General features: G+C 66.3%; 57 protein-coding genes and 3 pseudogenes (1 of these 60 only partly in view). 38 read left to right on the top strand and 22 right to left on the bottom strand.

Annotated features, from left to right (window positions below):
• The 3 genes in view from ACXDF8_RS22230 to eltD are tightly spaced (at most 34 nt apart) and all read right to left on the bottom strand, a layout consistent with a single transcriptional unit that may run on beyond the window.
• On the bottom strand, positions 1-454 hold the 5' end (the start) of the coding sequence (locus ACXDF8_RS22230) for a carbohydrate ABC transporter permease (protein WP_457225442.1). The gene continues 503 nt to the left of window position 1, outside the view; 454 of the gene's 957 nt are visible here — the first part of the coding sequence; its start codon is at positions 452-454; its stop codon lies beyond the left edge, outside the window.
• Between the two features lie 11 nt (positions 455-465).
• Positions 466-1,893: an extracellular solute-binding protein gene (locus tag ACXDF8_RS22225; protein ID WP_457225441.1), complete on the bottom strand. Its 1,428-nt coding sequence runs from the start codon at positions 1,891-1,893 to the stop codon at positions 466-468.
• A gap of 34 nt (positions 1,894-1,927) precedes the next feature.
• Positions 1,928-3,016 (bottom strand): erythritol/L-threitol dehyrogenase, encoded by a 1,089-nt coding sequence (gene eltD / locus ACXDF8_RS22220; RefSeq protein ID WP_457225440.1) that lies wholly within the window; start codon positions 3,014-3,016, stop codon positions 1,928-1,930.
• Between the two features lie 160 nt (positions 3,017-3,176).
• On the opposite strand from eltD, the gene ACXDF8_RS22215 reads away from it, so the two are divergent.
• Positions 3,177-4,220 (top strand): sugar-binding transcriptional regulator, encoded by a 1,044-nt coding sequence (locus ACXDF8_RS22215; protein WP_457225439.1) that lies wholly within the window; start codon positions 3,177-3,179, stop codon positions 4,218-4,220.
• Positions 4,217-5,008, top strand: coding sequence for an SDR family NAD(P)-dependent oxidoreductase (locus ACXDF8_RS22210; RefSeq protein WP_457225438.1), 792 nt, complete (start codon positions 4,217-4,219; stop codon positions 5,006-5,008). Before ACXDF8_RS22215 ends, ACXDF8_RS22210 begins: the two co-directional genes overlap by 4 nt.
• Here ACXDF8_RS22210 and ACXDF8_RS22205 read toward each other — a convergent pair.
• The gene (locus ACXDF8_RS22205) at positions 4,993-6,489 is read right to left on the bottom strand and encodes an FGGY-family carbohydrate kinase (protein WP_457225437.1); all 1,497 of its coding nucleotides are present in this window, start codon (positions 6,487-6,489) and stop codon (positions 4,993-4,995) included. The genes ACXDF8_RS22210 and ACXDF8_RS22205 overlap by 16 nt on opposite strands.
• 85 nt (positions 6,490-6,574) lie before the next feature.
• On the opposite strand from ACXDF8_RS22205, the gene ACXDF8_RS22200 reads away from it, so the two are divergent.
• Complete coding sequence (locus ACXDF8_RS22200) at positions 6,575-7,807, top strand: acyl-CoA dehydrogenase family protein (protein WP_457225495.1); 1,233 nt, start codon at positions 6,575-6,577, stop codon at positions 7,805-7,807.
• Positions 7,807-8,928, top strand: a complete 1,122-nt coding sequence (locus tag ACXDF8_RS22195; protein ID WP_457225436.1) for an acyl-CoA dehydrogenase family protein — start codon at positions 7,807-7,809, stop codon at positions 8,926-8,928. The genes ACXDF8_RS22200 and ACXDF8_RS22195 overlap by 1 nt, the downstream gene beginning before the upstream one ends.
• Here the strand turns inward: ACXDF8_RS22195 and ACXDF8_RS22190 are convergent.
• Positions 8,925-9,764 carry an SDR family oxidoreductase gene (locus ACXDF8_RS22190; RefSeq protein ID WP_457225435.1) on the bottom strand — a complete coding sequence of 280 codons (840 nt, stop codon included), beginning with the start codon at positions 9,762-9,764 and terminating at the stop codon, positions 8,925-8,927. The genes ACXDF8_RS22195 and ACXDF8_RS22190 overlap by 4 nt on opposite strands.
• 105 nt (positions 9,765-9,869) lie before the next feature.
• On the opposite strand from ACXDF8_RS22190, the gene ACXDF8_RS22185 reads away from it, so the two are divergent.
• Both ACXDF8_RS22185 and ACXDF8_RS22180 read left to right on the top strand, forming a co-directional pair.
• The gene (locus ACXDF8_RS22185; RefSeq protein ID WP_457225434.1) at positions 9,870-10,502 is read left to right on the top strand and encodes an SOUL family heme-binding protein; all 633 of its coding nucleotides are present in this window, start codon (positions 9,870-9,872) and stop codon (positions 10,500-10,502) included.
• Positions 10,503-10,540: 38 nt separating this feature from the next.
• Positions 10,541-10,750: pseudogene (locus ACXDF8_RS22180) on the top strand (class I SAM-dependent methyltransferase); the annotation flags it as partial.
• Here ACXDF8_RS22180 and ACXDF8_RS22175 read toward each other — a convergent pair.
• The gene (locus ACXDF8_RS22175) at positions 10,714-11,001 is read right to left on the bottom strand and encodes a hypothetical protein (RefSeq protein WP_457225498.1); all 288 of its coding nucleotides are present in this window, start codon (positions 10,999-11,001) and stop codon (positions 10,714-10,716) included. The pseudogene ACXDF8_RS22180 and the gene ACXDF8_RS22175 sit on opposite strands and share 37 nt — an antisense overlap.
• Before the next feature lie 4 nt (positions 11,002-11,005).
• On the bottom strand, positions 11,006-11,509 hold the full coding sequence (locus tag ACXDF8_RS22170) for a dopamine receptor D4 (protein WP_457225433.1): 504 nt from the start codon (positions 11,507-11,509) through the stop codon (positions 11,006-11,008).
• A gap of 313 nt (positions 11,510-11,822) precedes the next feature.
• On the opposite strand from ACXDF8_RS22170, the gene ACXDF8_RS22165 reads away from it, so the two are divergent.
• The 4 genes from ACXDF8_RS22165 (at position 11,823) to ACXDF8_RS22150 (ending at position 13,850) form a co-directional block, all read left to right on the top strand.
• Positions 11,823-12,530 (top strand): PAS and ANTAR domain-containing protein, encoded by a 708-nt coding sequence (locus ACXDF8_RS22165; protein ID WP_457225432.1) that lies wholly within the window; start codon positions 11,823-11,825, stop codon positions 12,528-12,530.
• Positions 12,531-12,714: 184 nt separating this feature from the next.
• On the top strand, positions 12,715-13,377 hold the full coding sequence (locus tag ACXDF8_RS22160; RefSeq protein WP_457225494.1) for a M15 family metallopeptidase: 663 nt from the start codon (positions 12,715-12,717) through the stop codon (positions 13,375-13,377).
• Between the two features lie 113 nt (positions 13,378-13,490).
• Positions 13,491-13,679: a hypothetical protein gene (locus tag ACXDF8_RS22155; protein ID WP_457225431.1), complete on the top strand. Its 189-nt coding sequence runs from the start codon at positions 13,491-13,493 to the stop codon at positions 13,677-13,679.
• A 12-nt stretch (positions 13,680-13,691) separates the two neighbouring features.
• Positions 13,692-13,850: a hypothetical protein gene (locus tag ACXDF8_RS22150; protein WP_457225430.1), complete on the top strand. Its 159-nt coding sequence runs from the start codon at positions 13,692-13,694 to the stop codon at positions 13,848-13,850.
• Between the two features lie 23 nt (positions 13,851-13,873).
• Here ACXDF8_RS22150 and ACXDF8_RS22145 read toward each other — a convergent pair whose 3' ends face one another.
• Positions 13,874-14,506, bottom strand: a complete 633-nt coding sequence (locus ACXDF8_RS22145; RefSeq protein WP_457225429.1) for a TetR/AcrR family transcriptional regulator — start codon at positions 14,504-14,506, stop codon at positions 13,874-13,876.
• 102 nt (positions 14,507-14,608) lie between these two features.
• Here ACXDF8_RS22145 and ACXDF8_RS22140 point away from each other — a divergent pair, with 102 nt between their 5' ends.
• The 5 genes from ACXDF8_RS22140 to ACXDF8_RS22120 all read left to right on the top strand — a co-directional run bounded on the left by ACXDF8_RS22140 (position 14,609) and on the right by ACXDF8_RS22120 (position 19,510).
• Complete coding sequence (locus ACXDF8_RS22140; RefSeq protein WP_457225428.1) at positions 14,609-16,183, top strand: bifunctional 3-(3-hydroxy-phenyl)propionate/3-hydroxycinnamic acid hydroxylase; 1,575 nt, start codon at positions 14,609-14,611, stop codon at positions 16,181-16,183.
• Positions 16,180-17,046, top strand: coding sequence for an alpha/beta fold hydrolase (locus tag ACXDF8_RS22135; protein WP_457225427.1), 867 nt, complete (start codon positions 16,180-16,182; stop codon positions 17,044-17,046). Before ACXDF8_RS22140 ends, ACXDF8_RS22135 begins: the two co-directional genes overlap by 4 nt.
• Positions 17,043-18,044 carry a VOC family protein gene (locus ACXDF8_RS22130; protein WP_457225426.1) on the top strand — a complete coding sequence of 334 codons (1,002 nt, stop codon included), beginning with the start codon at positions 17,043-17,045 and terminating at the stop codon, positions 18,042-18,044. The genes ACXDF8_RS22135 and ACXDF8_RS22130 overlap by 4 nt, the downstream gene beginning before the upstream one ends.
• Before the next feature lie 54 nt (positions 18,045-18,098).
• Positions 18,099-18,413 carry a hypothetical protein gene (locus ACXDF8_RS22125; RefSeq protein WP_457225425.1) on the top strand — a complete coding sequence of 105 codons (315 nt, stop codon included), beginning with the start codon at positions 18,099-18,101 and terminating at the stop codon, positions 18,411-18,413.
• 65 nt (positions 18,414-18,478) lie between these two features.
• Entirely contained in the window at positions 18,479-19,510 is a 1,032-nt protein-coding gene (locus ACXDF8_RS22120; RefSeq protein WP_457225424.1) for an amidohydrolase family protein, read from the top strand.
• A 2-nt stretch (positions 19,511-19,512) separates the two neighbouring features.
• Here the strand turns inward: ACXDF8_RS22120 and ACXDF8_RS22115 are convergent, their stop codons facing one another.
• The 3 genes from ACXDF8_RS22115 to ACXDF8_RS22105 all read right to left on the bottom strand — a co-directional run bounded on the left by ACXDF8_RS22115 (position 19,513) and on the right by ACXDF8_RS22105 (position 24,207).
• Positions 19,513-21,762 carry a family 1 glycosylhydrolase gene (locus tag ACXDF8_RS22115; protein WP_457225423.1) on the bottom strand — a complete coding sequence of 750 codons (2,250 nt, stop codon included), beginning with the start codon at positions 21,760-21,762 and terminating at the stop codon, positions 19,513-19,515.
• Positions 21,763-21,823: 61 nt separating this feature from the next.
• On the bottom strand, positions 21,824-22,672 hold the full coding sequence (locus ACXDF8_RS22110; RefSeq protein WP_457225422.1) for an alpha/beta fold hydrolase: 849 nt from the start codon (positions 22,670-22,672) through the stop codon (positions 21,824-21,826).
• Entirely contained in the window at positions 22,669-24,207 is a 1,539-nt protein-coding gene (locus ACXDF8_RS22105) for a flavin-containing monooxygenase (protein WP_457225421.1), read from the bottom strand. Before ACXDF8_RS22105 ends, ACXDF8_RS22110 begins: the two co-directional genes overlap by 4 nt.
• Positions 24,208-24,297: 90 nt before the next feature.
• On the opposite strand from ACXDF8_RS22105, the gene ACXDF8_RS22100 reads away from it, so the two are divergent.
• Positions 24,298-24,942, top strand: coding sequence for a TetR/AcrR family transcriptional regulator (locus ACXDF8_RS22100; protein ID WP_457225420.1), 645 nt, complete (start codon positions 24,298-24,300; stop codon positions 24,940-24,942).
• 67 nt (positions 24,943-25,009) lie between these two features.
• Here the strand turns inward: ACXDF8_RS22100 and ACXDF8_RS22095 are convergent.
• Together ACXDF8_RS22095 and ACXDF8_RS22090 are read right to left on the bottom strand one after the other, a co-directional pair.
• Positions 25,010-25,180, bottom strand: a pseudogene (locus ACXDF8_RS22095) (DUF4267 domain-containing protein); the annotation flags it as partial.
• Positions 25,181-25,188: 8 nt separating this feature from the next.
• Positions 25,189-25,575 (bottom strand): hypothetical protein, encoded by a 387-nt coding sequence (locus ACXDF8_RS22090; protein ID WP_457225419.1) that lies wholly within the window; start codon positions 25,573-25,575, stop codon positions 25,189-25,191.
• A 96-nt stretch (positions 25,576-25,671) separates the two neighbouring features.
• Between ACXDF8_RS22090 and ACXDF8_RS22085 the strand changes: the two genes are divergently transcribed.
• Both ACXDF8_RS22085 and ACXDF8_RS22080 read left to right on the top strand, forming a co-directional pair.
• A complete protein-coding gene (locus ACXDF8_RS22085) occupies positions 25,672-26,031 on the top strand; it encodes a DUF732 domain-containing protein (protein WP_457225418.1) in 360 nt (119 codons plus the stop codon).
• A gap of 144 nt (positions 26,032-26,175) precedes the next feature.
• A complete protein-coding gene (locus ACXDF8_RS22080) occupies positions 26,176-26,406 on the top strand; it encodes a hypothetical protein (RefSeq protein ID WP_457225417.1) in 231 nt (76 codons plus the stop codon).
• A 66-nt stretch (positions 26,407-26,472) separates the two neighbouring features.
• Here the strand turns inward: ACXDF8_RS22080 and ACXDF8_RS22075 are convergent, their stop codons facing one another.
• Both ACXDF8_RS22075 and ACXDF8_RS22070 read right to left on the bottom strand, forming a co-directional pair.
• Entirely contained in the window at positions 26,473-27,903 is a 1,431-nt protein-coding gene (locus ACXDF8_RS22075; protein WP_457225416.1) for an APC family permease, read from the bottom strand.
• Between the two features lie 40 nt (positions 27,904-27,943).
• Positions 27,944-29,041, bottom strand: a complete 1,098-nt coding sequence (locus tag ACXDF8_RS22070; protein ID WP_457225415.1) for an alcohol dehydrogenase catalytic domain-containing protein — start codon at positions 29,039-29,041, stop codon at positions 27,944-27,946.
• A 128-nt stretch (positions 29,042-29,169) separates the two neighbouring features.
• On the opposite strand from ACXDF8_RS22070, the gene ACXDF8_RS22065 reads away from it, so the two are divergent.
• The 11 genes and pseudogenes from ACXDF8_RS22065 to ACXDF8_RS22015 all read left to right on the top strand — a co-directional run.
• Entirely contained in the window at positions 29,170-30,660 is a 1,491-nt protein-coding gene (locus ACXDF8_RS22065; RefSeq protein ID WP_457225414.1) for a PucR family transcriptional regulator, read from the top strand.
• Positions 30,661-31,197: 537 nt separating this feature from the next.
• Positions 31,198-31,911, top strand: a complete 714-nt coding sequence (locus ACXDF8_RS22060) for an MlaE family ABC transporter permease (RefSeq protein WP_457225493.1) — start codon at positions 31,198-31,200, stop codon at positions 31,909-31,911.
• A 10-nt stretch (positions 31,912-31,921) separates the two neighbouring features.
• Entirely contained in the window at positions 31,922-32,776 is an 855-nt protein-coding gene (locus ACXDF8_RS22055) for an ABC transporter permease (protein WP_457225413.1), read from the top strand.
• Between the two features lie 2 nt (positions 32,777-32,778).
• Positions 32,779-34,152 (top strand): MCE family protein, encoded by a 1,374-nt coding sequence (locus ACXDF8_RS22050; RefSeq protein ID WP_457225412.1) that lies wholly within the window; start codon positions 32,779-32,781, stop codon positions 34,150-34,152.
• 28 nt (positions 34,153-34,180) lie between these two features.
• Positions 34,181-35,209, top strand: coding sequence for an MCE family protein (locus tag ACXDF8_RS22045; protein WP_457225411.1), 1,029 nt, complete (start codon positions 34,181-34,183; stop codon positions 35,207-35,209).
• Positions 35,206-36,522, top strand: coding sequence for an MCE family protein (locus ACXDF8_RS22040; protein ID WP_457225410.1), 1,317 nt, complete (start codon positions 35,206-35,208; stop codon positions 36,520-36,522). Before ACXDF8_RS22045 ends, ACXDF8_RS22040 begins: the two co-directional genes overlap by 4 nt.
• Entirely contained in the window at positions 36,519-37,832 is a 1,314-nt protein-coding gene (locus ACXDF8_RS22035) for an MCE family protein (protein WP_457225409.1), read from the top strand. Before ACXDF8_RS22040 ends, ACXDF8_RS22035 begins: the two co-directional genes overlap by 4 nt.
• Positions 37,832-38,980 (top strand): MCE family protein, encoded by a 1,149-nt coding sequence (locus ACXDF8_RS22030; protein WP_457225408.1) that lies wholly within the window; start codon positions 37,832-37,834, stop codon positions 38,978-38,980. The genes ACXDF8_RS22035 and ACXDF8_RS22030 overlap by 1 nt, the downstream gene beginning before the upstream one ends.
• Positions 38,981-40,333 (top strand): MCE family protein, encoded by a 1,353-nt coding sequence (locus tag ACXDF8_RS22025; RefSeq protein WP_457225407.1) that lies wholly within the window; start codon positions 38,981-38,983, stop codon positions 40,331-40,333. It abuts the gene before it with no gap.
• Positions 40,334-40,398: 65 nt separating this feature from the next.
• Entirely contained in the window at positions 40,399-40,887 is a 489-nt protein-coding gene (locus ACXDF8_RS22020; protein ID WP_457225406.1) for a CAP domain-containing protein, read from the top strand.
• A gap of 111 nt (positions 40,888-40,998) precedes the next feature.
• A pseudogene (locus tag ACXDF8_RS22015) lies at positions 40,999-41,316 on the top strand (LLM class flavin-dependent oxidoreductase); the annotation flags it as partial.
• Here the strand turns inward: ACXDF8_RS22015 and ACXDF8_RS22010 are convergent.
• Complete coding sequence (locus ACXDF8_RS22010) at positions 41,209-41,670, bottom strand: MarR family transcriptional regulator (RefSeq protein WP_457225405.1); 462 nt, start codon at positions 41,668-41,670, stop codon at positions 41,209-41,211. The pseudogene ACXDF8_RS22015 and the gene ACXDF8_RS22010 sit on opposite strands and share 108 nt — an antisense overlap.
• A gap of 237 nt (positions 41,671-41,907) precedes the next feature.
• Here ACXDF8_RS22010 and ACXDF8_RS22005 point away from each other — a divergent pair, with 237 nt between their 5' ends.
• Genes ACXDF8_RS22005 through ACXDF8_RS21995 form a run of 3 tightly spaced genes read left to right on the top strand, consistent with a single transcriptional unit; the run spans position 41,908 to position 45,592 of the window.
• Positions 41,908-42,351 (top strand): MmpS family transport accessory protein, encoded by a 444-nt coding sequence (locus ACXDF8_RS22005; RefSeq protein ID WP_457225404.1) that lies wholly within the window; start codon positions 41,908-41,910, stop codon positions 42,349-42,351.
• Entirely contained in the window at positions 42,348-45,182 is a 2,835-nt protein-coding gene (locus tag ACXDF8_RS22000) for an MMPL/RND family transporter (RefSeq protein WP_457225403.1), read from the top strand. Before ACXDF8_RS22005 ends, ACXDF8_RS22000 begins: the two co-directional genes overlap by 4 nt.
• Complete coding sequence (locus ACXDF8_RS21995) at positions 45,179-45,592, top strand: hypothetical protein (protein WP_457225402.1); 414 nt, start codon at positions 45,179-45,181, stop codon at positions 45,590-45,592. Before ACXDF8_RS22000 ends, ACXDF8_RS21995 begins: the two co-directional genes overlap by 4 nt.
• A 1-nt stretch (position 45,593) precedes the next feature.
• Here the strand turns inward: ACXDF8_RS21995 and ACXDF8_RS21990 are convergent, their stop codons facing one another.
• Positions 45,594-45,890 carry a Rossmann-fold NAD(P)-binding domain-containing protein gene (locus tag ACXDF8_RS21990; RefSeq protein WP_457225401.1) on the bottom strand — a complete coding sequence of 99 codons (297 nt, stop codon included), beginning with the start codon at positions 45,888-45,890 and terminating at the stop codon, positions 45,594-45,596.
• A gap of 93 nt (positions 45,891-45,983) precedes the next feature.
• On the opposite strand from ACXDF8_RS21990, the gene ACXDF8_RS21985 reads away from it, so the two are divergent.
• The 4 genes from ACXDF8_RS21985 to ACXDF8_RS21970 are packed head-to-tail and all read left to right on the top strand — an operon-like array spanning position 45,984 to position 48,061.
• A complete protein-coding gene (locus ACXDF8_RS21985) occupies positions 45,984-46,844 on the top strand; it encodes a hypothetical protein (protein WP_457225400.1) in 861 nt (286 codons plus the stop codon).
• A 42-nt stretch (positions 46,845-46,886) separates the two neighbouring features.
• Positions 46,887-47,306 carry a nitroreductase family deazaflavin-dependent oxidoreductase gene (locus ACXDF8_RS21980; RefSeq protein ID WP_457225399.1) on the top strand — a complete coding sequence of 140 codons (420 nt, stop codon included), beginning with the start codon at positions 46,887-46,889 and terminating at the stop codon, positions 47,304-47,306.
• Between the two features lie 52 nt (positions 47,307-47,358).
• Positions 47,359-47,709 (top strand): hypothetical protein, encoded by a 351-nt coding sequence (locus ACXDF8_RS21975; protein WP_457225398.1) that lies wholly within the window; start codon positions 47,359-47,361, stop codon positions 47,707-47,709.
• On the top strand, positions 47,690-48,061 hold the full coding sequence (locus tag ACXDF8_RS21970) for a hypothetical protein (RefSeq protein ID WP_457225397.1): 372 nt from the start codon (positions 47,690-47,692) through the stop codon (positions 48,059-48,061). Before ACXDF8_RS21975 ends, ACXDF8_RS21970 begins: the two co-directional genes overlap by 20 nt.
• 1 nt (position 48,062) lies before the next feature.
• Here ACXDF8_RS21970 and ACXDF8_RS21965 read toward each other — a convergent pair whose 3' ends face one another.
• Positions 48,063-48,674 (bottom strand): TetR family transcriptional regulator, encoded by a 612-nt coding sequence (locus ACXDF8_RS21965; RefSeq protein WP_457225396.1) that lies wholly within the window; start codon positions 48,672-48,674, stop codon positions 48,063-48,065.
• A 131-nt stretch (positions 48,675-48,805) separates the two neighbouring features.
• On the opposite strand from ACXDF8_RS21965, the gene ACXDF8_RS21960 reads away from it, so the two are divergent.
• Positions 48,806-49,924, top strand: coding sequence for a DmpA family aminopeptidase (locus tag ACXDF8_RS21960; RefSeq protein ID WP_457225395.1), 1,119 nt, complete (start codon positions 48,806-48,808; stop codon positions 49,922-49,924).
• Positions 49,925-49,989: 65 nt separating this feature from the next.
• A complete protein-coding gene (locus tag ACXDF8_RS21955) occupies positions 49,990-51,342 on the top strand; it encodes an APC family permease (protein ID WP_457225492.1) in 1,353 nt (450 codons plus the stop codon).
• Positions 51,343-51,354: 12 nt separating this feature from the next.
• Here the strand turns inward: ACXDF8_RS21955 and ACXDF8_RS21950 are convergent, their stop codons facing one another.
• From ACXDF8_RS21950 to ACXDF8_RS21935, 4 genes are all read right to left on the bottom strand, one after another.
• Entirely contained in the window at positions 51,355-51,765 is a 411-nt protein-coding gene (locus ACXDF8_RS21950; RefSeq protein ID WP_457225394.1) for a histone-like nucleoid-structuring protein Lsr2, read from the bottom strand.
• Between the two features lie 712 nt (positions 51,766-52,477).
• Positions 52,478-52,888, bottom strand: a complete 411-nt coding sequence (locus ACXDF8_RS21945) for an Imm63 family immunity protein (protein WP_457225393.1) — start codon at positions 52,886-52,888, stop codon at positions 52,478-52,480.
• Entirely contained in the window at positions 52,866-54,212 is a 1,347-nt protein-coding gene (locus ACXDF8_RS21940) for a TNT domain-containing protein (RefSeq protein WP_457225392.1), read from the bottom strand. Before ACXDF8_RS21940 ends, ACXDF8_RS21945 begins: the two co-directional genes overlap by 23 nt.
• Positions 54,213-54,295: 83 nt before the next feature.
• Positions 54,296-55,440 (bottom strand): IS3 family transposase gene (locus tag ACXDF8_RS21935; RefSeq protein ID WP_457221679.1). Its coding sequence is split into 2 segments (ribosomal slippage): positions 54,296-55,173 and positions 55,173-55,440, totalling 1,146 coding nucleotides; the frame shifts between segments, so codons are not numbered across the junction.
• Between the last annotated feature and the right edge of the window lie 54 nt (positions 55,441-55,494).

Raw genomic sequence — 55,494 nt, 5'->3', positions numbered from 1 at the left:
TGAACATCAGCTTCCACATCACGCCGGCGATCACCGGGGCGATCATCAGCGGCAGGATCAGCACCTTCTCGAAGATCTTGCCGATGATGCTCGACCGGTTGAGCAGCAGTGCCAGCCCGACGCCGAGGGCGGTCTCGACGGCGGTCGCCACGATCGCGAAGATCGCGGTGACCTTCACGCTCTGCCAGAACACCTCATCGCCGAGCACCGAGGCGAAGTTCTTGAACCACACGAAGTGCGGGTTGGGGTTGACCGCGGCGTAGTTGAGGAAGGCGTAATAGGCGCCGACCACAAACGGGTAGAGGATGCCGACGACGATCACCAGCGCCGGGATCGACAACAGGTAGGGCCGCAACTTGCGCCGCCAGATCGGAACTTCCGGCAGGGCAGCGCGCTTCGCGGTCGCCGGCTGTTCGGGGTCGGTGGTCGGCGCCTTGGGTGTCTGGGTGGTCATAGCCACGGCTCCTAGAGGTTGACCTTGGAGGTGTTGGTCTTGGCGAGACTGCGCAGCCGGGACGCGGCGTCGTCTCCGCCGTAGATGTCCTGCAACGCGACCGCCCAATTCTGGGTGGTGTCGAAGAACTTCTTCTGCGGGGTGAACTGGATCTTCGAGGACCCGATGACCGTCTCGAACGCCTCGAGGTAACCGAACTGATTGGCCGCCACCCGCTTGAACGTGGTGTCGAACACCGACTTTCGCACCGGGTCGGCGTAGGTGCCACCCTCTACTGCCTTGTTCATCGAGTCTTTGCCGGTGGCCCACTGGATGAACAACCAGGCCGGCAGCTTGTTGCGGGAGTTGGCGCTCATCGCCCAGCTCCACGTCCAGAGGTTGGTCTTGTAGTTGCCGTCCGGGCCGGCCGGGCCGGCGTACCAGCCGAGGTTGCCGGCTTCCTTGCTGGCACCCGGCTTGTTCTTGGGATAGGTGGCAGAGTCGGCGTCGAAGACCATCATGGCCTTGCCGTCGCCGAGGTCGCCGGTGGCGTTGGGATAGTCGTAGGTGGTCCACGATGTCGGACCGGCCTTGTGCTGCATCTCGATCCACTTCTTGGTGAAGTCGATCGCCTTGTCGGAGTCCATCTCGGCAACCAGCTCGGAACCGTTGAAGCTGTAGTCGACCGCGCCTTCGCGGCTGTATTGCGTCATGAAGCCGGGGTGGATGGTGGCCCATGACTTGGAGCCGCGGGTGGAGATGCCGTAGCGGTTGGCCGAGCGATCGGTGAGGTCGATCGCCAGCTGGATGAAGTTGTCGAGGCGGTCCGGCAGCTTAGTGATGCCATGCTGGTCGAAGTAGGCCTTGTTGTAGGCGACGACGTTGTTCTCGAAACCCCACGGGATGGCCCACTGCCCACCGGTTCCGAGCGGGTGGCCCAGCGTGAAGTCCCAGCGGGTCGAGGTGCGCAGGCCCTCGAAGATGTCCTCGAAGTCGTATTCGGCGCTGGTGGCCGAGGTGTTGTGCAGCCACGGGTTGAGGTCTTCGATCCACCCAGGTGGCCCGTATTGCCAGATGAAGTAGGCGCCCAGCATGAATGCGTCGTGTTTGCCGGAGCCGCCGGCAAGCTCGGTGTTGAGCTTGGTGAAGTAGTCGGCCTCGGGAACCAGGTCGACGTTCACGTTGATCCCGGTGAGTTCGGTGAACTCGCCCAGCAGCGGTTGGTAGGACTTCTGGTAAGGGTGCGGGGTCTGCAGGATGTTGATGGTCTGCCCGGCCGCCTTGCGCCAGTCGAAGCCGCCGGAAACCTCCGAGGCGCCGTTGGGCATGCTCGCCTTGCCGCCCACCCCGCAGGCACTCAGGATCGGCAGGCTCGCGGCCGCGGCGCCGGCCAGGCCCATGGCCGCCAGCATGTTGCGCCGCGACAGCTGCGGCCCGGTGAATTTGCCCTGTGCAGTCATGTTGAACGAATGTCCTTGCTCTCAGGCTGGAATCTCAGGCGGGAAGAAGCGAGACCTTCACGGACTCGGTGCCACTGGCCACCAGGTCGAGCCCCTTCTGGAAGTCGGTCAACGGCAACTGGTGGGTGCAGATCTTGTCCATCGGCAGAACGCCGGATTCGATCATCTTGATCGCGGCCGGCCAGCAGTACGGACCCAGGTGGGCTCCCAGGACGTCGAGTTCCTTGTCGTCGCTGATGATGCTCCAGTCGACGGTTACGTCACTGCCGAACACACCGTATTCGACGTAGCGACCCAGTTTGCGTAATGCGTTGAGTCCCTGCGGAACTGCGGATGGGTGGCCGGTGCCCTCGAGGTACACGTCGGCGCCGTAGCCGTCGGTGAGGTCACGGATGATCGCCACCGGGTCCTGCTCGGCGATGTTGATGGTGATGTCAGCGCCGCACGCCTTGGCCAGCTCGAGCTTGTCGGACGCCATGTCGAGCGCGATGACGTGCATGGGGTTCTTGGCCCGCGCACCGGCGACCATACCGAGTCCGATCGGGCCGCAGCCGGCGACCACCACGGTGTCCTCGAACAGGATCTGCGCCCGCTCGACGGCGTGCAGCGAGCACGACAGCGGCTCGGCGAACGCCGCATGGTGCGGCGGTACGTCAGCAGACACTTTGTGCACCAACGCTTCTGCGGGGTAGATCATGTAGCTTGCCATCGCACCGGGAGTGCGGCGCTTGAAGCCGTACAGATCGTGGGGCTGGCACATGTGGTACTGCCCGCGCTTGCAGAACCGGCATTGCCAGCACGGCACGATCTGCTCGGAGACCACCCGGTCTCCCACCGCGATGTTCCACCGGGTGGCCGCCTCGTCGTCGAGTTCGACGACCCGGCCGACAAACTCGTGGCCCGGGATGACCATCGTCTCTGCCCACGCCGGGCGGTTCTCGTCGCCCCAAAACTTGGCTGCGCCGTGGTAGCACTTCAGGTCGCTGGCGCAGATGCCGACGGCCTCGACCTTGATCAGCGCCTCCCCCGGCTTGCGCTGGGGTACCGCCACCTCCTCCAGTCGATAGTCGTGCGGTCCGTGGCAGACCACAGCCTGCATCTTCTCGGGAATCTGATCGGGCATCGGCAGGGCTCCTCTCGCGGGGTCGGCAGCTCAACGGGTTTGACGATGGCCTACCCCGGTGTGGCTCCAGTCACATTAACGCGCTGCCGCACATATGTCCAGAACGAATGTTCAGCAATTCTATGGCCCGGAACAAATGTTCAGTGCCATACTCGTTGGCATGCCGAGGCCAGCCCAGCGCAGCAGCCTGACCGGCGCCGAGGGCTCCGTGCCCGACGTCGAGACCGGGCATTTCCCGCCGTCTCTGCTGTACGCGGCCGCCAAGCTCTACTACACCGAGGACGCCACCCAGGCCGAGGTCGCCGCGCAGCTGGGCACCAGCCGCGCCACCGTGAGCCGGCTGCTCGCCGAAGCCAAGCGGCAGGGCATCGTGCGCATCGAGGTGGTGCCCCCCGATCAGGCCAGGACCGGTGACCTGGCCGACCGGCTGGCCCGCGCCTTGAACCTGGCCAAGGTGTACCTGAGTCTGCCGTTGCCCAACCCAGGCCCGGGCCGCACCGTCATCGACGTCATGGGCGGCACCCTGGCTCCCGCCGTCGGACAGGCGCTGGCCGCGGCCGAGCTACTGCCCGGCGATGTGCTGCTGGTGTCGTCGGGGCGCACGGTCTACGAAGTCGCCCAGTTCGAGCTCACCGCGCTGCCCGGCGTCGTCGTCGCCCCCACCGTGGGAGGCAACGACCAGCCCGAGGAGTGGTACCAGACCAACGAGATCACCCGCCTGGTCGCCAACCGGATCACCGGGCGGGCCAGCTACCTGTTCGCCCCGGCGTTGCCCGGTCCGGACCTGTACCCCTCGCTGCTGCGCGATCCGAGCATCCAGCGAGTGCTGCACCTGTGGCCTCGTGCGCGGTGCGCGCTGATGGGAATCGGCGCCCCGCCCCTGATGCGTTCGGACATACCGCAATTCGTGCCGACCGGCTCCGATTCACTGCGCGCCGCGGTCGGTGACGTGTGTTCGCGGTTCTACGATCGCACCGGTGCGCCGGTTGCCTTCGATGGCAGCGACCGGCTCATCGCCGTGGAACTCGAAGCGCTGCGCCACATTCCGGTCACCATTGCGGTAGCCGTCGGTACTGACAAGCTCGAATCCATCATCGGCGGCGCGCGCGGCGGCTATTTCAACCAGCTCGTCACCGACCCCGCCACTGCGGCCGCGCTTCTCGATTGCCCCAGTCTGCAGAAACCAACCGAGGAAGTTCCGTGACCGCGAGCACTCAACCCGAACAGACCGCCACCCTGCGCCTGGACGGCAGACGCGCACTGATCACCGGCGCCACCAAGGGTATCGGCGCCGACATCGCCGCAACCTTCGCCGCCGCGGGTGCGACCCTGGTCCTTTCCGGCCGGGATCACTCCGAGTTAGAGTCCGCACGAACGACATTGGCGGCCGAGTTCGGCGTCAACGTCGACGTCGCACCGGTCGATCTAGCGGACCCGCAGGGCCCCGCCGAGTTGGCCGAGCGGGCGACCGCGGCCTTCGGCGGGCTGGACATCCTGGTCAACAACGCCGGGATCTCCTACCCCGAAGCCGTGGCCGATACCGACCCGCAGCATTTCGACCAGACCATCGCGGTGAACCTGCGCGCACCGGCACTGCTGGCCGCGGCGATCGGCGCCGACATGGTGCGCAGGCAGATCGCGGGCTCGATCATCACCGTCGCCTCCGCTGCGGCACTGGCTCCACTGCCGGAGCACTACGCCTACTGCGCGTCCAAGGCCGGGCTGGTGATGGCCACCAAGGTGCTCGCGCGCGAGCTCGGTGCGCACGGCATCCGGGCCAACTCGGTCTGCCCGACGGTGGTGCTCACCGAGATGGGTCAGCGGGTGTGGGGCGATCAGGCCAAAGCGGCACCGATACTGGCCCGGATTCCCTTGGGTCGCTTCGCTGTTCCACGTGAGGTGTCCGAGGCTGTGCTGTGGCTGGCCTCGGATGCCTCCGCGATGATCTCCGGTGCCGACATCCCCGTCGACGGCGGCTACACGATGGGCTGAGCGGGCCCCTCCGCCGCGGCAAGCCGGTGCACCACCTCGCGGGTGCTCGGATACAGCTCTCGCCAGGTGGCGTAGAGCTCGTTGTAGAGGGCCACATTGGCGGGGTCGGGCTGGATCTCGCGGGTGATGCGGGCCCAGTCGGTGTCCGGCGCGACGAGCCCGACCCCGATTGCGGCCAGCAGCGCGTCCCCGTAGCTGGCGCCGATCGCCTGTTCGGGGACAAGCTGCGGACGCCCTGTCACGTCACTGAGCGTCTGCGCCCAGATCGGGCTTTGCAGCCCACCGCCGACGGCGACGGTGCGGGTGGCGCAGTGCGCGTCGTCGAAGCGTTCCAGGATCTGCCGGATGCCAAACGAAATCCCTTCGTAGGCAGCGCGAAAAAGGTGTCCGCGGCCGTGGCGCAAGGTCAAGCCGGCCAGCACACCACGCGCCTGAGGGTCGAACACCGGCGTGCGCTCGCCGGCCAGATACGGCAACACCTGCAAACCTTCGCTCCCCGGCGGCACGACCTCGGCCTCGGCCATCAATGTGTCGAAAGGCGCACCGCCGGTGATGGTCTGCAACCAGCTCATCAGGCTGCCCGCCGTCGACGTGCCGGCCGCCAGCGCCAGGGTCCCGCGTTCGATACCGGCTGTCGTCCACAGCGCGGGGTCGCTGTGGTAGTCGTCGATGACCTGAACCAGGAACATCGTCGAGCCATACATCAGCATCTGGTCACCGGGGTGGCGCACCCCCACCGAAAACGCCTCGGAGTAGGCGTCGACCGTACCGGCCACCACCGCGGTGCCGACCGGAACGCCGGTGGCCGCCGCGGCTTCGGCGTGCACCCGACCGACCACGTCGGCGGGCCACACCAGCCTGGGCAACGGGAGGTCCCCGCAGATGCGGGCCGCCCAGTCTTCGTTCCAGCCGAACTCGCGAGTGGCATAGAGCGGATCGCACTGGCTGGCGGTGTGGTGGTCGAGCACATACTCGCCGGTGAGCTTGGCGGCGATGTAGGAGTTGGAGCCGTACCAGCCGCGCGCCGCGGCGAAGACGTCGGGCTCGTGGCGCCGCACCCATTCGATCTTCGGGCCGACGGCCTGGCTCGTCAGCAGCGTCCCAGCCCGCTCCATAATGGCGTCCTGCCCGAATTCCTCGGTGAGGGAGACGATTTCCGCGCTGGCACGGGTGTCGACACCGTAGAGGATGGCCGGCCGCAGCGGTCGTAGCGCGGCGTCGCACAGCACCAGACAGGGGCCCACACCGCTGACGCACATCGCGGCCAGTCGGCCGCCGCGGGGCACTTTGGCCATCAGCGCGGTGGAGATCTGGCACACCTCGGCCCACCACATCGTCTCGGCGTCGACCTCCGCCCAGCCGGGCCGCGGCAGATGTATCGAATGGGCAATGGTCTCGGCGGCCAGCACGGCGCCTGCGGAGTCGACGAGAACCCCCTTGGTGCTCCCGGTTCCCATGTCGATGCCGAGCAACACGTCCACGACCGCAACCCTACGCGGGCGGGCCTTCTCTGACGGGTTACCGTTCAGATCAGACAACAGCCGTAGGCAGATGAGGGGACGCCCGATGGACCTGTCGTGGTCGCCGCAGGATCAACAGTTCCGAGACGAGGTGCGGGCATTCCTCGATGAGAAGCTCACCGCGGATCTGAGGCAGGCGGGCCGGCTGATGACGAGCGTGTATGCCGAGCACGAGGCGAGCATGGCGTGGCAGGCGATCCTGCACGAACGGGGCTGGGCCGCCCCGGCATGGCCGGTCGAATACGGCGGCTGCGACTGGACCCTGACCCAGCACTACATCTTCAGCCGGGAATCGACGCTGGCCGGGGCCCCCGCGCTGTCACCGATGGGTATCTCGATGGTCGCGCACGCCATCATCGCCTACGGCACGGCCGAGCAGAAGGACTACTTCCTGCCCCGCATCCTCACCGGTGAGCTGTTCTTCTGCCAGGGCTACTCCGAGCCCGAATCCGGCTCGGACCTGGCCTCGCTGTCGATGTCGGCCGTCGACGACGGAGACGACCTGATCTGCACGGGCAGCAAGATCTGGACCACCCACGCCGGCGAGGCCGACTGGATCTTCGCGCTGGTCCGCACCTCGCGCTCGGCGAAGAAACAACAAGGCATCACGTTCGTACTGATCGACATGAGCGCACCGGGCATCGAGGTCCGGCCGCTGGTGATGACCTCCGGCGAGCAGGTACAGAACCAGATCTTCTTCGACGCGGTCCGGGTGCCCAAGTCGAATGTGATCGGTCAGATCGACGACGGCTGGACCGTGGCCAAGTACCTGCTGGAGTTCGAACGCGGCGGCGGCGCGACGGCGCCGGGGCTGCAGGCGATGACCCGCGCGATCGCCGAGGCGGCCACCGAGCAGCCCGCGCCCGGCGGAGGCCGGCTGATCGACGACCCGGCCTTCGCCGACAAACTGGCCGACGTCGGGATCCGCGCCGAGGTCCTGGAGATCCTCGAATTCCGGGTTCTGACAACAGTTGCCGAAGGCGGCCACCCGGGCGCGGCGTCGTCCATGCTGAAAGTTCTTTCCACCGAACTGTCACAGGCGATCACCGAACTGGCGATGGAGGCGGCCGGTCCGCACCGGCGCGCGTACCAGCCGCACGCCACCAGGCCCGGCGGTCCGATCGCCGACTTCGAGCCGCCGGCTGACGGTTACGTCAGCGGGCAGCCGTGGCAGGCGGTGGCACCGCTGCGCTACTTCAACGACCGGGCCGGCTCGATCTACGCCGGCAGCAACGAGATTCAGCGCAACATCCTGGCCAAGGCGACCCTGGGACTGTAATGGACTTCAATCTGAGCAAGGAACAACAGCTGCTGCGCGACGGGCTGGGCCGCTTCCTGGCCGCCCGGTACGACCTGCACCAAAGCCGCGCCGCGGCCAAGCTCGGCGCCGGTTGGCGGCCCGAAATCTGGCGGAGCTTCGCCGAGGAACTCGGCATCCTGGGTGCCGCCCTGCCCGAATCGGTGGGCGGAATCGGTGGCGGCCCCGTCGAACTCATGGTCATCGCCGAGGAACTCGGCAGAGCCCTCGTGGTCGAGCCCTTCGTCGAGACGGTGGTACTGGCGGCGGGTCTGCTGCACCGGGCGGGCACGCCACAGGCCACAGCGCTGCTGGAGCGCATCGTCGAGGGCAGCGCCGTCGTCGCCGTGGCAGCCCCCGGTTCCGACGGCGTGGTGTCGGTGACAGCCGCCCGCGACGGCGCAGGCTGGATCATCAACGGCACCACGGCCGTCGTCATCGCTGCACCACTGGCCACGCATCTGCTCATCGCGGTCCGCGCTGAGCAGGACGGCGGCGACGCAATCTCGTTGTTCTGGACCGAGTTCGACGCGGCCGCGCCACCGCCGGGAGTGCGGGTGCACAGCTACCGGACCATCGACGACCGGCGCGCCGCCGACCTGACGTTCGACGGTCTGCGACTCTCCGCTGACGCACTGCTGGACGACGACGCGACCGCATCGTTGGCCCAAGCGCGCGACGAAGGCGCCGCCGCGGTGTGCGCCGAGGCGGTCGGAGCGATGCGCAAGGTGCTGGCCGACACCGTCGATTACTGCAAGCAGCGTCAGCAGTTCGGTCAGCCGATCGGTACCTTCCAGGTGCTGCAGCACCGGATGGTGGACATGTACATGGAGCTGGAACAGGCGGTCTCGGCGGTGTATCTGGCCGTGCTGAACCTACCGGCCGAGCCGCACGTGCGGGCGCGAGCCGTCTCCGCCGCCAAGGCGACGGTCGGGCGGGCCGCCCGATTCGTCGGCCAGAACGCCGTCCAGCTCCACGGCGGCATGGGGATGACCGAGGAACTGGCGATCGGCCACTACTTCAAACGGCTCACCGCGGTGCAGTACGAGTTCGGTTCCACCGACTTCCACCGCACCCGGTATGCGAAACTGGTTCGCCCCTAAGCGTTTCGGGCGGCCAGCCGGGCCCGCTCCCGCATCGAGGCGATCACGCCGCCGTCGTTGAGGATGTCGGTTCCGGTCAGGTAACCGGCACGTTCGCCGGCGCAGAAGGCGAACAGCTCGGCCATCTCCTCGGCCGTGCCCCACCGGGGCACGGCGGCGTTGGCGACCATGGCGCCCGCACCGGCATCCGCCTCGAGCAATCCCATCTCGGTGTCCACCGACCCGGGCGACACCGAGACGATGCGCAACCCGCGGCCGTTGAACCGCTCGGCCTGAGAGCTGCTGTACCACCGGACGAATGTCTTGCTCACGCCATAGGCCAGCCCGGAGCGCATCTCCTCACCGGCGATGTCGCAGGCCGCGAGCAGCTCGGCGAGAAACCGTTGCTCGTCGCTGAATGCCAGGTCGAAGCTGTCGGTCGGAACCAGCTCCTCGGGCAGCATGTGCGACGCCATCGACGCCACGTTCACGATCGCCGCGCCCTCGCCCGCCGAGGCGAAGAACGCCTCGTTGACGCGCAGTGTGCCTACGGCATTGGTCGTCATGACATGTTCGGCGCTGCCCATGCTGGGGCTCACCCCGGCGGTGTGGATGACGGAGACGATCGGGCCCAGCGCGGCCGCGGTGGCGAAGAGCTGTACCACCGCGTCGGCGTCAGTCACATCGCAATCGACGACCGTGGCGATGATGCCCGCCTCGGCCAGCGTGGTCGCAACTGCCGCGAGCCGGTCGGCCCGCACGTCAGCGAGCACCACCGCGTGGTCGCGCCCCACAATTTTTGCCGTGGCCAACCCCATGCCACCCGCGCCACCTGTGATCACCGACACCCGCGTCATGGCGTGGACGATATACAGCGCGGCCACGTCCCCGATCGGCGGTCGTCAGAAAGTCGTCACCGGCCGCGGCCTGACATCGCCGACCGCGGCGACTTCACTGGAGTCATGCTGAACAGGATTGTGAGCGCGGTGACCCAGGTCGCGGAGGCCGGCGGCAGCATTGTCGGAATCCGCGCGGGTACCGAAGAGCCCTCCTTCACCGTCGAACGCGAATTCGACGGTGTCCAGATCCGCCGCTACGGTGCGCGAATCGCCGCGGAGACCACCGTCTCCTCCGACGAGGAATCGGCGCGCAGCCACGGATTCCGGCGGTTGGCGCGCTACATCTTCGGCGGCAATTCCGCCAAGGACAAGATCGCGATGACCGCTCCGGTGGCCCAGAAGCAGAGCGAGAAGATCGCGATGACTGCGCCGGTGGCCACGCAGCGCGCTGCCGGCGGGGAATGGGTCATCCGGTTCTTCATGCCGTCGAAGTACACCCTGGACACTCTCCCCAGCCCGGACGACTCCCAGGTACGGCTGGTCACGGTGCCACCGGAGACCGTGGCGGTGCTGCGCTTCAACGGAACCATCGGCCCTGATGCCGTCGCCGCACGCACCCGCCAGCTGCTCGAGACCCTGGACCGGCACGGCATCGGCGCCGTCGGTGAGCCGCTGGCCTGGTTCTACGACCCGCCGTGGACGTTGCCCTTCCTGCGCCGCAACGAAGTTCTGGTGGGCGTCAGCGGCCATACGTGATCGGCTCACCTATAGGCAACAACCCGACTGACGGACATCTGAGCCCGCACTTCGCGGATGGGCAAGCTCACTACGACCTGTCCGACGACTTCTTCCGGCTGTTCCCCGATCCATCGCAGACCGACAGTTGCGACTAGTTCGAGCGCGACCACATGACGCCGGAACAGTCGCAGCTGGCCAAGATCGATCTGGCGCTGGGGAAACTGGGACTTCAGCCAGGGATGACGCTGCTCGACGTCAGGTGCGGCTGCGTGCTCGGTGCCGCCGACAGGCCGTCAGCGGTGGTGCTGGACATGGTGCGACAGACCGTCCTGGAGTCGACGGTATTGCACATCCTGGTCGACCTCGACCTTGAACTCTCCGGGAGCGGAGTCCGGCTGCCGCCCTGCCCGAACGCGTCCACCGCACCGTCGAGCGCACGCAGTGGTGGAACGACATCGAAGCCGACGGGCGCTACCAGCCGGATCTGGATGCCGCGCTGGAGGCGGTCAGCCGGCACTGAGTCACGAAGTGGCGGGGTCCGCGGCGACGATCGCCGCCGCATCGCCGACCGGCGGCGCGAGGGCTGTGGGGGCCGAGGAACCAACCGGTCCGGTGGGACCGGTTGGCATCCCCGCCGGCGGGACGTTGGTATCGAGTGGGCGCTGCGCCAGCAGCAGCAACGCGTCGCTGCCGGAGACATCCTGGGTGCGGATGGCGTGCAGCAGATCGCGCAGATAATTCAGCCGGCCCTGAGGCGGCGTGTCGGTGGTGCCGGGCGGCAGGTTCTCCGGACTCGATAGGTGCGGTACCGCCGCCGGCGGGGCGGACGGGTCCGCAGCGGTCATCTGCATGCTGCCGTCCGCAGGCACCGCGGTCGGCGCCACCGGATCCACCGGGGCAACCGGGTCGGCGAGCGCCACCGGGGCGCCCAGTAATGCCGCCGCGATACCCAGCCCGCCGAGTCCCAGGCAGCAGCGGGCCATCACGGTGCCGGCCCGAGCGGATGTCTTCGTCGTGATCTTCACCGTCGTGTCCTCCGCAGGTAGGGGTGAGTCGGCGTTCGCGGTCTGGCGGAGACGCCCTACACCGGTGTTGTCCGCACGCCGGCCTCGTTTGTTACATCCGTCACTCGAGCCACCCCAGCCCCAGGGCGATCGCGACTGCGGTGGGTGCACCGGCAAATGGGTTGAAACCCGGCTTCTCACGGTGTAGAAATCTGTTGCCCGCAGAACCTTGGGATCGCGACGGGTTCTGCCTTCGTAGTGCTCTTCGGCGTCTCCGCACATGCGGCGGTTGTTTCGGAATGACGGCAGCGAGTTGTGCGGGCGAGAGGCGTCCATGGTTCCTGAGCAAGACCCGGCATCAGCGGATGCCGATGGCGAAACCCCCACCACCGATGCGGCAGACTCGCGTTCCGACCAGGTCGGATGGTTTCGCTTCTATTTCGACGACGACCGCTGGGAATGGTCCCCGCAGGTCGAGGTGATGCACGGATACCAGCCCGGAACGGTCACCCCCACAACCGAGCTGGTCCTGTCCCACAAGCACCCCGACGACTACGAACTGGTCGCGACGACGCTGCGCCAGGTCCGGCGGCGTCACCAGGCCTTCAGCACCCGGCACCGGATCGTCGACACGGCCGGCCGGATCCATCACGTGCTCGTCGTGGCCGACACGCTGCGGGACGGCGCGGGCGAGGTCATCGGCACACACGGCTTCTACATCGACGTCACTCCGGCCGAAGACCAGCAGGAGAAACGGTTGAGCGCGGTGATCGCCGAGATCGCCGCGAGCCGGGCGGCTATCGAACAGGCCAAAGGCATGTTGATGGTGATCTACGGAATCGACGCCGACGCGGCGTTCGACCTGCTGCGCTGGCGCTCCCAGGAGGCCAACATCAAGCTGCGGCTGCTGGCCGGACAGCTCATCGACGACTTCGTCGGCCTCGCCCAGTCTGAATCCGGCCCGCCACGGTCGGCTTTCGACAACCTGCTTCTGACGGCGAATATGCGCGTCACCAACCCGCCCGAGCGGCAGACCCACTGAACGTCGCGGCCACCTCTATGCTGCCGTGATGCTGGACAAGCTGCGCGCCAGGCCATTGGTGTGGTTCTTCGGCCTGGCCCATGCGATCGAAGAGTCCGGGTGGCGGGGGTTCCCTCTGCCCCGTATGCAGGATCGGTTCGCTCCGTCGCGGGCCACCCTGCTGCTCAGCCGGGACAATGCAGGAATGGCCCCGCTGTCCCGACTGCTGGCCGCGACTTCCCTCCTCGCGCTGATCGCGGCCCCGGTCGCCGGCGCGGCACCAAACGACGCCGTACCGCCGGTCAGCCCGCAGGCGGCCGCGGCCGGTTTCGTCGACGTACGCAGCGTGGTTCCCGACGCGATCATCGACCTGCGGTACGCCACCGCGGACAATTTCGTCGGCGTGCCGCTGTATCCCGCCGATGCCCGCTGCCTGGTGCACGAGTCGATGGCGCCGGGCCTGGCCCAGGCTGCCGCGACACTTCGCGCCGCGGGTGACGTCCTGGTGTTCTGGGACTGCTACCGGCCCCACGATGTCCAGGTCAGGATGTTCGAGGCGGTGCCCAACCCCGCCTGGGTGGCCAAGCCGGGCCCATACGCCCGCAGTCATGAGGCAGGCCGCTCGGTCGACGTCACCCTCGCCGAGAACGGCCGGCTGGTCGACATGGGCACCGGCTTCGACGACTTCTCCGCACGGGCCCAGGCCTACGCCACCGACGGGGTCAGCGCCGAGGCGCAGGCCAACCGGGCCCGGTTGCGCACTGCGATGGCCGGTGGCGGTCTGGCCGTCTACTCCGGGGAGTGGTGGCACTTCGACGGACCCGGCGCCGGTGTCCAGCGGCCGGTGCTCGACGTGCCCGTCGACTGATCGAGCGAGCCCGTCGGCGTCAATTGCCGCTCACGCAACTTAAAGCCGCGGTATTCCGTTCTGCCGCCGGCTGATTGAGCTTCCGGCCATCCGTGGTCTCACTGCAGGGTTCGATGTACCGAACCGACACGGTGATCGCCACCCTCCGGGGCTGGAAGACCGAATGGCTCACCCAGATGGGGTTTACCGTCGCCGATTCGATCGACGCCTTTCGCCGTCCTGACGACGACCGCGCCTACATCCCCCTGGGCCAGCTCGGGGCGGCGCTGCGCGACGTCGACGCCTTGCTGTGGCGGACCTAAAGCGACGCCGAAGTGGCTGCGCTGCAAGCGCTTCCCGCTATCGCCACATTCGGGCGCCGAAACGTCTTCACCACCAAGGAATTGGCCGGCGCGATCGCGTTCACCTCACCGCTGTCCCTGCCGCTGGTGGCCGACCAGCTACCCGCGCTGCTGGCCCCGGCGCTCGGCTGACCCAGAGCCTGCTGCGCACGTCATCAGCTCTTGTTCTCCTGGACCATCCGCAGCGCGGTGTCGTACAGCGCCTGGCCGTGGACGGCGAAGAGGGCCAGCAGGTCGATGCTGTCGCCGCCGATCTCCTTGGCGATGAACAGTCCGTCCGCGCCTGCGATGGCGTAGGTCGCCAGCTGGCGAACTTGGTCGCCGGTCAGGCCGGGCACGATGTCGGGAATGCTGTCGACGAGCGCGTCGAGCGCCTGCTTGCGAACCTGCACGAACATTGCCCGGGCACGGGGCTCTACCGGCCGGTGCTCCAGCGCCAGCATCAGCCCGAGGCGCAGGAAATCCGGCGAGTCCATGAAGGACTTGGCGCTGCCCACGGCGATCTCCATGAGTCGGTCACGCCCCACCAGGTCGTCGGGTAGCTGCCACACACTGAGCCAGTGGGTGAAACTGCGCTCGATCACCGCCGCGATCAGGTCGTCCTTGTCCTTGAAGTGCCAGTAGATAGAGCTGGCCGGCAGCCCGCATTTGGCACTCACCGCACCGATGCTGGTGCCCTCGTAGCCGCGCTCCGCGGCGATCTCGGTGGCCGCGTCGAGAATGCGGTTGCGGGACTGTTCGCCATCCGCCCGCCGCTGCCGGCGCTTGGGTTGGTCGTTGTCGGCCATGTCACCCCACCCCTTGACTCTGTAGTGATCACTACACTACCGTAGCGATCACTACATAACAAGTCCCGGTCGACGAGGACCGGAGGACGAATGCGAGAAGCCATGAGCTCAACCCATGACGCCTACGACGTCGCGATCGTCGGATACGGCCCGGTGGGCGCCACCGCCGCCAACCTCCTCGGGCAGATGGGCCTGCGGGTCGTGGTCATCGAGCGCGACCCGGACATCTACTTCCGGGCTCGCGCCATCTCCACCGACGAAGAGGTCCTGCGGATCTGGCAGCAGGTGGGACTGGCCGACCGGCTCAACGCCGACATGCAGCCCGGGGCCGGCGCCAACTTCGTCGGCCCCGACGGTGTCTCCATCATCCGGTTACTTCCGATCGACCGGGGTAACGGACACCCGCCACAGCAGTTCATCTATCAGCCGGCCGTGGACAGGGTGCTGCGCGAAGGTGTCGACCGCTTTGCGAACGTGTCGATCCTGCTCGAGCACGAATGCCTGCGACTGATCCAGCATCCCGACTGCGTCGAACTGATGCTCGCCAACCTGACCAACGACGAGTTCAAACGGATTCGCGCCACCTACGTGCTCGCCGCAGACGGCGGCTCTAGCACGATTCGCGGACAACTCGGTATCGGGTTCAGCGGCCGCACCTTCTCGGAACGCTGGATCGTCATCGACACCAAGGTCATCAAGGAATGGCCCGGTCATGATCGGCTGCGCTTCCACTGCAACCCCGCCCGGCCGACGGTCGACTGCCCGACCCCGCTGGGCCACCATCGTTGGGAGTTCCCGATGCGCGACGAGGAAGACGACAAGGATCTGCTCACCGACGAGGCCATCTGGAAAGTCCTCAGCGATCAGGGCATCACGAAGGACGACGTCAGCATCATCGGGTTCGCCTGCTACAGCCACCATGTCCGGTTCGCCGAACGCTGGCGGGTCGGCCGGGTCTTTCTGGCCGGTGACGCGGCACACGCGATGCCGCCATGGATCGGCCAGGGCATGTGCGCCGGAGTACGTGACGTCGCCAACCTGTGCTGGAAGCTGCAGGCCGTCATGTCGGGATCGCTCCCCGAGTCGGTTTTGGACACCTATCAGGCCGAGCGGCTTCCACACGTCAAGGAGGTCACGGACCGAGCCGTGAAGGTCGGCAGCATCATCGTCGATCGCAATCCCCTGCGCGCCAGGGTGCGTCGGCACTTCTTCCGTGCTGCCAACAAACTGCCGGGCTTCAGCGCATGGCTGCGCAACCATCGGTGGCTACCGCCCGCCCGGTACCGATCGGGACTACTGGTGCACGGAAACCCCGCGGCCGGGTGGCTGATCCCGCAGCCGTGGGTCATCGACGAGGACGGCCACCGGGTGCGGTTCGACGATGTCGTCGGCGGCACGTGGGCGGTGTTGCACACCGGCGCCGACAGGGCTTCGCAGGCGTGGCGTTCGGCCGGAGTGCCGGTCATCGCCATCGCTGCGCCCGGCAGCGCTCCCGGCGCCGGCCGGATCGTCGACTGTGACGGCACACTGACGCGCTGGCTGGCGGACAAGAGGACATCGGTCATCGCGCTACGCCCAGACGGATTCGTCTACGCCGGCGCCGGGGACAACCAACCGCTGCCAGCACCCCCGGCCGGATTCACCGCGCCTGCCAACCGAGTCAAGGATCACGCATGACCACCACCGAACTGACCGAACATGTCGTCACCGTCGGCGGCAAGCCCATCTTCGTCGCTGAAAAGGGTTCCGGCCCAGCGGTCGTCATGTTGCACGGCGGTGGTCCGGGGGCATCCGGGGTGTCGAACTACGGGCGCAACATCGACGCCCTGGCCCAGACCCACCGCGTCATCGTCCCCGACATGCCCGGCTACGGACGATCGGCCAAGCATGTCGAGCACAGCGATCCATTCGGCTACCTGGCCGACGCGATCCGGGGTCTGCTCGACGAATTGAGCATTGACAATGCACATCTCGTCGGCAACTCCTATGGCGGGGCAGCCGCGCTGCGTCTGGCGTTGGACACTCCGCACCGGGTCGGCAAGCTCGTCCTGATGGGACCGGGCGGAATCGGAACCACCCGGGGCCTGCCGACCGACGGGTTGAAGAGCCTGCTGTCCTACTACGGCGGTGACGGACCGAGCCGGGAGAAGTTGGCGACGTTCATCCGCACCTACCTGGTCTACGACGGCGCGGCAGTGCCCGACGAGTTGATCGACCTGCGCTACCAGGCCTCGCTCGACCCCGAAGTGGTGACCAACCCACCGCTGCAACGTCCCTCGGGGCTGCGCACCCTGTGGCGGATGGACCTGACCCGCGACCGGCGCCTGCGGCACCTGCCCAATCCCACGCTGGTCCTGTGGGGCCGCGATGACAAGGTGAACCGGCCGTCTGGCGGCCCGCTGCTGGTGAACCTCATGCCCAACGCCGAACTTGTGATGACCTCTCATACCGGTCACTGGATGCAGTGGGAGCGGGCCGAGTTGTTCAACGAGATGGTCGCCGAATTCCTCTCCCCCGCATCACGCATGGCGATCTCATGACCGACGTGTTCGGTAAGGTCCATCTCGGCTATCTGGTCATCGAGACACTGAAGTTCGACGACTGGCGGCGGTTCGGGCGCGATGCCATCGGGATGCATCTCGACGAGACGCTGCGCGATGTGCTGCGATTCCGCCTCGACGACAACGCCTGCCGTTTCCTGCTCAAGCGCGGCCCGGCCGAGGACGTTACGGCGTTGGGCTGGGAACTTGACGACCACACCACTTTCGACGTCATCGAGGCACGTATCCGTAGCCATGGCGTTCCGGTCGTCGCGGGATCGCCGGAAGAGTCGCAGTCGCGTGGTGTGGAAAGATTCGTCCGCTTCCCCGGGCCCAATGGACTGAGCCAGGAGATCTACGTCAACCCCCGCCGGGGCTCCGAGCCGCTGCGGCTGGGCGCTGCGGGCGGGTTCGTCACCGGCGCCGACGGTATGGGCCACGTCGCCATCGCGACCAAGAAGCCGCACCAGATGCGCGGCTACTACAGCACGGTGTTCGATGCCCGGCTGTCGGACTACATCGACGAAACGATCAGCGGGCTGAAGTTCAAGATCCGCTTCCTGCGCGTCAACGAACGCCACCACTCCGTCGCCATCGCCGCGGTCAACCGATTGCCGCTCAACCCTATTCGAACCAGGATTCAGCACTGCAACGTTCAGGTCGCCGAGCTCGGCGACATGACCGCCGCCTATCAGCGGGTCAAGTCGCTGGGTTTCGAGATGGCACTGTCGGTCGGCCAGCACACCAACGACAAAGAGCTGTCGTTCTACGCCGCGACCCCGTCCGGGTTCGAGTGGGAACTGGGCTGGAATCCGATCGTGGTCGATGAGAGAACCTGGGAGCCCACGACGCACCAGGGCATCAGCATCTGGGGGCACACCCCGGAAGGACAGACGATCGTCGATAGTCTCGAGCGGTTCAAGACCGGGGCACAATCGGTCCTGCGGCACGAGGACCCCGTGCCGGCACTGGCCGGCGCCGGCATCGCCGACGACTAACCGCCACAATCCATCAAATTCGCAACTGAAGAAGTGAGGAAACAACGATGGCGAGTGAGCCGGCCCAACACGGGACACGCGGTCCCTCACCGCGCGGACTTCTCGCGCTGGCCGCCCGCCGACGAACTGGCGGGGCGGCGGCTGCCCGGCAGGGACTTCAGCGGTGCGCTTTCCGACCCGACCAAAGCCGGCGTACACACCGTTCGGGACAGTGTGCTGTTCACCGACAGCGGCCTGGCGACCAATGACAGCGACGCTGCCAGCGCCAAACTCGGAGCCGTCATCGCATCCGAGATCGGCGTGGACGACGGCCGGGAGATGCCACAATTCCAGGACACCGATTGGCAGATCGACCGCATGGACCTGTGACCGCCCCCATCCTGCGCCAGCCACATCCGTGCGGCTTGTATCGCCGACGTTCGAAGGATTCCGACATGTCCCGCATCGACACTCACGCTCACGCTATCCCGCCCGACTACCGCGCCACGTTGCGGAAAGCCGGTGTCGACGAGGCGGGCGGACGGGCGCTGCCGGACTGGAGCCCCGAGTTGGCACTGACGGCGATGGCCGAGCTGGACGTATCCACCGCGATCCTGTCGGTGTCGGCTCCCGGAACGACGGTTCTGACCGGAGCCACCGACGCATCGGCGCTGGCGCGCGATGTCAACGACTACCTGGCGTCGATCGTCGCCGCTCATCCCGACAGATTCGGGTTCTTCGCCACCGCGCCCATGCCGCACCTCCGAGCGTCCGTCACCGAAGTGGTGCGCTCGCTGGACGAACTAAGAGCTGACGGAGTCATCCTGCTGGCCAACAGCGCCGGTGTGTATCTCGGCCAGGACGGGCAGGACGAGTTGTTCGCCGCACTGGATGAGCGGTCGGCAGTGGTATTCATCCATCCGGCCGACCTGCCCGGCCCCACTGTGCCGGGCATCCCGCCGTTCGCCACCGACTTCCTGCTCGACACCACGCGAGCGGCTTACCTGCTGGTGCGCAACGGTATTCGTCGCCGATATCCGAACATCACGTTCATCCTCAGTCACGGCGGCGGTTTCGTTCCCTATGCCTCGCACCGGATGGCGGTGTCGATCATGGGTGATACCGGCGCCAGCCCCGCCGACAGCCTCGACGACTTCGCAAGTTTCCACTTCGACACCGCCCTGTCGTCCAGTGCGGCCGCGTTGCCGACTCTTCTGGCGTTCGCCAAGCCGGGTCACGTCACGTTCGGCTCCGACTTCCCGTTCGCCCCGCTCGCGGCAGGCAAGCTGTTCGCCGCGGGCCTGGAGAACTACCCCGGGCTGGACCCCGCCACGCGGGCGGCTGTCGACCGGGACAATGCGCTGCGGCTGTTCCCCCGGCTGGGCCCGACGACTCCCGTGGCGCCGCCGGCACTACCGGATCGGATACGGCATGCCGTGAGCCGGCGGGCGATGCGCGCGGTTGCTCGGCTGATCAGTACCACCTGACCTCAGACGCGCGGATCCTTGACGAACGTCCGAAAGATGTCGGCAGGGATCGCGTTGCCGGTGAACAGATCATGGATGAGGCTGACGCTGGGCCGCGGGGTGCGCTCCAGGGTGACCGGATCGTAGGAGTAGAGCCCGTATTTCGGGTCGTAGCCCAGCACCCATTCCAGGTTGTCGGTCAGTGACCATGCGGTGTAGCCGCGGATGTCCATGCCGTCGGCAATCGCCTTGTTGATCACCGCAAGGTGGCGCACCACATAGGAGGAACGCTGGCTGTCGTCGGCGTCGGCCAGGCCGTTCTCGGTGACCCACAACGGAATTCCGTAGGAGTCGGCGATGTCGAGCACCTCGCGCAAGCCGGCGGGGTTGATGATCTGCGCGGTGTCGCTGCATTCGGTGGCAGGGCATCCCCCGGCGACCACGTTGAGCAGCGGCGAGAACTCGGGATAGCCCTGGACGACCGGCAGCGCCGAGGAGCCCAGGACGCCTCGGTAGCCGGCGACGATGCCCTGGCTGTAGTAGTTGACCCCGAAGAAGTCCGCCTTTCCGACCAGTTCGGGGTGAATTTCGTCGGGGGTGATCACGCCGTCGAAGTTGGCGTCGATCTCACCGCGAATGACCGCGTCCGGGAACCACCGGTTGTAGAAGTCGCTGAACGCGGCGGCGGCCTTCTGATCGGCAGGGTTGGTCGGGTCTCCGCCACGCCAGGAGTACATGTTCAGCGCGAAGCCGACATCGGCGCCGGGGTCGATCTGGTGGATGAGGTCGTAGGACGCCGAGTAGGCGGCGGCCTGGTTGCGCAGGCCCTTGGCGACGAGGTCCGGGCGCTGCAGGGCCGGTGGGAAGTTGGTGGCGAACGGGATGGCGTAGTACGAGGTCAGCATGGAGTTGACCGGCTCGTTGAGCACCACCCAGGTGTCGACCTCGGGGCCGAATTTCCATGCCAGATAGGCGGAGTACTTCTCGAACTCGGTCACCGTGGAGTCGGAGACCCAGCCGCCGCCGCTGCTCGGCGTCAGACCGAAGATCTCCTGGAGGCGGGCCTTGGCGGGGTTGTGGATCCACAGTGGCAGCGTGAAGTGATTGATGGTCACCATCGGTGCCAGCCCGGCGGCGTTCATGGCGGTCAGCTCGTCCTGGTAGTGGGCCACCGCGTCCTGGTTGGCCAGGGCGTCGAGCTGGCTGAGTACGTTGTTGTCGATTCCGTTGGAGATATCCACCGAGGCAGTCGAATTCGGGAAGATGCGGCTCCACTCGATACCCATGCGGAAGGTGTCTGCGCCGACGGCGCTGCGGGCCAGCCCGATGTCCACCGGGTACTGGGTGTATTCGCCGGGACCGTTCTCGGGTACCGCGCCCTTCCAGCCCAGCAGCAGCCGGTTGACCGGGTCGTGCGTCCACTGCCACCAGTCGGAGTGGACGTCCAGCGTTGCACCGCCGCCCATTTCGGACTGGAACCCCGCTGTCGACACACCCCAGTGGAATCCCTCCGGGAAGGTCAGCGCCGTCGTCGTGCCCGAGCCGTCGAAGGTCAGCGTGACCGTCGCGGTGGTCATGCCTCGCGGCAGGTAGTCCGAGAGCAGGGAGCCGACGAGTGGGATGCTGCGCACGAAGTCGACCGGGGCCTGCAGCACCCCGGGCAGGCCGTGGATGTGGAAGGAGGTGTCGTCGCTGACCGCCACGGTGAACGCGTCGCTACCCCCGTAGGAGCCGAAGTCGACGACCGGGGTGTAGGTGAAGACCCCGGTGTGCCGGTCGATCGTGACCCGTCCCAGGGTGGGTGATGCCACCACGGTGTAGACCAACCGGTCGCCGTCGGCGTCGGTGGCGCCCAGCGTCCCGGTCACGACACCCTCGGCGGTCTGGTCGGTGATCGTCGGGTTGGTAGTCGGGTACTTGTTGACGAACGTCCGCTGGAGTTCGCGCCGGGCCCCTTCCAACAGGGTCAGCACCGTCGTCGCGCTCGGCGGCCGCAGCGGGCCACGGGTGCGCACGGAAGTCTGCGCACGCACGCTGCCGGTCACCGTCGCACTCGTGGTCGTGGCGCGCGATGCGACCTGACGTTTAGCCGCGCGGGCGGACTGGCCGCGGGCAGCCTTGGCCGACCCCGACGACGAAGCGGTGCCTGACGGGGACGAGCCGGTGTCCGCGGCGGCCGGCGCCGCCGAACTCGTTGCCACGGCGACGCCGATGCCGAGGGCGACGGCCAGCGCACCCACCCGTCCGATGCCGGCCGCTGCTCGTGGTGTCATGCCAGGTCCCCCCGCTCCGTTGCGGTGTCGGTCCCGACATGGTGTCAGCGGTTACGACCGGTCAACCAATTGCCCGAACCAGGAAAGGCAACAGTAGATCGGCGAACCTGTCCGGGCATTCGATTTGCGGCATGTGGCCGATCCCGTTGAGCAGATGGGCTTCGGCGTGGGGGTAGACCTTCATCGCCGCACCGATGTGTTTGGCGGGCAGGATGCGGTCGTGGGTGCCCCACACGATCAGGGTCGGCCGCGGATTTCGGGCGACCGCTTCGGCGAGCTCGCGCCGCCACTGAGGTTTGACGCCGCGCGGTGTTCCGAGTGCGAGCGCGGTTTCCCGCAGCATCGCGCCCGCACCGGGCTGAGCGCCGACGTGCATGGCGTGCTCGATGCGCTGCTTGGTCGCCACCGCCTTGTCGGCGTGGATGGCACGTTCGAACAGCACGGCGTTCAGCCGGGTCGGCCGGCGCACGCTCAGTGCGCCGACCACCGGCACGGTGAGCAACCGCAGTAGCGGGGTCACTTCACTGCCGAATCCCGCGCTGTTGACCAGAGTCAGACTGGCGACCCGCTCCGGCTTCGATGCCAGCAGTTGCTGGGCGATGGCCCCGCCCAGGGAGTTGCCGACCACATGGACCGGTCGCGTCTCATCGAGCACATCAAGCGTGCGCGCAACGCCATCGGCCAGGGCGGCCAGAGTGATGGGCTCCCTATGTCGTTCGGAGAAGCCGAAGCCGGGCACGTCGAGGGCGATCACCCGGTGCGACTGGGCCAGCCGTTCGTATTGGGGCGCCCAGTCCTCCATGCTGCGGCCGATTCCGTGCACCAGAACCACCGGCGGCCCACCGGGATCACCGTCGGTCCGGACCCGGGTACGTCTGCCGTCCACCTCGATGAAGGTGGTCCGGCTCATGCCGAGACCACCCCGGAGACAGCCCCGGACCGGTCGTCATCGGGCACCGCGACGCCAAACCGTAGAGCCGGGTCCTCGACTGGTCCCTTGCGGAGTCGCTCGAAGTCGGTCTTGTAGTCCATCTCGACCGTCCATGGACCGCTGGTGCCCTGGCGGGGGAACTGCTCGACCGAGCGCAGGATGTAGCCGGCCGAGAAGTCCAGCATCGGCCGGGTCTCGATCAGCGGATTGTCGACGACGGGCACGACCGTGTTGTAGCCGTGCCGGTCCATGTAACCCAGCAGACGGCACAGGTGCTCACAGACGAGGTCGACCTTGAGCGTCCACGATGAATTCGTGTAACCGAAGGCGAAGGCCATGTTGGGGATGTCGGAGAGCATGAAGCTCTTGTAGACCAGTGACTGGTGCGGGTCTTTGACCTCGCCATCGACGCTGACTGTGATGCCGCCGAATGGGAGCAGCTTCAAACCCGTTGCGGTGACGATGATGTCGGCTTCCAGCAGCTGGCCCGAGGCCAGCAGGATTCCGTCCTGGGTGAACCGGACGATCTGGTCGGTGACCACCGAGGCCTTGCCCCGGGACACCGCTTTGAACAGATCGGCGTCGGGCACCGCGCACAGCCGCTGATCCCACGGGTCGTACTTCGGATTGAAGTGGGTGTCGACGTCATAGCCCTCGGGCAGCGACTTGACGTTGATCGCGCGGATGATCCGGCGCGCGAGCGCGGGGCGATGCTGGCACAGGTTGTAGATGAATCGCTGCTTGCCGATGTTGAAGCGGCGCGCGGCGGCATAGGCCGGCTTGTCGGGCAGGATCCTGCGCAGTCCGTTGGCGATCGGATCCTTGCGCGGCAACGGCATCACGTACGACGGTGAGCGCTGCAGCATGGTGATGTGCTCGACGTCGTCGGCCATCGCGGGGATCAGCGTGACGGCGGTGGCGCCGCTGCCGATGACGACGACCTTCTTGCCCCTGTAGTCCAGGTCCTCGGGCCAGTGCTGCGGGTGCACGATCACCCCGCCGAAGTCCTCTTCCCCCTCGAAGTGCGGGCGGTGGCCACCGGCGTAGTCGTAGTAGCCGGTGGCACCGAACAACCAGTCGCTGGTGACCTCGAACTGCTCGCCGTCGCGTTCCAGCGTGGTCGTCCACCGGGCAGCGCCGGAGTCGAAGTCAGCGCGAATCACCTTGTGGTGCAGGTAGATCCGACGGGCGAGGTCGTCGGTGTCGACGACCTCGTGCAGGTAGTCGAGGATCTCGTGGGCATCGGCGATCGCGTTCTCCGACGTCCACGGCTTGAACTCGTAGCCGAAGGTGTGCAGATCGGAGTCCGAGCGAATACCCGGGTAGCGGAACAGGTCCCAGGTCCCGCCGATCGCGTCGCGGCTGTCGACGATGGCGAAGCTCTTTCCGGGCTGCATGGTGGCCAGGTAGTGGCCCAGGCCAATGCCGGAGATACCGGCGCCGACGATCAGGACGTCGACGTGGCCACGCAGCGGCTGCGTGGGGCGGAGCTGGTTGAGCGAGTTCACGGTCATCGGGCACTCTCCGGATCGAGCAGCAGAACTGTAACGCGAATAGTGTTATAGTTCTGCGGTCACCTGTCAAGACTTTCCCGGGAGCACGCCATGACGACCGCATCGAGGCCGGCCTCGATTCCCGCCTCGGTTCCCAGACGGGCGCCGGTACAAGCCCGCAGCCGCCAGACCGTTGCCCGCATTCTCGACGCGGCGACGGCCCTCGCCGACGAACAGGGCATCGATGCGGTCACCACTCGCGCGATCGCCGACCGGGCCGGGGTGGCCTATCCCTCGCTGTACCGGTTCTTCGCCGACCGTGACGCCGTCCTCGACGAACTGATGGAGCGGCACTGCGCCGAAGTCGACGCCCGCTGCGTCGCCGCGGAGCAGACCTGGCAGATCACCTCGATCGCCGATCTGCTCAACAACGAGCTGGACCTCCACGTCGACTACTACCGCAGACATCCGAGCGCGGCCGCACTGTGGATGGGCGGGCGCACCTCCCCCACGGTCACCAAACACGTCCACGCCCGCATGCAGAACCTGGCCGCCCGGTTGCACAACCTGCTGGTCGACGCCGGCCTCATCCCCGTCGGCGTCGACCCGCTCAACATGCTGGTCGCCGTCGAGATGGCCGACCGCGTACTGGAACTGTCCTACCGGGATAACAGCGACTTCGACGAGGCGATACTGGACATCGGCCGCGCCGCGCTGATCGCTTTCGGCGAGGCGCTGGCCGGAACACACGGTTGAACGCGCCGGACGGCTAGAGCGACCCCGCGGCGCGCCGCTGCGCCGCCGGGTCGCCCCCCACAGTCCGACCGATCAGCGCGTCACGGTAGCCCATCGACCGCAGCAACAGCCGGGCCGACGGACCCGGGCCGTCGGGCTCGCCCCACGGTTTGTTGGCACCCACCGGGTCGGCGAGGAAGTGGACGCCCGAGGCCAGCCGGATGCCGCCCGCGACCAACGCGGCCTTGTCGACCGACACGGTGTTCCCTACAGCGTCGCGGTGAACGGGCCGAGAATCTGGCAATCGGGCGCAGGGTTCTGCCCGAGCCAAATCGGACAGCCCCGGCCGGTCGCGGTGTACGTCGCTCCGGGCTGGTAGGGCACCGAGATCACCGCGGGATCCGCGCCGTGGCCCTGTGCACAGTGCGTGACCCCGTCGGCGCCCAGCAGACAGGCGACCGCCAAATACGGGCCACCGGCCGGCCCGCATCCCGCCAGCTCGGCGGTGGCGGTTACCCCGCCCGCCCCGACCTGGGGCGGGGAGAGGGTGTAGGTGCACGGCGGCAGCGGTCCGGCGTGCGCGACGCCCGCCGCGGCCAAGCCGCCGAGCGCCACTGCGAACACCATTGACACCACGTGCGTCCGGCGCGTCATGGCCGAATCGTAGATCACCGCAGTGCATGTCGGGGGTATATTTCCCGGATACCACCGCCCTGACCAGGGCCGACGATCAGCGAGAGACTCATGGCCATGCGCACCATTGCACCCCGCTTGTTCACCACGACGCTGGCCGCTCTCGGCGCCGCCGCGACGCTGGCCACCGCCCAGCCGGCCCATGCCGACACCGTCGCCTATCTGGTCAACGTGACCGTCCGGCCCGGCTACAACTTCGCCAATGCCGACGCCGCACTGTCCTACGGGTACGGCCTCTGCGACCAGATCAACTCCGGGGTGAGCTACGGACAACTGGTGAACACCATCAAGTCCGACTTCGCCACCAGCGACGAGTTCCAGGCGTCGTATCTGATCAGCCAGTCCGCTCAGGAACTCTGCCCGGCCTCGATCTGGCAGTTGCGCCAATCCGCGGCTGGCTACGTCCCCGCTGCGTAATTTCCGTGCACCCCAAGGTGATTCGCGCAGTCCAAGCTGCGGTGTTCGTCACCTGATCGGTAGTGCCACCGGCACGGCGGCCCAAACCGGTTCGGCGCCAGCCGTACCGGGATGCCCCGATCACCGGCAATTTCCGGTGCCGCCGTGCCGGACCGGCGCCGCGACGCCAACGGCCCGGGTCAGCGGGCCTTCGTCACCGACCGCGGCCGCAACGACGGGACGACGTCGGCGAACATAATGGCGTTCTGGCAAATATTCTTAGCGACGTATTACCGCTACGGACCCGCCACCTTAATTTTCGGCCCTACGTTGAAACACATGTTGATCGACGTTCGCTGGCTTCAGTACCTGCTGAAGCGCCCCGCGCACAAGTAAGTCGCCGGCGCCATCGTGCGCCGCGGTTGCCGACCTGCCCCGTGGCCAGGTCGGCCGCACAGGACGTCAGCCCACCCCATCGAGCATGTCCGTCTCGGTCTCACCGATCCGGGCGATCACCTCGGGCCTGGTCCGCTTGAGCCGATAGAACCAGACCAGCGCGACCGCCACACTCGCCAGGAACACATACGGAATTACGTTGAGCGGGAACGACGGTACCGGATACACGTTGGCAAAGAACGTATAGGCCATCGCCACCACCGCGACCACCGCAGCAGTCCACACCAGCTTGTTCGGCATGCCGGCCCGTGTGGTGTAGGCAACGCAGGCGATGGCAACTAGGGCGTAGGCGACCATGTAGCCGTAGGTCCCGTAGGTGTCCACCCACACGACGATGTCCATCGGATGCACACCGGCGGCCAACAACACCACGTCGAGTGCGATCGCCGACGGTCCGGCGATGAGCAGGACGCGGTGCGGTGTCAGGTGCCCCTCGTGCGTGCGCCCGAATCGTTCGGCGACCACGCCCTCCTTGCCCATGACGTACACGATGCGCCCGACCACGTTCAGTGGTGCGACAACGACGGCGAAGAAGGACGCACCGACCCCGAAGGTCAGAATCGGGGTGAACCAGGACGGCATCCCGATCATCGTCGCGATGTCCTGAAGCGGACTGGCACTGTCGGCCAGTCCCTCCTTGAGGACGGCGATCTGGGTGTAGGCCGCGAACACGTAGAGCACGCCGACCACGACGGCGCTCCAGATGATGGCTCGCGGAATCGCTGTGTACGGGTTGCGGGCCTCGCGGCCCAGCGCGTCGGCCGAGGAGAAGCCGACGAATCCGAGGATGCCCAGCACCATTCCGGACGCAACACCCTGCAGCGGCACGTCGGTGAGCGAGAACTGGGCCGGGTCCCAGGCAGCCGGTCCTGCCCACACCAGCGCCAGGATCAGCAGGATGGTGATGATGGTGACCGAGAGCAACTCGAGCACCAGCGACACCCGGGCCGAGAGCCTGATTCCGCGGATGGTGAACAGCGTGGCCAGCCCACCGAGGATGACCGCCAGTGCGATCTTCCAGGCGGCTCCGTTCGCCGGGATGCCCAGCAACACCAGGAAGTCGTTGACGTAGGACACCGCACCGCCGAGTGAGCCCGCCGCGATGCCCCAACAACCGATCAGCAGCGTCACCCCAGCGAGGTAGGCCCCTGAGGGGCCGAGTCCCTTGGCGACGTAGGTGTAGAGCGATCCCGCCGAGGCGTTGCGCCGGGCGAACACCACGACGCAGTACCCCACGGCCAGGATCACGACGGTCGCCAGGGCGAACGACAGGATCGTGCCGTTGCCGGCACTGAGGTAGATGGCGGCGGCGGTGAACGCGATCACCGCGCTGGGCGCGATGTTGGCGATCGCCTGGGCGGCGAGCTCGGGGCCCGACATGACGCCGCGGCGCAGGCCCGCATCGGTCGGGGCGGTGACCTGGGTGGTTTCAGACATCAGAGGTGCTCCTGGGTGTTCGACGAGGTGGCGGCGGCGGTCACGGGATGAGCAGGGTACGCAGCGCTTCGCCGGACTCGAGGTCGTCGAAGGCCGCGGCGGCCTCGCTCAGCGGCCGCCGACCCCACACCAGCGGGTCGAGCTTGAGCTGGCCGTCCATGTAGCGGTCCACCAGCGCGGGAATATCGATCAGCGGGCGTACCGAGCCGTAGTTCGACCCGAGAATGCGCTGGTCGGCTTCGGCGAGCACCAACGGTTCGAACGACGCTTTGGCGCCGGTCTTCGGTAGCCCGACGATCACCGCGGCTCCGCCCAGGCCGAGCATCTGGATCGCCTGCTCGGTGGTACTGGTGTGCCCGAACGCGTCGAAGGCGTAGTCGACTCCGTCGGGCACCATCGCGAGCAGCTGCTGCACCGGGTCGCCGCCGGAGGCGTCGATGCGGTCAGTGGCACCGAATTGCATTGCCAGCGCGGTCTTGTCGGGTCGGACGTCGATGGCGATGATCCGCTCGGCGCCGGCGAGCCTGGCTCCCTGGACAACGTTGAGGCCGACGCCGCCGCATCCGATCACCGCGACGGTCGCGCCCGGCTCGACCGCGGCGGTGTTGAGCACCGCGCCGACGCCTGTGGCTACTGCGCAGCCGACTACCGCGATCACGTCCAGCGGTGCGTCGTCGCGGACCTTGACCGCGCCCGATGCCGGTACGACGACCTCTTCCGCGAAGGACGACACACCCAGGTAGTGGTGCAGGGGTTCGCCGCCGAGGGACAACCGTGACGTGCCGTCGAACAGCACACCTTTGGGCGCGACCACGGTGGCGACCTTCTGGCAGCGGGCCTCGTGCCCGGACCGGCAATACCGGCATTCGCCGCACGGCGGCACCCAGGACAGCACGACGTGGTCGCCGACGGCCAGCGACGTGACGCCCGCACCGAGTTCGACGACCACACCCGAGCCTTCGTGGCCCATCACCAACGGGGCGGGGGCCTCCCAATCACCGTGCTTGACGTGCAGGTCGGAATGGCACACCCCGGCGGCGGCGATGCGTACCCGTACCTCACCGGCCTTGGGGCCGGCCAGATCGACGTCGATGTGTTCGATCGGGGACTGGGGGTCTCGGAAGACGATCGCTTTCACGCGGATACCTCGCAGGGCTCGGACGAACTCGAAGTGAACGCTCGAATGCTAGGGAGCAGACGGCCCGTTCGTCAGTGTGCAAATGTGTGGATTAGTAGCCAAAAACCACCAATCTGTACACTGCCGGCGTGGCGTATGACGTGCGGGCGATCGCCGGATTCCTGGGGGCCGACTTCCTCGCCGCCGACGTCGACGGGGCCACGACGGTCGACGATGCCGTCCGGGTGACGGAGTTCGTCGTAGGCAGTCCCCCGGGCTTCGCCACGTTGGTGACCGGCACCCCTGAGGAGTTCGCGGAGGCGCTGGGCGACCCGGAGCGGACCACGGCGCTCACTACCTCCGTCGCCGTCGTCGCGGGAGCTCACCCACCCGACGAGCTGATGCGCGAGTTCGCCTCGGCGGGTGTCACCGCAATCGTTGCCGGTGCCGCCGCCGTCGAGGTCGTCCATGCCCGGCTGGCCGCTCGACTGGCCACCGATCAGGCCGCCGAAGACCGCCGCGTCACGACGGGCACCAAGGTCCTGACACAAGTCGCCCGCCGCGGCGGCGTGGTCGCGGTGGTCACCGAACTCGCTCGCCGAGTCGACGGCTGGGCGGTGCTGCTCGATGCCCGCGGCGAGGTCATCACCGCGACCGGTGCCGGTGGCCTGCACATTCGCGACGCGATAGCAGTGGCCTTTCATCGCCCGGTCCGAGTCCGGCACACCGGACTGCAGGTGCATCCCGTCGGGCAGGGCGAGGACATCAGCGCCCACCTGGTCATCGGCGCCCGAGGGTCGACGAGCCGTAGTCGCGATCTGGCCTCGCAGGCCGCGGCCCTGCTCGATCTGTTGCTGCGCACCGCCGACGATCCGGCCACCGAACGCCTCGGCCGCGAAGTCATGGTGTCGACGCTGCTGCGCGGTGGGCCCGAGGCGGCATCGCTGTTGCGGCGCTGGGGAGTTCACGAAACCTCGCTGACCGCGTTCGCGGTCGCTTCCCGCTCCCGCACCATCGATCCCGAACGTCTGGCGATCCGCTGGCTCGATGACCTCGGCGCCGCCCACGTGCTGGCCGAAAACCAGGGCCAGCTATTGGGATTCGTGCGTGACGACCGCGCCGGTGAGCTCGCCCGCATCGTGGAGGAGCTCAGCGGGGAGGCACGGATGCCGCTGCGGCTGGGCCTGGGCTCGCCGGCGCGGGCCCAGATGTTGGCTCGCTCGGCGGCCGAAGCACGCCAGGCCCTGGAGGTTGCGGTGGTCGATGCCCGCCCGGTGGTCTGGTACCGGTCGCTGGCCACGGTTAGTCACGTCCTCGAGCACCTCGACGACAGCGCCACCACCCGCATCGCCGCGGTACTGGATCCCTTGCGCGACGACGACGGCCGGCACGGGCCGCTGACCCGGACGCTGGAGATCTACCTGGCCGAGCACGGCGTGTGGGGTGCGACGGCCAAGCGTCTGCGCATCCACCGCCAAACCCTCGCTGCCAGGATCCGTCAGATCGAGCAACTGACTCAGATGTCGATGGCCAACCCCGACGACCGTGCCACGGCGTGGCTGGCCATCCGGGCGCTGGAAGCCAGCTCGACGGCGCACGTCACCGGCACCTCAGCTCAGCCTGACCCAGCAGGCCGCTGACCAGGGCCGGGCCATCGACGCCGACTCGACCGTCAATTCACATGCCACCACGGTCTGACCGGGCGTGAAACACGGAGGCCGACATCGTCCGGTGCGTGCCGAAGTCACTGCACCACAACGGATATACGCGGCATCTGCCGCAGGTGCCGGCAGCGGACGCTTCGCCACGGCCGCGGTGACAATTCGAACGGACGTGGGTATCGCGCGGATCCGCGCCACCGCGAGGCCAATCCACCCATTCGCTCTTTGGGGGTACAGAAACCCCTCATTTGAGATGCAGCTACCTAGGCGGTAGCCCGATAGCGTTCTCGCCATGTTGCCGGACGAGGATGCGCCTGCGGTGAATAAAGCAGCCTGTAGCACTCTGAGCCGGGCTTATTCCGCCACCGAGGCGGCACCGAAACCGCTTGTCGGGTCAGCGTCGGCGATGCGTTCCGGTCCCCCTGGCCGGATCGCGCGCAGTTTGCGGGGTAAGCACACTTGAGCGCAGGAACACTCACCGCCAAACCCGTGCGGGCCCTCGGCGGATTCATCGGCATGACCCTGGACACCGTCGTGGTGATGTTCCGGCCGCCATTCGCGTGGCGCGAATATCTACTGCAGACGTGGTTCGTGGCGCGGGTATCGGTCGTACCCGCCCTGATGCTGACACTGCCGTACTCCGTGTTGTTGGTGTTCACGTTCAACATCCTGCTCGGCGAGTTCGGCGCGGCCGACTTCTCCGGAACCGGCGCAGCCGTCGGCACGGTCAACCAGATCGGACCGATCGTCACGGTGCTCGTGGTCTCCGGCGCCGGCGCCACCGCCATGTGCGCCGACCTCGGTGCGCGCACCATCCGGGAGGAGCTGGACGCGTTGCGCGTCATGGGCATCGACCCCATCCAGGCGCTCGTCGTTCCCCGCGTGCTGGCCGCCACCACGGTGGCGCTCGCACTGTCTGCCACGGTCATCCTGGCTGGCCTCGCCGGCGCCTACATCTTCTGCGTCTACATCCAGCACGTCTCGCCGGGGGCATTCGCGGCCGGCCTGACGCTGCTGACCGGGGTTGGCGATGTCATCGTATCGCTCACCAAAGCAACACTTTTCGGCCTAGCTGCCGGGTTGATCGCCTGTTACAAGGGCATCTCTGTCGGCGGTGGCCCGGCCGGTGTGGGCCATGCCGTCAACGAAACCGTGGTGTTCACGTTCATGGTGCTGTTCGCGATCAACGTCATCGTCACTGCCGTCGGCATCCAATTCACGGTGTCGTGAAGGTGGACCGGTGAGCGTCAACACCCCGAGCCGACTGCATCCGAAACTGGGGAGCGGCCTGCGCGACCTGTCCGCCGGATGGAACCGCATCGGTGCCCAAACCCGGTTCTATGTCAAAACTCTGGCCGTCATCCCCGAAGCTGCCACCCGGTACAACAAGGAACTGCTGCGCCTGATCGCGCAGATGGGTTTGGGTGCAGGCGCTTTGGCCGTGGTGGGCGGAACCGTCGCCATCGTCGGCTTCCTGACCATGACCACCGGCGCGCTGGTGGCCGTCCAGGGTTACAACCAGTTGGCCTCCGTCGGTTTCGAGGCGCTGACCGGATTCGCCTCGGCGTTCTTCAATGTCCGACTGATCGTCCCGGGAACCGTCTCCGTTGCGTTGTCGGCGACCATCGGCGCGGGCGCCACCGCGCAGATCGGGGCGATGCGGATCAACGAGGAGATCGATGCGCTGGAAGTCATCGGTATCCGTTCGGTCACGTACCTGGCCGCGACCCGAGTCCTGGCGGGGGTCATCGTGGTCATCCCGCTGTACTGCATCGCCGTCATGATGGCGTTCCTAGCCGCCCGCACCGGAACCGTGGTGATCTACGGTCAGGGGTCCGGCGTCTACGATCACTACTTCAATACCTTCCTCAACCCCACCGACGTCATCTGGTCATTCATGCAGTCGGTGGCGATCACCATCGTCATCATGCTGGTGCACACCTTCTACGGGTATACCGCCAAGGGTGGGCCGGCCGGCGTGGGTGAGGCGGTAGGGCGCGCGGTACGCACGTCCATGGTCGTGGCCGCAGTCGAAATCGTGATGATCTCACTGGCCGTGTACGGCCAGTCCGGCAATTTCAACCTTGCGGGCTAGCGATGGAAGCCCGCCCCGGCGAGGAACGCCTACCCGACAAGTGGTGGACAATGATCCTGCTCCTCGCAGTCGCCATCTTCTTCTTTGTCACCGCAGCGCTTTTCGCAGGCACCTTCCGGTCTTACGTGCCGGTCACGGTGACCGCCGATCGCTCCGGGTTGGTGATGGAAAGCGGCGCGAAGGTCAAGATGCGCGGCGTTCCGGTCGGCCAGGTGGGCCAGGTCATCGGCGGACAGGGACCGGCAACCCTGCGACTGGAGATCGACCCGGATCAGGTCCAGTACATCCCGGCCAATGTCGGCGCCCAGATCCGGGCCACCACCGCTTTCGGGGCGAAATTCGTCGACCTCGTCTACCCCACCGAACCCAGTCCGCAACGACTGGCCGCCGGCGCTGTCCTGCACTCGAAGAACGTCACCACCGAGGTCAACACCGTCTTCCAGAACGTCGTCAACCTGCTCGACAAGATCGACCCTGCCAAGCTCAACGCCGTACTGACCGCGGTTGCCGACGGAGTCCGTGGCCAGGGACCTCGAATGGCCCAGGCCACCACCGACCTCAACGAGGTACTCGCGGTGCTCAACGAGCGCAGCGACATCATCCGCGACGACTGGCGCTCGTTGACGAACTTCAACGAAACCTACGCAGCGGCAGCACCCGACATCGTAACGGTCCTCAATGCCGGCAGCACGCTCAGCACCACCGTCGCCGATCGGGCATCCCAACTGGATGCACTGCTACTTAATACGATTGGCTTCGCTCAGACCGGAACGGAACTCCTGGATTCCAGCGGTCCCGACCTGGTCCGCGCGATCAACCTACTCGAGCCCACCACCAACTTGCTGCTCAAGTACAACCCCGTCTACACCTGCTGGCTCCAGGGCGCCACCTGGACACTGAACACCGGTGACGCCTACAACATCTGGGGCGGCCGGGACGGCAAGTCGGCGAACTTCGACGTCGCACTGCTGCTGGGCAACGACGCCTACCAGTACCCCGACAACCTGCCCGTGGTTGGCGCCAAGGGCGGGCCGGGCGGCAAACCCAGCTGCGGGTCGATGCCCGATCCCACCAAGAACCTCCCCGTGCGCCAGCTGGTCACCGACACCGGCTGGGGTACCGGGTTGGACATCCGCCCCAATCCCGGTCTGGGCGAACAATGTTGGGCCGACTGGTTCCCGGTCACCCGGGCTGTTCCGCAGCGACCCAGCGTCCGCCAGTGCCTGCCCGGACCGGCTCCCGGTCCCGACCCCGGCCCGGGCATGCCGCCCTACGGGGCGGCGTGGTACGGCCCCGGCGGCGTCCCGCTCTGGCCGGGCGTGCCACCGGCCCCCGATCCGGCGGCCCCAGCACCGCAGGCAGCGCCCGCGCCGTGACCAGTGAGCACCGACAGGAGAACAGACCGTGAAGGACAATCTGAGGGCCACCGTGTGGCGCCTCGCCGTCTTCCTCACGGTCTGTCTGCTCGGCGCCTTCGCCCTGCTGGCCGTCTTCGCGCAGTTCCGATTCAGCGAAGGCAGCACCTACAACGCCGAATTCACCAATGTCACCGGTCTGAAGTCCGGCGACTTCGTCCGGGTCGCCGGGGTCGAAGTGGGCAAAGTCGACGACATCAGGATCAATCGGGACGCGAGCGTCCGCGTCGAGTTCTCCGCCCACGACACCGTCAACCTGACCGAAGGCACTCGGGCGGTGATCCGCTACGACAACGTGATCGGCGGCCGCTTCCTGGCACTCGAAGAAGGCGCCGGCGGACTCAGGCGCCTACAACCGGGCGCGACGATCCCGGTGACCCGCACCGCACCCGCGCTTGACCTGGACTCGGTGATCGGCGGGTTCAAACCGCTGTTCCGCGCCCTGAATCCCGAGCAGGTCAACGCATTGAGTGGGCAGCTCGATCAGGCACTGCAAGGCCAGGGGCCCACCATCTCCTCGTTCCTGAACCAAGCCGCAGTGTTGACGAACACGCTGGCCGACCGGGATCAGCTGATCGGTGAGGTCGTCACCAACCTGAACGCGGTGCTGGGCACCCTGGGCGGGCAGAGCGCCCAACTGGACAAGGCCGTGACGAATCTGTCCGGACTGATCGACGGCCTCAACGCACGCCGGACCGACATTGCCAATGCCTTCACGAGCACCAGCGCCGCGGCGGAAACCGTCGCCGACCTGCTCGACCAATCACGCGAACCCGTCAGGAAAGTGGTGCAGGAGACAGATCGGGTGTCGGCGATCGCGGTGGCCGACCACGAATACCTGGAGAGGCTGATCGACACGCTGCCCGACAAGTACAAGGCACTCGGCAGGCAGGGCATGTACGGCGACTTCTTCAGCTTCTACCTCTGCGACCTCGTACTGAAGCTCAATGGTAAAGGTGGACAACCGGTTTACGTCAAAGTGGCCGGCCAGGACACTGGGCGGTGCACGCCGAAATGAGATCGTTTTCCGAACGCAACCCCTTCGTCCTCGGCGCCGTCGGCGCCGTCGTGATCACCGGGATCGTGCTGGGCGCATTGAACTGGCAGAAACTGCCGCTCCTCAACCCGGGCCGCAACTATTCGGCCTACTTCGCCGACGCGGGCGGGCTGTTCACCGGTGCCGGCGTGGAGGTTTCGGGCCTACCCATCGGCAAGGTGTCCAGTATCGAACTCGACGGCCAGCACGTCTTAGTGAAGTTCCGGATCAAGGGCGACGTGCACCTCGGTGAGCGTACGACCGCGGCGATCAAGACCAAGGGTCTGCTGGGCACCAAGATGCTCGACGTCATTCCGCACGGTGACGGCGATCTGTCGGCTCCGATCCCGATCGACCGGACGACATCGCCCTACCAATTGCCCGACGCGCTAGGCGATCTGACCAACACGATCAGCGGCCTGAACACCGACCAACTGTCGGCCTCGCTGGCTACCATGGCTCAAACCTTCGCCGACACCCCGCCGGATCTGCGCAACGCGGTGGCTGGGGTGGCCAGGTTCTCCGAGACGCTCAACAAGCAGGACGCCCAGCTTCGGAATCTGCTGGACAACGCCGCCAAGACCACCGACGTGCTGGCCAAGCGGACCGATCAGATCGTCACTCTGGTCAGGCAGACCAACTCTCTGTTGCTCGCGCTCAACGAGCAGAGCGCAGCACTCGACCGGATTTGGCGCAACATCTCGGCCGTGTCCAAGCAACTCAAGGGGTTCATCGCCGATAACCGGGCACAGCTCAGACCGGCCCTGGAGAAGCTGAACGGGGTCTTGACTATCGTCGACGATCGCAAGGGACGCATCCAGGACGCGGTCAAGCGGCTCAATAGCTATGCGATGTCGCTGGGCGAATCGGTGTCCTCCGGGCCGTTCTTCAAGGCCTACGTGGTCAATCTGCTCCCTGGTCAGTTCGTCCAGCCGTTCATCGACGCGGCGTTCTCCGACCTCGGGGTCGACCCGTCCACCCTGCTGCCCTCGCTGCGTACCGACTCCCAGGTGGGCCAGCCGGCTACGCCGGCTCTGCCGGTCCCCTACCCCCGCACCGGACAGGGCGGTGAGCCGCACCTCAACCTGCCCGACGCGATCACCGGTAAGCCGGGCGATCTCCGCTACCCCTACCGTGAGCCGCTACCGGCACCGCCGCCCGGCGGCCCGCCGCCAGCTGCACCGGGCGCCTCGCCACCGGAGATCGCGTCGGTCCCCGAACCCACACCGGCGCCGTTCCTCGTCCCAGCGCCCGGCGAACAGCCAGCTGACGCCCAATCCGGGGGATCGCGATGATCACACTGAGCAAGTCCCGCAACCTGATTGCAACGATCCTGGCCCTCACCGTGATCGCCGGCGGCGTGCTGGCCGTCCGGGCTTCCGACCACGGGGATCGCGTTCAGGTCGTCGGCTACTTCGAGAACAGCATTGCGCTGTTTCCCGGTGACGATGTCCGCATCCTCGGGGTGCCGGTGGGCCGGGTGGAGAACGTCCAGCCTCAACCCGACGGCGTCAAGGTCTCATTCTGGTTCGACCGCAAGTTCCCGGTGCCGGCCGATGCCAAAGCAGCGATCCTGTCGCCCATGCTCGTCACCGGCCGGGCCATCCAACTGACGCCGGTCTATGCAGGCGGCCCCACCCTCGCCGATGGTGCGGTCATCCCGCGCGACCGCACCGCCGTACCCGTCGAATGGGACGAGGTCCGTGTCCAGCTCAAGCGCCTGACCGAACTACTGGCGCCGACCGAGCCTGGCGGGGTCAGCACGCTTGGTTCGTTCATCGACACCACCGCGGACAACCTGCGCGGCCAGGGCGGAACCATCCGCGAGACGATTCTGAAACTCTCCCAGGCGATGTCGGTGCTCGGCGACCACAGCGGAGACATCTTCTCGACGTTGAAGAACCTGTCCATCCTCGTCACGGCGCTGCGCGGCAGCAGCGATCTACTCGGGCAACTCAACAACAACCTCGCCTCGGTGAGCGGTGTGCTGGCCTCCGACCCCGGCAAGATCGGTGACGCCTTCGTGGACATGAATGCCGTCATCGCCGACGTCAAGACCTTTGTCGACGAGAACGGTGAGACCATCGGGACGACGGCAGACAAACTGGCCTCCATCAGCACCGCGTTGAACGACAGCCTCGACGACATCAAGCAGACGCTGCACATCGCACCGACCACGGTCCAGAACTTCAACAACATCTACGAACCTGCCAACGGCGCCTTCACCGGGGCATTGGCGGTGAACAACTTCGCCAACCCGATCTCGTTCTTGTGCGGGGCCATTCAGGCCGCATCCCGCCTCGGGGCCGACCAGGCGTCGAAGCTGTGCGTGCAGTATCTGGCACCGATCATCAAGAACCGGCAATTCAACTTCCCCCCGATCGGGGAGAACTTCTTCGTCGGGACCCAAGCCCGGCCCAACGAGGTGACCTACAGCGAGGACTGGTTGCGTCCGGACTTTGTGCCGCCGGCTCCGCCAGCCGCACCCGCACCGGCCGCGAACCCCGGTGCGCCACTGGCGGCCGAGAGGTCGCCGGTACAACAGACCGACCCGAACGCCGGACTGGCGGGATTGATGTCCCCGGCCGCCGGTGGTGGCTCGTGATGCGCCGCGCGTGGTGCCGCCGGGCAGTCACCGTGGCGCTGATCGTGACCCTGGCGGGCGGGTCGTCGGGGTGTGATCTTACGAACTGGCAGGGACTGAACTCGTTGCCCCTGCCCGGTACGACCGGAAACGGACCCGGCTCGTTCGAGATCACCGCAGAGATGCCCGATATCAACAACATTCAGCCCAACTCGCGGGTGCGTGTCGGCGACGTCACCGTTGGTCACATCACCAAGATCGAACTGCAGGGCTGGAATGCGCTGGTGACGATGCGCCTCGATGGCGGCGTGACGATGCCGGCCAACTCGATCGCCAGAATCGGACTGACCAGCATCCTGGGCTCCCAGCACATCGAATTGAGCCCGCCCACAGACGAACCCGCGCAGGGCCGGCTGCACGAGGGCTCGCTCATCCCGCTGTCCCACGCGGCGTCCTACCCCACCGTCGAACAGACCCTCGCCGCGGTTTCGATGGTGCTCAACGGTGGTGGACTTGGCCAGGTTCAGGACATCACCGAAGCGTTCAGCACCGCCTTTCGCGGCCGCGAACAGGACCTGCGCAGCATGATCAGCGAGCTAGACAGGTTTACCGCCAACTTCAACGACCAGACCGACGACGTCATCGCCGCCACCGAGAGCCTCAACAAGGTTGCCGGCACATTCGCGGCGAACCAGGCGACCCTGGACAAGGCGCTCAAGACAGTGCCTGAAGCGTTGGCCGTGCTCAACAACGAGCGCGAGAACCTCGTCGCTGCCGCCGACGCGTTGGGCAAATTCGGTGACCGGGTGGTCCGCACCGTCGACCAGAGCAAGACCAGTCTGGTCAAGCAACTCAGAGAGATCGGGCCCGTGCTGGAATCGCTGGCCAACGCCGGCCCGAGCATGACCCGTGCGTTGAGCCTGATCCTGACGTTCCCGTTCCCCAACGAGACCATCGAGAAGTGGCAGCGCGGGGACTACGCGAACATGACCGCGATTGTCGACCTCACTTTGAGCCGAATCGACCAGGGCATCTTCACCGGCACCCGCTGGGAGGGTGACCTCACCGAACTGGAGATGCAGTGGGGGCGCACCATCGGCCAGTTCCCAAGCCCTTACACCAAGGCCAATCCACTGGTCGCACCGTACCGATTCGATCAGGGGCCCTGAATGCATCTGAGTCGACGAATGCTGATCCAGCTCGCAATCTTCACGTTCATCGCCGTGACCGCGATCGCGGTGATGGCACTACAATTCCTGAAACTGCCCGCCAAAATGTTCGGCGTCGGCCGATACAGCGTGAGCATGGAGTTGCCGGAGAGCGGCGGGCTCTACAGCACCGGCAACGTCACCTACCGTGGCGTAAAGGTGGGGCGAGTCGAGTCGGTGGGGCTGACCGATACCGGTGTCAAAGCGGTGCTGTCGCTGAAATCGGGAATCGACATCCCCTCTGACCTCAAAGCCGAGGTGCACAGCCAGTCCGCGATCGGCGAGCAGTACGTCGATCTGCTTCCCCGCAACGGGACGTCACGGCCGTTGAAGGACGGTGACGTGATTGTGCGCTCCGACATCTCGATTCCACCGGACATCAACTCGCTGCTCGACGCCGCCAACACCGGGCTACAGGCCATTCCGCGGGACAACCTCAAAACCGCGATCGACGAAGCCTACACAGCCGTCGGCGGTCTCGGCCCTCAACTGTCCCAGATCGTCAAGGGCTCAACCACGTTGGCGATCGATGCGCGCGCAAACCTCGATCCGCTGATCAATCTCATCGACAACGCCAGGCCGGTGCTGGATTCACAGTCCCAGTCCGCGCAGGCCGTCCAGGCCTGGGCATCACACCTCGCGACGGTCACCAGTGACCTGCAGCAGAACAACGATGCGGTCGCCGGATTCATCGACCAGCAGGGCATCATCGTGGCTTCCGACGAGGCTCGCAAACTTCTGGATCGACTCAAGCCGACCTTGCCGGTCCTGGCGGCCAACCTGGCCAGCGTCGGGCAGGTCGGCATCGACTACAACGACTCGATCGAGCAACTGCTCGTGACCCTGCCACAGGCAGTCGGAGTGGGACAGGGGACGTTCGTCGCCAACGCGAACACCCAACAGGCCTACAAGGGCGAATACCTGTCGTTCAACCTCAATGTGAACCTCCCGCCGGCTTGCACCACCGGCTTCCTGCCCGCCCAGCAGGTCCGCGTCCCCAACCTGGTTGACTACCCCGACCGTGCGCCCGGCGATCTGTACTGCCGGGTCCCGCAGGATTCGCAGTTCAACGTCCGGGGCGCCCGCAACATCCCCTGCGAGACCGTGCCCGGCAAGCGCGCGCCTACCGTCACGATGTGCGAGAGCAACGAGCAGTACGTGCCCCTCAACGAGGGCAACAACTGGAAGGGCGACCCTAACGCCACCCTGTCCGGCCAGGACATCCCCCAGCTTCCACCGGGGGTCGCACCGCTGTCACCACCGGCGAACCAGAACAGCACATGGCAATCGATGCTCACACCTGCCGGATCCTGAGCGCCGGCGGCAGTGCTGCACGGCGCTACGCTCACCTCGGCACCGACACGCAATTGAGGAACACCATGGACCATCGAATGATTCGGCGAGTCCTGACCGCGGGCGCTGTCGTCGTTGCCGCTCTGCCGTTCTCGGTGGGCATCGCCAGCGCCGACAACACCCGGCTCAACAACGATGTGGTGGCCAATGTGTATACCGTCCAGCACCAGGCCGGGTGCACCAATGACGTCAAGAAGAACCCGGCGTTGACGTTGGCCGCACGATGGCACACCGACGACGCGCTGAACAACCGCACCCTCGACGGCGACATCGGTTCGGACGGGTCGACTCCCCAATCACGCGCCGAGGCAGCAGGATTCACGGGGACAGTTTTCGAGACCGTGGCGATAAACCCGGCCCTGGCGATCAACAACCTCGACGTGATCAACCAGTGGTACTACAACCCCGACTACCTGACTATCATGTCCAACTGCGCCAACACCGCGATCGGTGTGTGGTCGGCGAACAGCCTGGACCGTTCAGTGCTGGTAGCGGTGTACGGCCAGCCGGCCTGACACGGCCCGGCGGCACGAATCAGAAGGCGCAGCGGCCAGTCATCTCGGCCAGCGCCTCTGTTCGCGTGTGGGGCCAGCCGATCGGTGCAGCCGGTCCCTGCCGCGGTCGTGTTGGGTGTCCTCGTAAAACTTGGCCTGCAGGTGGGCTATTGGGGTGCTCAGCCCCCTACGAACCATGCCGAACTGGTGGCCGTCGCCGAGGAGGCCGGCTACGACACGGTGTTCACAGCCGAGGCGTGGGGCTCGGATGCCTTCACCCCGCTGGGGTGGTGGGGCCGGGAGACCACTCGGATGCGCCTGGGGAGAGCCTCGCCAACCCGGCTACGCCGTCACCGGCGAGCACACCGACTCGCGCAACTCCCCCAGCACACGCACAACCACCTGCGCGGCAAGCCACAACGCCACCTGGTCGTCGTCGGACAGATTGGGCAGCATTGCCGCGATGCGTTGCCGGCGCATCTCACCGCGGTCCTCCCACAATTGCCGGCCGGCATCACCTAGCACCACAAGCGAGGCCCGCCCGTCGTCGGGATCGCTCCCCCGTTCCACCAGGCCCTGGCGCTCCATGCGTTGGACCAGCTGCGTCATGCCCGACTGGCTGGCGCCCTCCGCCGATGCCAGCGCCGTCAGACGCATCGGTCCTTCTCGGTAAAGCCGATTGAGAACCAAAGCAGCGCTCGCGCTGAGGCCCTCGCGGTCAATGAGGTACCGCCATGTCAGATCGTTGGCCAGGTCCACCATCTGCGAGATCGCCTGCGCGCCGTCGACCGCTGCTCGCTTCACGGTGGAGTCATATCCTTCATGGTGGAGTTATATCACTGACAGGATTGATCTCGACGGACGCGAGATAACACCAAGCGGCCTCGTCGGATCTATTCCCAATTTTCGCAACCATTCTTCGCGACATCGAAGGCGATCCCCATCCACAGCAAACTCCCAGCAGTTGAGCAATCAATTCTGTATGGGATATAACTCAGCCATGGCGACTGAGGAGCTTGGCGCTGATTCGGACGTGAGGTGATGAGTAGGCGTTCGACGGGCAGGGTGCTTCTCGAGCGGACCTGGCTGGCGCTCGTGACGGTGATCGCCGTGAGCCTTGGCGCGGTCTGCATGTGGAAGGTGCACCAGTCCTCCGCGCCCGGTCCCGTCCTGGCGGTCAATCCCCCGCAGGCGCCGGAAGAGTTCGTCCCCAAGCAGCTGACCTACGAGCTGTTCGGCGACGTCGGCGCCGGCGGGATGCTCGACTACACCGACATCGATGGACATCCGCACAAGGTCGACGTCGCCACGCTGCCGTGGTCGCACACCGAGACCACCACTCTCACCGTGGTCTCCGGCAGCATCTCCGCACAGGTGCACGGGGGCCAGGTTGGCTGTCGGATGCTGGTGAACGGCGTCGTCAAGGACGAACATTCCGCGACCCGTGAAGACGCTGATGTCACCTGCCGGGTGAAGTCCGCATGAGCGCACACCGGGCGGGCCGGCCTTTCTTCGCCAGATCGGTTCGACTGCTGGCGATTCCGATCATCGTGTGCTGGGGCCTCGTCGCGGTCACCACCAACACCTTCATCCCGAAGGTCGAAGACGTCGCCGCCGAACTCGCCGGACCGATGATCCCCACCTACGCACCATCGCAGGTGGCGATGCTGCGAATCGGCGAGAAGTTCCACGAGTCCACCTCGACCAGTCTCACCATGGTCGTCCTGGAGGCCGACCGGCCGCTGGACGACAGCGACCACCGCTACTACGACGACCTGATGCAGCGCTTGAAAAGCGACACCACACATGTGCAGTACGTGATGGACCTCTGGGGCAAGCCCATTACCGCGGCGGGCGCTCAGAGCGTCGACGGCAAGGCCACTTACGTGTTGCTGCGGCTGGCCGGCGATATCGGCCAGATCGAGGCCAACCGGTCCGTCGACGCGGTGCGCGCGATCGTCAGGAGCGACACCCCGCCGCCTGGGCTCCACGTCTACGTCAGCGGAGCGGCACCGCTGGCGTCGGACACGCTCTCGATCGCCAACGCCAGCCTCAACAACATCACCATCGTGACGATCCTGCTCATCATCGTCATGCTGCTGCTGGTCTACCGTTCCCCGAGCGCGCTGCTGGTGCCACTGGCCAGCGTGCTCTTCGAGATGCTCATCGCCAAGGGCGTGGTATCCACCCTGGGCCATTTCGGGGTCATTCCGCTGTCCTCGTTCGCCGTCAACATGGTCGTCTCACTCACGCTGGGAGCCGGAACCGACTACGGCATCTTCCTGTTGGGCCGCTACCACGAGGCCCGCCGGGCCGGCGAGACCCGGGAAGACGCCTATTTCACCGCCTACCGCGGGGTTTCCCCCATCATCATCGGCTCGGGATTGACCATCGCCGGGGCCGGGTTCTGCCTGAGCTTCGCGCGGCTGGACTACTTCCACACCATGGGTCCGGCCGTCGCGATCAGCATGCTGTTCACCATCGCCGCCGCGCTGACGCTCGGTCCGGCCATCCTCACGGTGGGCAGTCTGTTCGGGCTCTTCGATCCCAAACGGGCTGCCCGCGGTCAGCTCTACCGGCGCATCGGTGCCAGTGTGGTTCGCTGGCCGGTGCCCATCCTGGCGGCCAGTTGCGCCGTCGTCATGATCGGTGCCGTCTTCGTACCGACCTATCAGGTGAACTACGACGATCGCCAGTATCAGCCCACCGACGGCCTTGCCAATCAAGGTTTCGAGGCCTCGGATCGCCACTTCCCGCCGAGCAAGCTGTTCTCCGAGATGCTGATGGTGGAGTCCGATCACGACATGCGCAACTCAGCCGACTTCATCTCGCTCGACCGAGTGGCCAAGGCCCTGATCCGGCTGCCCGGCGTCGCCATGGTGCAGAGCATCACCCGACCGTTGGGCCGCCCGCTGGATCGGGCGACGATTCCGTACCTGTTCACCACCCAGGGCAGTGGCAGCGGTCAACAGCTGCCGTTCAACCAACAGCAGAACGCCGATACCGACAAACAGGCCCAGATTCAGGCGGATTCGGTGACGGTGCTGGCCAAGACCATTGATCTGACGCAGAAGATGTCCGACGAACTTCATTCGACGGTGCTCACCATGGAGAATCTGCAACAGGTCACCGACGACATGAACGCGGACATCGCCAACCTGGACGACTTCATGCGGCCGCTGAAGAACTATTTCTATTGGGAACCGCACTGTTTCGACATTCCCGTGTGCTGGGCGCTGCGATCGCTGTTCGACGGCCTCGACGGCATCGATGCCCTTGATGCGCAGATCGCCAACGCCGTCACCGATCTGCAAGCCGTCGACCGACTGCTGCCCCAGATGATTTCACAGCTGAAGGTGATGATGGACAACACCCAGGCGCTGCAGTCGGTGATCGTCCATTCCTACGGTCCCGCGCACCTGCAGTCGACTCAGACCGATCAGACCTTTGACGACCTGATCAACGTTGGCAACGACTTCGACAAGTCCCGCAGCGACGACTTCTTCTACATGCCCCGAGAAGCGTTCGACAACGACGACGTCAAAACCGGTATGCAGCTGATGATGTCACCCGACGGCAAGGCGGCCCGGTTCATCGTCACCCATGAAGGCAACGCGATGGGCCCCGAAGGCATCGCGCACGTCGACCAATTTCCCGAGGCCATCAAGATCGCGTTGAAGGAGACGTCGCTGGCAGGGGCGAAGATCTACATCGGCGGTGCCGGCTCGAACAACAAGGACATCAAGCTCTACGCCGCCTCTGACCTGCTGATCGTGGCCATCGCGGCATTCATTCTGATCTTTCTGATCATGTTGTTCCTCACCCGGAGTCTCATCGCCGCCCTGGTGATCCCCGGCACGGTGGCCTTCTCGTTCGCCGGTGCGTTCGGACTCTCAATCCTGGTGTGGCAGCATCTGATCGGCCTGCACCTGCACTGGTTGGTCCTGCCGATCACCTTCATCATTCTGGTGGCGGTCGGTTCGGACTACAACCTGCTGCTGATCGCCAGGGTCAAGGAAGAGATCACCGCAGGCCTACACACCGGGCTCATCCGGGCGCTGGGGAGCACCGGCGGTGTGGTGACCTCAGCGGGGCTGGTGTTCGCGTTCACCATGCTGGCAATGCTGGCCAGCGACCTTCGGACCATCGGCCAGGTCGGATCGACCGTGTGCATCGGGCTGTTACTGGACACATTGGTGGTGCGCTCGTTCATCGTGCCGTGCCTGATGCGGCTGCTCGGACCATGGTTCTGGTGGCCGACGCTGGTACGCACGCGGCCGCTGCGGCTGCCCTCGGACTTCGGAGTCAAGCGATGAACCTGTGGGCCATCCTCTCGGCGGTCTTCTTCGTTTTCGTGGTGGTGTTCGCCTCGATAGCAGCGGTATACGTCAGTCGCCTGGTCCGCCGGCCCAGCCTGCCGCTCGCCGACGAGCTGCAAGCAATCCCTACTGTGCTGCGCAAGGCCCGCAACCGTGAGCCGCTGACCGATGACGAGCTTGCGCTGGCCCGGCAGGCGGTGTCGGATCGAGGGTCCTTCATGGCGCTGTGTATTCCGTTGACAATCTTCAGTATCGGCTGCTTCTACGTGTTCGGCAGTCTCGAGCACCTGCACGGCGCCACCCCGTCCGAGCGTACGTTTCTCGGGGTGATCCCCATGTTCACCTCGACGAACCTCGGGCTGCGGATGCTGCGCAGCGCCAGCATCAAACGACGCCTGCCCAAGTAGCTCAGGGACGCTCGTCGAGCCACACGACGATGGCGGCCACCATGTCGATCGCGGCGTTGAACGGGCCAGCGGAGGCGATCATCGGCAATCGAGGTAGCTGTTCGATGACACTGCGCGGCAACGTTGTTCGCTCCCGCATCACGAAGACCACGTCGAACGGGGCCAGCCGGGCGAGCGGCTGGTCGGGGTCGCAGACGTGGTCGTTGAAGACCGTGACCTCGGCACGGTCGGCGACCGCGGACCAGTCGGCCAGCTGCAGGGCGACGTTCTGGTAGTCGTCGAGAACCGCGAGCCGCACCGAGGACAGGTGCCGTCATCGGATCTTCGCCGTCCGTTCGAGGCACCGAGCATTTCCGCAGGCCAATCCGATCGCGGCTAGAGTCAACGGACAGTGACCACGATCAGTTACATCGCCGCCGCGGCGCTGCTCGCCGAAGGCAGCGAGCCGCCGCGGTACGGGCTTATCGTGGGCTATCTGGCGATCCCGGTGATCGGGGTGGTCCTGCTCGCCCTCGGTCTTCGCGAACGGTCTCGAGCAAGCCGTTCGGCTGCGGCTCACCCACCGTCGTACCCGCCCCCTTACCCGGCTTACCCGCCGCCCTACCCGGGCTATCCGCCACCGCCACCCGGCGCGCCCTGGTATCCGTACCCGTACACCGGCGGATATTCCCCACCCCCGATACCGCCCCCACCGCCGAAGAACACCGCCGGCCGCGGCCTTATCGTCGCCGGGGCCATCCTGCTCGCCGCCACCGCGGTCGGAACTGCCGGGCGCGCAGCATCCGGGCTGAGCCGGCCGCCGGCAGATCGCGCCGCCCCGCCGGTGCGGGTCGGGCAGTGCATCGACGGCGAGGCCATGGCTGCCGGGATCATCCGCGAGGGCGACACCGCCGACTGCGACGACCCGGCCGCGGTCTTCGAGGTGGTCACCGTCGGCGGTCCGGACGCAGTGTGCCCGGACGGGAAGGCAGCCGGGACACGGTTCGCCCGCTGGACCAACCAGGCTGCCACGGTCTGTTTCATTCCCAACTTGGCGGTCGACCATTGCTACGCGGCCATCGACGGCCAACCCACACCCGACGACCCGCACCGAAGCGACACCCTCAAGCACGTCGACTGTGCCGACAGCTCAGCCGAGTTCAGGGTGGTGCGACGCGCCGACGCCGTGGAGTTCGGGCAGTGCCCCGTCGGCAGCCGGCAGATTCTGTTCGTCGAACCGCCCAGGTCCTACTGCACCGAACCGCCTCGATAGCGGCCGGGGAATAACCCCGTGCCCGGGTGTGTTGGGCGGACTGTGACTGATGCCGAACTGAGCCCCACCGACTGGGTGCGCGCGCAGACCGAACAGATTCTCAAGCAGGGCACCACCGACGGGGTGCTGATCATGGACCGGCCGATAGTGCTGTTCACCACCACCGGCGCGAAGTCCGGCAAGAAACGCTACGTACCGTTGATGCGCGTCGAGGAGAACGGGCGCTACGCCATGGTCGCCTCCAAGGGTGGCGACCCGGAGCACCCGTCGTGGTACTTCAACGTCAAGGCCAACCCCACCGTAGTGGCGCAGGACGGCGACAAGGTGTTCACCCTAACCGCGCGCGAAGTGTCCGGCGAGGAGCGCGAGCACTGGTGGAAGCTCGCCGTCGAGGCCTACCCGCCCTACGCCGAGTACCAGACCAAGACCGATCGGTTGATCCCGGTCTTCGTCGTGGAGTAGCCCGCCGCGGAGCGCTCGCCCGGCCCAGGTGGTGTTGCCCAGCGGTGAGGTCGTGACGGCTTCCGCCGACGATCACGACGATCTGTTCTGGGCGCTGCGCGGCGGGGGCGGCGGCAACATCGGCGTGGTGACATCGCTGCAGATGCAGACATTTCCGACCGGCGAGCGCGACGTGGTGACGATGGCGTTCCCCATCGAGTCGGCTGCCGCCGTGATCAGTAGTTGGCACGGTTGGCTGCAGAGCGCCGCCCGCGACATCTGGGGCATGGTCAACATCACCGTCGGCGAAGGCGCGGGCCACTGCACCCTCATCACGGCAGCCCCGGCGGGTACCGGACCCGCCATCGCGCGTCTTCGTCGCCGGATCGGACATCATCGGCAAAATGACTTCGGCCGCAGCTGATTCCATCGTCGCGGCGACGGTGGCCTGGCCGCGGTCCGCCGGCACCGCGACGGCCGTCGTCGAATCGCTCTCCGGCGCCGTCGCCGACACCGACCCCGCGGGCACCGCCTTCCCGTGGCGACAGCAGGCGGCGTCGGTGCAGTGGTTCACCGAGGCGGCCGTCGATCCCGCCGGCCGCTGGCTGACCGACGCACATCAGGCGGTGGCGGCACACTCCGTCGGCCGGTACCTCAACTATCCGGAAGCGGAAATTCCGCTGGGATGCTACCTGGGTCCGAACATGGCTCGGTTCACCATGATTCGGCAGAAGTACGATCCGGACGCCGTGTTGCGGTCGGGTATCCCCCGCTGACTCAGCGTGTCTCGGGGATCACCGCGCCGGTGGCCAGCTCCGCGTACTGGCGCATCAGGCGCAGGGCTGTGCTGCGATCCAGCTGCGGGTCACGCGCGACGATGCGATACCCGAAGTAGTCCTCCATCGCCATGAACGTCATGGCGATGTCGCCGGCGGGGCCACTGAGCCGGAACACGCCAGCATCCGCGCCGGCCTCCAATAGGTCGGCGTAGAGGCCGACCTGTCGGTGGTAGATGCCTTGCACGTCTCGGCGGGTGTCCAGATCGAATCCCGCGGCCAGCACAGCACGCCAGATCGCTCGCCACTCCGCATCCTCGGGCCCGGTCGGCAGTCCTGCGGCGACGGTCCTGGCAAGTTGCACGCGCGGATCGTCGCTTTCGGTCCGTAGCCGAAGCCGATCGTCATAGAACCGGACGTCGGATCGCAGGGCGAGCTCCGACAGCAGCGCCGTCATGTCCTTGAAGTAATACCGCACCGCATTGGTCGTCAGCCCCAGCTCGGCGGCGACATCAGCGAGCTTGAGGGTGGCCAGATCATGGCGCTCGATCAGCGCGATCGCGGCGTCCATGATGTCGCCACGCCGCTCGACTTGCCGGTTGGGCCGTGCCATCCCTACGCCGCTCCTGTCGCCGCCCGATGCGGGTCCACTCTATTTTGCGCTTCCTCTTGCGCACTGCGTCACGCGCGCGCATAGTTCTTTTCCACCTAGGAAAAGAACTAACGGTGAAGCGAGCGTAATCAATGCGGGCCAGAGAACTCGGCGTGGTCATCGGGGAACACCCCACCGGACCGCGCAACGCCATCACCGACGTGACCGGCGTCCGAGTCGGGCACACCACGTTGATCAGCGCCGACGGACCCGCTGCCGTGCGCACCGGGGTCACCGTCGTCATCCCCCACGACGGCATCTGGACCGAGCCCGTTTTCGCAGGCTCGCACCGACTCAACGGCAGCGGGGAGCTCACCGGGCTGGAGTGGATCCGCGAATCCGGTGAGCTGACCACCGCCATCGGCCTGACCAACACCCACAGCGTCGGTGTGGTCCGCGACGAACTGGTCGCCGCACAGGTAAGGGCTCGCGGTGAAGGCGTCTACTGGTCACTTCCCGTGGTGGGCGAGACATACGACGGTCTGCTCAACGACATCAACGGCTTTCACGTCCGCCCCGACCATGTTCGCTCCGCGTTGGACAACGCGGTGTCGCAGCCGCCCGCCGAGGGCAACGTGGGTGGCGGCACCGGCATGATCTGCCACGGATTCAAAGGTGGCATCGGCACCGCATCGCGGGTGACCGAGACGGTCACCGGCCCCTACACGGTGGGTGTTCTGGTGCAGGCCAATCATGGCCGCCGGGAGCGACTCCGGATCAACGGTATTCCGGTCGGGGAGCTGATCGGGCCGGCGCAGGTGCCGCTACCGGAACTGCCCGACCGCTATGAGCCGGGCTCTGGCTCGATCATCGTCATCCTGGCCACCGACGCTCCCCTGCTGCCCCATCAATGCACGCGACTGGCCCAACGCTCGGCACTCGCCGTCAGCCGGCTCGGCGGTAGTGGCGAGCAGTACAGCGGCGACCTGATGCTGGCCTTTTCCACCGGCAACCGCGGAATCCCGCCGTACGCGTGGGACGAGGACACGGCAACCTTACGCCCGGAGATCCCCCTGCGCATGGTCGCACCGCAGCTGATGACCCGGCTTTTCGACTTGACCATCGAGGCGACCGAGGAGGCCATCCTCAACGCGATGGTCGCCGCGACCACCATGACCGGCCGCAACGGCTTCATCGCCCACGCGCTGGACCACGACCTACTTCGCGACGCGGTCGGCCCCAATGTCCCTCGAATTCAGGAGATCTCGTGACCACTCTCAGCACAACCGAAGGCCGGCGTTTGACCGGCCATCTCGGTCCGGTCGGCATCGTGTTCATGGTCGTCGCGGCGGCCGCCCCGCTCACGGTGATCGGTGGCAACATGCCGCTGGCGATGGGGTTGGGCAACGGTGCGGGCGCGCCGATGGGCTTCGTCATCGCCGCTCTGGTGCTGCTGGTGTTCAGCGTCGGGTTCGTGACGATGACGCCGTACGTGCCAGAAGCGGGCGCCTTCTTCTCTTATGTGACCGTGGGCCTCGGCGAGCGCATGGGCAAGGGCATCGCCGTCGTCGCGTTGATCGCCTACACCGCCATCCAGATCGGCATCTACGGTTACATCGGCTGGGCCATCTCCGACACGGTGACGCACTACCAGGGACCCGTGATCCCCTGGCCGGTCTATTCGTTCGCCGTCCTGGCGATCGTCGCCGTCCTCGGCTACCGGCACATCGAACTGAGCGCCAAGGTGCTCGGCGTCGCACTGGCTCTCGAGATCGGCGTTGTCGTCATTCTCGACGTGGTGATGGTGGCCAAGCCCGGACCCGCGGGCATCACATTGATGTCCTTTGACCCCGCCGTTTTCACGCACGGGACCCTCGGCATCGCAGTCCTGTTCGCGCTGACCGGATTCATCGGTTTCGAGGCCACCGCAGTCTTCCGCGACGAGGCCCGCGACCCGGAGCGCACCATCCCGATCGCCACCTACGCCGCGGTAATCATCATCGGGGCGTTCTACGCAATCACGGTGTGGGCGTTCGTCGTTGCCATCGGCCCCGACCAGGTGACCGCGGTGGCGGAGAAGACCCTCGCCGGAGACGGCAATATGCTGCTGGACACCACCGGTGACATGCTCGGCACGCTCGGGCGCGATGTGGTCAACGTGCTGTTGCTGACCAGCCTTTTCGCCTGTGTGCTGTCCTTCCACAACGTGATCGCGCGCTACCAGTTCGTGCTCGCCGGCAAGGGACTGCTGCCCGGCCGGTTGGCCCGGGTGCACGACGACCATGCTTCGCCGGCGTTCTCATCGGTGGTGCAGACCGGGACGGCGACGATCATCGTCGGCGTGCTGGCGGTGCTGGGTATCGATCCGCTGGTCGGGGTGTTCGGTTCGATGGCCGGTATCGCCACGGTGGGCATGGTGGTGCTGATGCTCACCACCTCGATCGCGGTCCTGGCGTTCTTCCTGCGCCAGCGGACTCACGCCACGGGCCGGACCTGGGCGACGCGGATTGCACCCTCGCTGGTGGTGCTCGGGTTGCTCGCCAGCCTGTGGCTGGTGCTGTCGAACTTCACCTTGGTCACCGGTGGAAGTGCCACGCTGAGCACGATTTTGGCGGCGATCCCGTTCGCTGGGTTGGCCGTTGGCGCACTGGTCTGGCGTCCTTCACAGCGCCTGTCGTCGGCGCGTTGACGACGCCGCGGCTCAGTGTGCAGCCTGGAAAGCCTCGACCACTTCGGATTTGATCCGGCCGCGTTCGGCAACCTCGTGACCGTTGTTGCGAGCCCACTCCCGAATGGCCGCCATCTGTTCGGCCGAGCTGTGGCCGTTGCCGTTGGACCGCGCGCGACCGTTGGTCTTCGCCCGGCGTGTGCGGGAGCGTCCCTGCCCCTTGACCGACGAATCGGTCTGGCGAGTCCGGCTCCCGGTTTTAGTCTTCGCGGCAGCGTCGATGTACGGCTTGAGAGCCTTGCTGAATTTCGCCGCATTTGCCGATGACAGGTCAATGTGGTAATCGACACCGCGGAAGGAGAAATCTATTCCTTCACCACCGCCATCGGGGATCTCCGTCCCGTCGATGTCGTCGATCAATTGTCGCACTATGCGCTCGGCCATCGTCACATTCCTTCGCCATTGTCCCCCGACGTTCACACGCCGCGACTACTCTACCGTCCACTCCGCTTACAACCTCAAAGGAATAGCGGAACGTCACAATCGCAGTCAATGAACACTTTTCGATTTCCGTCTACGGAAGTTCCTGACGCGCGGGAAAAATTCTTGTATCGACACGATTCACGAAGCGCAGCACGGTCTCTCGCCCGCCCCGATGGGCAGTACGGCTCTCGGGCCGACCGGGAAAGGCCACCGATTGCGTACCGTTCGTCGGTAATTTAATTCACCGGGAGCCGTCGGCGTCGATACGCAGGAATACGTCAGGGGCCGCCAGCGCAGTTCGAGTTCGGCGACCGAAAGTGGCTCCATGACTTCCGTCACTCCCCCGTCATCGACATAGCCCGCATTCGCGCCGTGGACGGTTATCGGCGTCGCCGCCTTATCGGTAGCGGTACGTTCGAGGCCGACATGATCGGCCTACGGCCCGCGCACAACGGCAGCTGCCCGGGGGTTGCCCAGGGGTTGCTCCGGAGTTCATCGCAAACGCCACGGTTGTCGTCAAACCCGACCAGCCCGAGGCCCGCAGCAAACGCAACTACCCACCCTGACTGAAGTCAGGACGGGCTTCCGAAAAGTCGAGCTAACGGGACAACTCTCGAAACCCGGCACCGTTGACCGCCCCCGCGGGTCGCGTCACTGAAGCGAGTGATCTGCATCAGAGCGGTTCGCCGATGTCGGGCAGCAACGAAATATCCTCAGGCTGACCGTTGCGGAACATAGCGGCCGTCTCGCGCACGTTTCGCTTGGCCCAAACGGGGTCGAAGCGGCCAAGAACCTCGTACTCGTGTTGAAAGCGTTCCGCGCGGTCGGCTATGTGCGCGAACCGGTCAATGACGATGTCCCGGCAGTAGAAATACAGGACATCGTTGAGGCTACCAGCGTGGTCGTATCCGACCTTTCCACGCTCGTAAAAAGTGTAGTGGTAGACACCATCATCGGCGACGAAGACGTTTAGGCCGTCGTTGGTCAACAAGCCAACAGGCAGGGGGCGAACCCCGAGTTGCCGAGCGAGCCTGTCGATCTCGCCTTGCAGCTCACTCGATTTAGCGTCCAAGGGGCGGGCCACAATCGTCGAGGATACCCCTGCGCACTAATTCTCTAGCGTTTGCGTCAACCCCGTCAGGTCCCACGATCATGTATTGGGAGACACCCGGTGTCGGTGTTTGTCCGAACCATGGTTGTATCGGCCCTTCGACGATTTGCCACCCAGGAGGGAGTGGCTTGTCGGTAAGCATATAGCGATGGTATTCCCCACCAACGCTTTCCGGCATGATCGCCCGCCCACCAAAAGAGGTACCGTCCGGGGCAAAGTAACGCCCTCCGCCGGATCCGATCCTGTCGATGATGTCTCCCGGTTGCAGATTGGCAGGTTGCGGGACATAGCCCGGCGGAAATCCGTCGTTGTCCGGAAAGACCCGGGCCCCCGCCGGCCCGAACAAGTTGTCGAACTCTGATGGGTGCTTGTCGCCCAACGGATCCCAGCCACGCATCACCGACAAGGGGATCCCGCCTTCGGTGACCAATTCGGCAGGCAGGCCCGCACGCACCGCAGCACCCTCAAACCCGAACGGCGCAGTCGCCGCCGCTGAGGAAACATCGAAGGCCTTCTCCCCCATGTAATAGGCCGCACTCGGTGAGTCCACAGCGTGTTTGACTTCCCCGACGACAGCGCCCACCGGGTTGGTCGCGGTGTCGGAAATCCCCTTGACGACCTCTTTCCACGACTCCAGGCCACCCGGAGCCCCCGGACCCCCTTGCCCTAGAAGATTCTTGATGCCCTGCTCGGTGTTGCGCCACGCATCACCAAAGCCCTCACGGAACCCCGGCGGGGGCACGCGAACCGGTTCAGGGGTCGTGTAATTCGGAAAATTCCACCCCATCGCCTGCGCACGCGCCACCATGCCGGCCAACGCCGACTCGATCTGCTCTGCCGGCATGCCCGCACTTGCCAAGGCCTTGCGCGCTGTTGTCTTGAAGTTCTCGATCTCCTTGGCAGAGAACACCACCGGCTTGGGCACGCTGGCAGGCACCGGAACACCCGCGATCCGATCCAGCGCCTGGTTCACATCGGCGGGTTGCCCGGCCGCACCCGCACCCCTCAGCGGGCCCTGCGCACTCGATCTGGCACCAGCCCCGCCGGCCGTGTCACCGGCCGGCAGCAGCATGTCCTGCAGCGAACGCGATCGCCCGACACCACCAGCACCGGCAGCCATCGACCGATCAAGCGCCGGTTGCACATTAAGGTCGTTAGCGTGTGAGGACGGCGGAATCGGTGTCTTGCCACCGGCCATGTTGATCGCGTTGGCCAGCGCCATGTCCACGAGGTTGGCTTCGGCCACGATCTTGTCCAACCGCGGCTGCAGCTGCGCCTGCTTGAGTTCCGCCTCCATCGGATTGCGGACCTTGGGGCCGGGTGGCGAGTCCCCGATTCTGAGTCCACCCGGTTCTTGAGTCGGGGTGGTGTGATCCAGTTTCAGTTGATGTTGCAGTCCATCGGGGTGTGGGTGCAGCTGCAGACGGCAGCGTACTCGGCCGGGGTGCGGTAGCCCAGGGCCGAGTGGCGGTGCCGGTAGTTGTGTTCGTGCTTGAAGTCGCCGATGACCACGCGGGCTTCGAGCAGGGTGTTCCAGTGGTTGCGGTTGAGGCACTCCTTGCGTAGTCGGTTGTTGAACGATTCGATGTGTCCGTTGTTCCATGGCGCTCCTGGCGGGATATACGACATACCAGTCCGACCGTCACAGAACTGCTGCAGCGCTTGGGAAATGAACTCCGGACCGTTGTCCATCCGCAGCACCTTCGGCGGCCCACCCGCTGCGGCGAACACGTTGGCGAGATCGGCGACGAGTCGGTCGGCGGTGATCGACCGCTCAACGATGTGCAGCAGTGAGACGCGGGTGTGCTCGTCGATCATCGAGGCGATCTTGATGGCCTTGCCGTCGACGGTGGAATCGAACTGGAAGTCGATCGCCCACACCACGTTCGGGGCATCGGCCTCGATCGATGGGATCGACGACACCCCGGCCCGCTTGCGCGGACTGTGCACCCGCACCTGCAGCCCTTCCTCGCGCCACAGCCGGTGGATCTTCTTCAAATTGACCTCACGGCGCTCGTCGTAGCGCAACGCCGCCCAGGCACGGCGGAACCCATGGCATGGGTTCTTCGTCGCGTACGTGCGCAGCCAGGCCCGCATCTCGGCATCGGGATCGGCGGGGGTCTGCGACAACGGCAGGCGACGGCAGGTGGAGCGGGGCAGCCCAACGGCTTTGCACGCCAACCGTTCCGACATGCCCATCATGGAGGTGAGCATGCCGACGGCGCGGCGCTTGGCAGCTGGGCCTAAAATTTTCCCTTTGCGACCTCCCGCAAGGCGTCTTTGACCAGCTCGGCCTCGGCCAGTAATCGCTTCAGTCGGGCGTTCTGTTCGCGCAATTCCTTGAGTTCCTTGGCGGCATCGGTGTCCATCCCGCCGTAGGCGCGACGCCAGTTGTACAACGTCGCCGCAGACACCTCGAGTTCGGCTGCGATTTCCTCGCCGGTCTTGCCTTCGGCGGCCAGTTCGTCCGCACGGCGCAGTTTGCGCACGATGTCTTCTGCGGAGTTCCGCTTCCGACCAGCCATACGTTCATCGTCCCTTCTCGCCCACCATCGGGCTACAGGACTCTAGAACTTGCT

Source organism: Mycolicibacterium sp. CBM1 (assembly GCF_054073305.1).
The sequence above is the reverse complement of the archived record's forward strand: the minus strand, read 5'-3'. Positions and strand labels throughout refer to the sequence as shown.

What these genes read in the sequence shown, in the direction of transcription:
- ACXDF8_RS22185 (WP_457225434.1), top strand. Translation starts at nt 9,870, where the DNA reads ATGCTGAACAGGATTGTGAGCGCGGTGACCCAGGTCGCGGAGGCCGGC.
- ACXDF8_RS22145 (WP_457225429.1), bottom strand. Translation starts at nt 14,506, where the DNA reads ATGGCCGACAACGACCAACCCAAGCGCCGGCAGCGGCGGGCGGATGGC.
- ACXDF8_RS22050 (WP_457225412.1), top strand. Translation starts at nt 32,779, where the DNA reads ATGGAAGCCCGCCCCGGCGAGGAACGCCTACCCGACAAGTGGTGGACA.
- ACXDF8_RS22195 (WP_457225436.1), top strand. Translation starts at nt 7,807, where the DNA reads ATGGACTTCAATCTGAGCAAGGAACAACAGCTGCTGCGCGACGGGCTG.
- ACXDF8_RS21970 (WP_457225397.1), top strand. Translation starts at nt 47,690, where the DNA reads ATGACTTCGGCCGCAGCTGATTCCATCGTCGCGGCGACGGTGGCCTGG.
- eltD (WP_457225440.1), bottom strand. Translation starts at nt 3,016, where the DNA reads ATGCCCGATCAGATTCCCGAGAAGATGCAGGCTGTGGTCTGCCACGGA.
- ACXDF8_RS22155 (WP_457225431.1), top strand. Translation starts at nt 13,491, where the DNA reads ATGTACCGAACCGACACGGTGATCGCCACCCTCCGGGGCTGGAAGACC.
- ACXDF8_RS22200 (WP_457225495.1), top strand. Translation starts at nt 6,575, where the DNA reads ATGGACCTGTCGTGGTCGCCGCAGGATCAACAGTTCCGAGACGAGGTG.
- ACXDF8_RS21950 (WP_457225394.1), bottom strand. Translation starts at nt 51,765, where the DNA reads ATGGCCGAGCGCATAGTGCGACAATTGATCGACGACATCGACGGGACG.
- ACXDF8_RS22190 (WP_457225435.1), bottom strand. Translation starts at nt 9,764, where the DNA reads ATGACGCGGGTGTCGGTGATCACAGGTGGCGCGGGTGGCATGGGGTTG.
- ACXDF8_RS22060 (WP_457225493.1), top strand. Translation starts at nt 31,198, where the DNA reads ATGACCCTGGACACCGTCGTGGTGATGTTCCGGCCGCCATTCGCGTGG.
- ACXDF8_RS22110 (WP_457225422.1), bottom strand. Translation starts at nt 22,672, where the DNA reads ATGAGCCGGACCACCTTCATCGAGGTGGACGGCAGACGTACCCGGGTC.
- ACXDF8_RS22225 (WP_457225441.1), bottom strand. Translation starts at nt 1,893, where the DNA reads ATGACTGCACAGGGCAAATTCACCGGGCCGCAGCTGTCGCGGCGCAAC.
- ACXDF8_RS22090 (WP_457225419.1), bottom strand. Translation starts at nt 25,575, where the DNA reads ATGACGCGCCGGACGCACGTGGTGTCAATGGTGTTCGCAGTGGCGCTC.
- ACXDF8_RS22085 (WP_457225418.1), top strand. Translation starts at nt 25,672, where the DNA reads ATGCGCACCATTGCACCCCGCTTGTTCACCACGACGCTGGCCGCTCTC.
- ACXDF8_RS22075 (WP_457225416.1), bottom strand. Translation starts at nt 27,903, where the DNA reads ATGTCTGAAACCACCCAGGTCACCGCCCCGACCGATGCGGGCCTGCGC.
- ACXDF8_RS22030 (WP_457225408.1), top strand. Translation starts at nt 37,832, where the DNA reads ATGCGCCGCGCGTGGTGCCGCCGGGCAGTCACCGTGGCGCTGATCGTG.
- ACXDF8_RS21965 (WP_457225396.1), bottom strand. Translation starts at nt 48,674, where the DNA reads ATGGCACGGCCCAACCGGCAAGTCGAGCGGCGTGGCGACATCATGGAC.
- ACXDF8_RS22120 (WP_457225424.1), top strand. Translation starts at nt 18,479, where the DNA reads ATGTCCCGCATCGACACTCACGCTCACGCTATCCCGCCCGACTACCGC.
- ACXDF8_RS22105 (WP_457225421.1), bottom strand. Translation starts at nt 24,207, where the DNA reads ATGACCGTGAACTCGCTCAACCAGCTCCGCCCCACGCAGCCGCTGCGT.
- ACXDF8_RS22035 (WP_457225409.1), top strand. Translation starts at nt 36,519, where the DNA reads ATGATCACACTGAGCAAGTCCCGCAACCTGATTGCAACGATCCTGGCC.
- ACXDF8_RS21960 (WP_457225395.1), top strand. Translation starts at nt 48,806, where the DNA reads ATGCGGGCCAGAGAACTCGGCGTGGTCATCGGGGAACACCCCACCGGA.
- ACXDF8_RS22215 (WP_457225439.1), top strand. Translation starts at nt 3,177, where the DNA reads ATGCCGAGGCCAGCCCAGCGCAGCAGCCTGACCGGCGCCGAGGGCTCC.
- ACXDF8_RS22140 (WP_457225428.1), top strand. Translation starts at nt 14,609, where the DNA reads ATGAGCTCAACCCATGACGCCTACGACGTCGCGATCGTCGGATACGGC.
- ACXDF8_RS22020 (WP_457225406.1), top strand. Translation starts at nt 40,399, where the DNA reads ATGGACCATCGAATGATTCGGCGAGTCCTGACCGCGGGCGCTGTCGTC.
- ACXDF8_RS22005 (WP_457225404.1), top strand. Translation starts at nt 41,908, where the DNA reads ATGAGTAGGCGTTCGACGGGCAGGGTGCTTCTCGAGCGGACCTGGCTG.
- ACXDF8_RS22135 (WP_457225427.1), top strand. Translation starts at nt 16,180, where the DNA reads ATGACCACCACCGAACTGACCGAACATGTCGTCACCGTCGGCGGCAAG.
- ACXDF8_RS22100 (WP_457225420.1), top strand. Translation starts at nt 24,298, where the DNA reads ATGACGACCGCATCGAGGCCGGCCTCGATTCCCGCCTCGGTTCCCAGA.
- ACXDF8_RS21955 (WP_457225492.1), top strand. Translation starts at nt 49,990, where the DNA reads ATGGTCGTCGCGGCGGCCGCCCCGCTCACGGTGATCGGTGGCAACATG.
- ACXDF8_RS22165 (WP_457225432.1), top strand. Translation starts at nt 11,823, where the DNA reads ATGGTTCCTGAGCAAGACCCGGCATCAGCGGATGCCGATGGCGAAACC.
- ACXDF8_RS22130 (WP_457225426.1), top strand. Translation starts at nt 17,043, where the DNA reads ATGACCGACGTGTTCGGTAAGGTCCATCTCGGCTATCTGGTCATCGAG.
- ACXDF8_RS22025 (WP_457225407.1), top strand. Translation starts at nt 38,981, where the DNA reads ATGCATCTGAGTCGACGAATGCTGATCCAGCTCGCAATCTTCACGTTC.
- ACXDF8_RS22160 (WP_457225494.1), top strand. Translation starts at nt 12,715, where the DNA reads ATGGCCCCGCTGTCCCGACTGCTGGCCGCGACTTCCCTCCTCGCGCTG.
- ACXDF8_RS22040 (WP_457225410.1), top strand. Translation starts at nt 35,206, where the DNA reads ATGAGATCGTTTTCCGAACGCAACCCCTTCGTCCTCGGCGCCGTCGGC.
- ACXDF8_RS21940 (WP_457225392.1), bottom strand. Translation starts at nt 54,212, where the DNA reads ATGGAGGCGGAACTCAAGCAGGCGCAGCTGCAGCCGCGGTTGGACAAG.
- ACXDF8_RS22000 (WP_457225403.1), top strand. Translation starts at nt 42,348, where the DNA reads ATGAGCGCACACCGGGCGGGCCGGCCTTTCTTCGCCAGATCGGTTCGA.
- ACXDF8_RS21995 (WP_457225402.1), top strand. Translation starts at nt 45,179, where the DNA reads ATGAACCTGTGGGCCATCCTCTCGGCGGTCTTCTTCGTTTTCGTGGTG.
- ACXDF8_RS22115 (WP_457225423.1), bottom strand. Translation starts at nt 21,762, where the DNA reads ATGACACCACGAGCAGCGGCCGGCATCGGACGGGTGGGTGCGCTGGCC.